This is a genomic window from Labrenzia sp. OB1 (genome assembly GCF_001624695.1).
Lineage (GTDB): Bacteria > Pseudomonadota > Alphaproteobacteria > Rhizobiales > Stappiaceae > Roseibium.
On record NZ_JSEP01000014.1, the window covers coordinates 1 to 56724 of the forward strand.

Genomic DNA, 56724 nt, shown 5'->3' on the forward strand with positions numbered 1-56724 from the left:
GCCCATGGCGTGGTCATCCTTGATCAGGCCGGATGGCACACGTCAAACAAGCTCGCCATCCCGGACAACATCACACTCTTGCCTTTGCCACCCCGATCTCCCGAACTCAATCCTGTCGAAAACCTATGGCAGTACATGCGAGAAAACTGGCTCTCAAACCGGGTCTTCAAGGACTACGACCAGATCGTCGACCTGTGCTGCCGGGCCTGGAACACGCTCATCGATCAGCCATGGAAAATCATGTCAATCGGAATGCGTGACTGGGCGCATCGGTCCTGAATTTTGTCGTTTGGTATTACACTGATCCGAAGCTCGGGTCGCAAAAATCACGGTTTTGCGCTCGATTTAAGTGCATCTATCCGTGTATGCTAGGTGTGGATTCCAAGAAGGTTGTTCATTCGCTTTGAAGTCTTGAGATTAGTTGGGGACCAAGCTGGGCACTGAGTTCTGCAGGGAAGTCTTTTTTAAAAGCCTCCGGCGGATGCTCGTTACGGCCGAGGGTTTGTGAGCAGGCAGGTTATCCATGACCACGATGTCACCCGGCGATAGGGATGGTACCAGTACCTGTTCGACATAAGCCAGAAAGGCTGCGCCATTCATCGCGCCAGCTTGATCAGGGACCTCCCCGGCGGATTTCCATCAGGGCCAGTGGCAAACGTATGCCGCACATATGAAAGCAACCGATCACCGCAACAAGACAAAAACAGCTCTTGCCATAGGGGGCGTCCACATATGAATCAGATCTTACGCACGATGTGAATCCTATTTCGATTCCACGTGATCGGAAAAGCTTGTCTTATGATTTTTTCGGCTCATGAGTTCAGAATGAGCCAGTGCAGGCCACTCCACATGGCCAGCACTGGCGGAAGCGGGATCGCGAAAGGCTTGGTCGTTGGGAACCGTGCTAGAGTTTGATCCGTTGCCGTCTTCGCCTTGGGCCTGAACGGATACGCAGCAACTGTAAGGCTCTGCATGACAAGCATAGGACAGCGAAGATGACGAAGGATAGCATCGGGATTGATATTTAAAAAAACCATTTGGACGTTGCCTGGCCGCGGGCAGACAAGAGCACCCGCTTTACCAATGACCGGGAGGGATTTGTGGCCCTCAAACGCTGGCTCGGCGCCGGCCTGCCTGAGCTTGTCGTCTATGAGGCGACTGGCGCGTATCATAGTGCGTTCGAGCTGGCGTTTTCCGGTCAGTTGCCGCTTCACAAAATCAACCCGCTTCAGGCGCGCCGCTTCGCTCAGGCGTGTGGACTGCGGGCCAAGACCGACAAGGTGGATGCGGCCATGCTGGCGGCAATGGGCGCAACGCTTGACATGGAACCGGACCCAGTTGTCAGCAAGGAGCACTATGAACTCAAAGAGCTGCAGATAGAGCGCACGGCGCTCATCAAGGACCGGACCCGTCTCAAGAACCGGCTCAAGACCCAAATTCTCGCCTTAACCCGCCGCCAGACCAAGGCCCGGCTGGCCCAGATTGAACGGCAGTTGAAAGCCATTGACGGCGAGATCGAAACGCGGATTGAACAGGACCGGCCACGCGCGCTCGACATCCTCAAGTCCATTCCGGGGATAGGCTCAACCACAGCCGCTGCGATCCTAATCGAATGTCCTGAGATCGGCTCGCTCGGGCGCAAGCAAATCGCCAGCCTGGCCGGCCTGGCGCCAATGACCCGACAGTCAGGACAATGGCGTGGCACGGCATTCATTCAAGGCGGGCGAAAATTCCTGCGCGACGCCCTTTATATGCCCGCCCTTGTCACTAGCAAATTCAATCCGGACATGGCGGCAAAATACAAAGCCATGAGAAGAGAAAGAAAACCGGAAAAAGTCGCCTTAACCGCCATCATGCGAAAGCTCATAGAACTCGCAAACACTCTCATCAAGCAAAACAGAACGTGGACACAAAAGCCAGCTTGATCAAAACGGATACTCTAGGAGTGTTCAAGATTAAGCTGCGAGAGGCAGGTCGTAACCGGCAAGCTCTTGGAAACCTGCAGCAACGGCAGCCGCAGCGCCCTTATCTACACCCATTTCGTTGATGAACTCCATCTGCAGAGCAGGGGAGACTTCCGAAAAGAATGAAAATACAGGGGCGTTAAAGCTATCAACGCTGTTTATGTTCGTATTAGCGTCCGCAGTCATATCCACGCCGTAAGGCGCGTTGACAGTCGCTAGAATTTTGATTGCGGTATTCATTATGCTCACAATCATAGTGCTATTCAGCAATTTTCACGTTAAAAATCAATGAATTTCGTCTCTTTGCCTGTGATCATCGGGGCATAGAACAGTACCCATGCCTGCCATGGCAATGATCATGACCGCCATGCCTCTCAGCATGGCAGCCTTGCCGATGGTATCCCAAAAGTGGCTCAAGGCTGCACCTTGCTGGTACGAAATGTGGGAACAAACGCGGGTGAAACTGTCGGGGTTTTGCAGGAAGACTGCTGTAAATCCCTGTTTGTTCACTGCGTGTTCTTACAAGAAGTTGCGAGGTCGGGTGCAGTGGAAAAAACATTCAGGGGCAAAAAAAGCCTTGAAGCTCAGGGCTTTTGTTCGTAAACGGAACGAACCGGAGAGGTGGCCGAGTGGTCGAAGGCGCTCCCCTGCTAAGGGAGTAGGCCCGGAAGGGTCTCGAGGGTTCGAATCCCTTCCTCTCCGCCATTTTTCATAAAGCAGTAGTGTTTCTGGAACAGCTTCCTTGCCATGGGACGCCAGACCGAGTGTGCTGAAATCAGCTTGCAGGTTTAGATTGGTCCCTTGGGAGGATGTGCTCCAACGGACGGTCGCTGTGTGGACCTTGGTGAATGCAAGACTTCCCGCGTCAGCACCGATTAGACCTTGGACAAAAAGTTTCTAATCTCGCTTGCCGTCAGGTCTGGCCGTTCCATGGGCGCCAGATGGCCAGTAGGCAATTCAACATAGGATGCGCCCTTTATGGACGCCGCAAGCGACCTCGAATGCGCGGGGGGCACCATGTGGTCGTGGGTTGCGCCAATCACCAAAGTCGGGGTGACTATTTTCTTTACAGCATCACCGACGTCCAGCGTCAGATCGACTTCGACCTGACGGGCCATGCCAAGCCAGGCTTGCGTTTCAACTGTCTCCCGCATGGCTTCATCAACACCCTCAAAGCCCCATGAAGACAGGGCATCCGGACTGATGCCCGTCAGTAAAACGAGCTTGGCCATCGCTTCACGTTCCGATGCGATCAGGTCACGCCAAAGTTCGAACTGGATCTTCAGGCGGGGATCCAACCTCGCAAATCCGGCAATCAGAATGAGGTTACTTATCCGTTCGGGGTGATCTGCTGCAATACGGACTGAAATGGCAGCACCAAGCGAAAAACCAACAATGGCGAAGCTGTCGACGCCGACATGATCGACGACCGCCAATATCTGAGACGCCAGATACTCCACCGTCAGCTCGCGCCCGTCATCCCCGGTTTCACCCGACCCGGTGTAATCAGGACGAACAACGGTGTAGTCTTTCGACAGTTCCTTTGAGATGCCGCCCCAGTTCCCCGCACCATCCCCGCCGGTGCCATGTACCAGCACCACTGCCGGACCAGTTCCCTCTTGGCGGTAACCGACGTTTACACCGTCAAATGTCGTGAAATGCACTGCTCAACTCCTTGGTTGTCTCGCGGTGCCAACAGGTATAAACCTTGACAGTACTGTCAGAGTCAAGATGGATCGAGAACGCTATGAAAATTGGCGAATTGTCCAAACGCACAAATGTCTCGGCGAGGATGTTGCGCTACTATGAGGACGAACAATTAATCAGCCCAACGCGCCGCGCCTCCGGATATCGCGACTATAGCCGCGAGGATGAACAGGTCGTGAAAACAATTCGTATCTTGAGCGAGGCCGGATTGAAGCTCGATTTCATACGCCGTTTTTTGCCTTGTTTGCGGAGCGAAGGACCAATCCTGCATCCTTGCCCGGATTTAATGTCGGCGATGGAGCAGGAAATTAGGGAGCTTGACGCGCGTGTCGCCAAATATCGTAAAAGCCGCAAAATATTGGACGGATACTACAAAGAGATGCGCGCAGAGGCTTAATAGCAAGCCCGATAAATAAGAACCTATTTGACCAAGAGATGAGAGCGTTCCGCGAGAAATGCCAGCCGCTCACCTGAGTGGGGAGCTGGCATCCTGAACGGGCGCATGTCCCTGGTTGGCATCGCCCAACTGGCGCAGGGGAATTCCGGCGATGACGTTGCTTTCGATTGTCGCGAGGTTTCTGGATTTGGTTTCCGGCAACCAGACAAGCGAAATGACCAGCGAGCAGACACAGACCGCCGCGAAGATCAGGAAGACTCCGTCAAGCCCGATGGAGGAGACACCGCTCAGGAAGACGAAGGCAATCAGCGCGTTGAACAGCCAACTGGTGGCCGAGGCGACCGAGATCCCGGTTTCCCGGATGGTCGAGGGAACCAGTTCGGACATGAGGACATAGGGAAGGGGGCCGAGGCTGACGGCAAAGGCGCCGATATAGACGCACAGGGCGATCAGGCCGAGAATGGGCAGGGACCAGACCTGGGCCGCGACAACGCCGAGAAGGCCGATGACCATGATGAGGGATCCGAAGATGGCAAGTGGCCTGCGCCCCAGCCTGTCGACCGTTGCGATGGCGACGACAGTTGCAATCAGATTGATCAGGCCGAGGCCGAAAGTGGCGCCGAGGGCGGCCGTTCCCGGCGAGAAGCCCAGGTCGACGAAGATCGCCGGGGCATAATAAAGAATTCCGTCGATGCCGCTCAGGTTCTGCAGAATGAACAGGCCACAGCACAAGGTCAGGACAGCCGGGGTCGATCCGATGCGCAGTGTTTTCCAGAGGGACAATGCCGGCCGTGCGGACCCTTCTGCGACGGGAACCCGTTCAAGGCCAAGGGATGCGGAAACAGATTCCGCCTCGGGATGTCGCCCGACCCTCGCCAGCCAGACCGGGCTTTCCGGCACCATCAGCAGTGCGGCAAATCCCGCCACGGCGATCACGCCACCAACGCCTATGCCATGGGCCCATGCAGCCGGGTCATCTATCAGAAGCGGGACGGTATAGGCGGCCAGTATCCCCATGGTGACGGCGAGCTGGAACAGGGAAACGACACTTCCGCGAAACCGGGCCGGTGTCGCTTCACCCGCGTACATCGGTCCTGCCATGGAAGACAAACCCACAGCCAGACCGATCAGAACGCGCGCGGCGATCAGTCCGGGCAGATCGGGATGGGTGAGGGTGAGGCCGTACCCGGCGGCCGCAAGCCCGAAGGCCGCCAGCAGCGTGATCCGCCGCCCGAATGCGCGCGCCAGCGGGCCGGCGGCGATTGCTCCCAGAAAGCAGCAGAACACCAGCGAAACGGTCACATATTCCTTGCCCCCGGTGCCGAGGGAGAATTCGCGGCCGATTTCGTCCAGCCATCCCGCAATGCTGGCCGTGCTGTAGCCGAACAGCAGGCCTGCGCAAATTGTCAGGAAGGACACGCGGCCTACCGCCAGGTAGAGCCGCGTGCCGGTGACTTGAGTGAGTGTCATGCCGCCGCGGCGGGGCTGTGGCGCATTTCGATCTCTTCAAGACTGACGCCCTTGGTTTCAGGAGCGTAGAACCAGGAGAAAATCGCCCCAAGGGTGCAGAAAATTCCGAACAGAGCGAAGGTTGCCACCGCGCCGAAATGAGCCAGAACCACCGGGAACGAAAACACCACGATGAAGTTGCAGCTCCAGTTCGCGACCGAGGCCATGGCCATGCCCCGGCTGCGCAGCGCCAGCGGGAACAATTCGGACATATACAGCCACGGCAACGGCCCCAGGCTGACCGCGAAGAAGGCGATATAGGCAAACAGACCGGCCAGGGCCAGTGGCGCCAGCTCGGGCTTGTCGGCCTGCATGGCGTAGGCGATCACCGCAAGGCTGAGCGCGGTGCCGATGAAGCCCAGAATCAGCAGGGGGCGGCGGCCAAAACGGTCGACGATGAACATGGCGACGATTGTCATCAGAACGTTCACCACGCCGATACCGACGGTAGCGGCCAACTGGGTGCTGGAACCGTCGAAACCGGCATGTTTCATGATAATCGGAGCATAATAGATAACGGCATTGATGCCACTGACCTGCTGGAAAACAAAGGCTGCGATGGTGAAAATCACCAGCGGCCGGACGTTTTCGGTCAGGAATGCGCTCCAGCCCGGTTCGGCGACTCCGGACGCTTGCGTGCGCTCGATCTCAGTGACGACATGAGTGGCCTCTTCCTTGGACAGATCCGGCTGAACAAGGCCGATGACCTTGATTGCCTTGTCATGTGAACCGTTCATGGCCAGCCAGCGGGGGCTCTCGGGCGACAGGGCTATTCCGATCAGGGAAACCAGTGCAGGTACCGCACCGAGCGCCAGCATCCATCTCCACGCACCAAGCGGTTCAAGGACCAGATCCAGAAGATAGGACGAAAGAATGCCGACCGTGATCATCAACTGAAAGGCCGAAACCACCGCGCCCCTGTATTTCGCCGGGGCGAGCTCGGCCAGGAACATCGGGGCCGCCAGGGCGGATGCCCCGATGGCAACACCCAGCAACAGACGCGCGGCGACGAGAAACTCCAGGCCCGTGGCCAAACCGGCCGCGACCGCGCCGATCGCGAACAGGACCGAGCACAGTATCAGCACCTTGCGCCGCCCAAGACTGTCGGCATACATCGCCGCCAGGATAGCTCCGGCGACAGCCCCCAACGGGACCGCGGCCGTCATGAAGCCTTCACCGGTCGCCGAGATGTCGAAAGTCTTGGTGATCAGGGGAAGAGCCCCGGCGATCACACCTTCATCGAAGCCGAACAACAGGCCGAACAGCGCGGCCAGGGAAACCAATCGTAAGAGCATTCAAGTCATCCTTCGGGTTCAGGCCGACAAGCGCGCGTAGACGCCTTCGGCATGGCGCAGAGACCATGCAGTGATCGTGAGATAGCTGTTGGCCGACCCCTGTGACGGCCATGCGGCCGCATCGGCGACAGACAGGTTGGGCAGGCGCCAGAACTGACCGAAGGAGTTGGTCACCCCGGCATCTTCTTCTTGTGACATGCGCAGCCCGCCAATCTCGTGCAGGGCTGCTCCCAGCGGATTGACCTGGGTTCGCAATAGCTCCGCGTCGAGGGCTTCGGCGACTTGCGGCAGGAAGGCGTCCATTTCGCTCAGGATACGCTTGTCGCCGTCGCTGCGGTCGGCAATGACCGCGTATTGGCCCATGTCTCCGGGGCCGTCTCCCTGGCCTTTGGTCAGTACGACTTCATTTGTTTCCGAGGATTCCCCGACACCGAAGCAATAGGCCAGAAGATACAGGCCGTCGGGGTCGCAATCGAGCCAGACGGTGGCATGATAGGGGGTGTACCAGGTTTCGGCGAACGGCCCCTGGATCTGGATGTGATAGGGGCGTTCCTTGGTCGGCGGGATAAAGGCGTAGATCGGCTCTTTCAGCGGCTTGCGCAGTTTGAACAGTCCCTGGATGAACTGGTGATCGGCGATGTGGGTGCCGACATCCGGATGCAGGTCCTTCAGACCCGACGCCAGGGCCAGACGGGTCGACTGGATCGCGCCACCGGCAAATGTGTAGTGCCGGGCGACCAGCCTGAAACGCTTTTCATCGCCGGTTCCCTTGACGATCAGGCCGGTGACCGTGTTGCCGTCATGGTCGACCCGCTCGGCGATCGCGTCGGGAACCAGAACGATCCGTCCGCGCTCCACATCGCGGGCCAGAAGCCCGCTGCGGATCAGACGGTCGGAAGAACTGTCGAAGCCGCGTGGCATATAGCCGTTACGGGGCTCCTGGGTATCGACGCCGGTCGAGGCGTGCACGGCTTCAATTCCCGCGTCATTCAGGCGGTCGAGAAATCCCTGCTGCGCCTCACCCCGGAAAAAGGCCGGCCGGTCCGTGTTGGGCCCGGAGACGTGCATCAGGTTCTCGGCCTTCCGGTAGTAGGGCTCGAACTCGTCGTAGGTGACGGGCCAGTCGGCGAAATCCCATTCCGTAAAGCGCGGGGTGCAGCCACCCCAGAACAGCGTCCTGCCGCCGACCGTCGACCATGCGTCGCTGTTCAGGGGCGGAGACACGGTTTCGTCGAAATCGGCGCGATCCGTCCAGGCGGTTCTGTAACGCACAAGATTGTGGATCTGCGGCGTCAGATCGCTGCGGCTGCGGAAAGGGGTGGAACCGACATGGCTCGGAAGCACGAATGGCCCGGCCTCAAGGATCACGACGGACAGGCCCTTGTTGGCCAGCTCTATGGCACTGGTGACGCCCGCCGTCCCCGATCCCACGATCAGGACGTCGATACTTGTTGTGGCTTTTGCGATGGAAAACAGGTCGGAGGTCAGGACCGAAGACAGAGATTTCATGGATTTAAGCCTCAGCGATTGAAATAGGCGGCAGCAACTTTGTGGAATGCACGGATGATGTCGTCGACATCCGCATCGCTCAGGATGGAGGCGATCGACAGCAGTCCGGAGCGGTCGTGCAGGTCGTCACACACCGGCAGAAGCCCACGGTGGTAGTTGATCTGCGATGCAAAGGCGTTGTCCGGGTGCGACCAGGGGAAACCGTCCCGGGTGTTTGATCGCTTTTCCGTCAGACTGGGAATGTTGAAATACCAGTGCAGCCCCCAGTCGCGCATGGGCAGGCAGCTCAGCGACCCTTCCGGTCCGTGGATTCCCTCTGCCTTTACGGCAGCCATGAAGCGCGAGCACATGTCCGCATCCTCGAAGGTCATGATCAAGAAGGGACCGCTGTCGCCTTCCGGATCGATGACATTGCGTAACCGAATTTCGGGATACGCGGACAGGGCTTCGCGAATGCGCCATTTTGCACTGCGCATGGCTCCGGTGATCCCGCCCAACTTGCGCGATTGCGCCAGTGCCATCGCGCCGGTCAGATCCGACATGCGTGCGCCGATACCCCAGAACTGGCAGGTTTCATCCTCCGGATCGAAACGGCCGGCGTCGTTGCGGGCGTAGCCAAGATCGTGCATGGCAACGATCCGGCGGAACAGGTCCTCATCCTTGCAGACGATCATTCCGCCATCGCCGGACGTCATGTTCTTGTTCATCTGAAAGCTGAACGTGGCGATGTCGCCGAAACGGCCAACGGGTGTTCCGTTCTGGCTCGCACCTGCGGCCTGCGCGCAATCCTCAATCAGCCCAAGCCCGTGCTCGCGCGCAAGCTCGGCGATGTCCGCAACATGTCCGGGAGCGCCGCTCATGTGAACCAGCAAGATGGCCCGGCTGCGGGAATTGATCTTGCTTCTGAGATCCTTGACGTCCATGCAGAATGTGTCGTCGATGTCGACCAGCCGCGGAATGGCCCCCGCCCGCACAATGGCGGACATGCAACTCACCCACATGTATCCGGCGACCAGAACTTCGTCACCCGGGCCGACCTCAAGCGCGGAAAGGGCGATGGACAAGGCAGCCGTTCCGGACGAAACGGCCAGCGCGTGTTTGTGCCCATAGGTCTCACACCACTCCTGCTCAAGGGTCTCCACCATGTATTGAGGATCGATGCCATAGAACCGGAAAGGGCTCTGCGAGCGCAGAACCCGGTCGACCAGTTCGCGTTCTTCGTCGCCTATCCAATGCGCACCGGGAAGCTCCCAGGGCAGGGGAGACGTGCGGACTGGTGTTCCGCCATCGATGGCCAATTTTTGTTCTCGAGCTGATACAGGCACCTGGCGAGGTCCTCCCTATGGGTTTTGCGGGGTGCAATCACCCGCGTTCATTCAGGCGAGACAGGTGTCGTCACCTGCTCCGTTGGACCTTGGGTCCGTTTGTATGTCAGGCGTACGAACGGTAAGTGGCGCTAACCGGCGAGCCGATGTTCCCCCATCAGCCGGTTGCAGCGCAGCCTCCCCGATTTCGCCATCGCCCGGTGCTGCAGGGCGCTGGCGCTTCAAACAGGGAGTGGGAGCTGCCCACCGGAGCAGCACCTTGCCGGAATAGTCCAGCTTTTCTCCCGATATGTCAAAAACCCTAACCCCGGTTTTCTCAAACAACTCAAAACGCAAACGACTTAATTTTAGCTATCTGAAAGCAGAAAGCGCATTTGAGAATACCGAATAGGTCAGTCAAAATATCTCAGCAAAAATAATGCTTTAAAGATTAATATATCCCTACACGCAATGAGTTTCACGCCCAGGAAGGACGACTTTTGGTGGAGAACGCGGTCACGCGGGCCGGGATAGCGGCCCTCGCTCGCCGGACCGGTCCGGACCCGTGTTTGCGAATCATTGCAACTAAACGGGCGCTGAAGAAAAGGCGCTTCGGCGAGGATCAGGTCACCGGCAATTGAAGGAACACGGTCGAATTCTCCTGATCCGGAAGCTCATACGCACCCGTGCCAGGGCGCTGAGCGGGTCTGTCTCTAGCGATAGATCATTGTCGGCAACCACATGGAGAACGCCGGCACGAAGGTGAGCAGGAGCAGGACAGTCACCAACGGGATCAGGAACGGGGCGGTTGCTGTCACACATCGCTCGAAAGGCACATGGGCCACCTTCGACAGAACGTAAAGCACCATGCCCACCGGTGGTGTCAGCAGCCCGATCATCAGATTGAGGATCATGATGATGCCGAAATGCACCGGATCGATGCCAAGGCTGACGGCGACCGGCAGCAAAACCGGTGTCAGGATGGTGATCGCCGCAATGGTCTCCATGAAAAGTCCGATGACCAGAATGATCATGGTGATGATCAGAAGCAGCGCCACCTTGTTGTCCGTCAGGGCTACCATGACTTCCGAAAACTGCCTGGCGGTCTGGTTGGCCGTCAGGATCCACGCGAAGATCGTGGAGGCTGCGACGATGAGCATGATCGCGGACGTGGTCTCCACTGTTTCGAACGAGACCTTGAGGATCTTCTTCCAGTTCAGTGTGCGGTAGACACCGACACCGAGAAAGAGACACCATGCGACGGCGGCGATGGCCGCTTCCGTCGGCGTGAATATGCCGAACATGATACCGCCGATGATGATCGCCGGTGTCATCAACGGCAGCAACGCGTCGAGGAAAGTGCGTCCGAAGCGTCCCAGAACGAACGCCTGGTCGCGCGGGTAATTACGGCGGCGCGAGTACCAGGCGACCATGGCCATCAGCGCCAACGCCATCATCAGGCCGGGCACGATACCCGCCATGAACAGCTGGCCGATGGACGCATCCGCAATGACGCCATAGATGACCAGCGGCAGGGAAGGCGGGATGATCGGCCCGATGGTGGACGAGGCCGCCGTGATGCCGACGGCGAAATCCGTGTCGTAGCCGGAATCGCGCATCGCCTTGATCTCGATGTTCCCCAGCCCGCCGGCATCGGCCACAGCCGCGCCCGACATGCCCGCGAAGATGACGCTCGCACCCACATTGACGTGTCCCAGACCGCCGTGCATCCAGCCGACGGTGGCCCGTGCGAAGGCGAAGATGCGGGTTGTGATGCCTGCCGAATTCATAAGGTTGCCGGCCAGGATGAAAAACGGCACCGCGATCAGCGGAAAGGAATTGATACCGTTGACCATGTTTGCCAGCACGATCATCGGCGGCATTCCCTCAAAGACGATAAACGCCAGGGAGGCCAGCGCCAGGGCGGCGGCGACCGGCACGCCGATGATCATCAGAGCAAACAGAAACAGGATCATGAGCACAATGGCCATGCGGTCTTAACTTCAATCGGTGGGCAGGTGCGCGTCCAGCGAACGCACGACTTCATCCGGCGTCTGGCGCAGCCGGCGCCACAGCCAGATGGCCGAGTAGAACGCCATGACGCCGAGCGCGATCACGCAGATTGTGTAGATCCAGGCCTTCGGGATGGGCAGGGAGATCATTTTTTGCCGGGTCTTCTGGGTCAGCTCGATGCCGATCCAGGTCATGGCGCTGAAAAATCCCAGCGTGATTGCCTGCGACAGCACGGTAAGCGCCTTCGCGGCTGCTGGAGGCACCATGCGCATCAGGAATTCCAGTGTGATGTGGGACCCGCGCCGCGTCGCCGTGATCGATCCCAGGAAACAGACCAGGATCAGAAGATAGCGTGCCACTTCCTCGGTCCAGGCCAGGGAATCGTTCAGGACGTAGCGGGTGAAGAATTGCAGGAATACGACGACGGCCAGAACCCAGAAAACGAAGATGCCCGGGCCGTCGATCCATCTCAGGCTGCTGAGGTCGGTCTCCCGATCCTCGAACTGCAGCAGACCGGGCGCACCTGAAGTGCGCCCTTTCCGCGTTTCGGCAGCGGCGGGGTCGTTCGTTTCCGCCGCCGCTTCGGTCTCCTGGTTCATTGAGCGAGGGCCTGCATCCGCTCGTAATGTTCCTGGGTATAAGGCACTTTCGATTCATCCGTCAGGATGGGCGCGACAGCTGCCTGGAAGGCCGCCTTGTCGACATCGTTGATCTGGATACCTTCATCTCGGAACCACTGCACCAGATCCTGTTCGGACTGGTAGATTTCTTCAGCGTTCTGCGCCAGGGCGTCCTTGATGACGGCATCGACGGTCGCGGCGTCATCGCCCAGCTGGCCCATGGCGTTCTCGGAGACCACGACGATCAGCGAGTTACCGATATGACCGGTCAGATTGATGTTCGACTGGACTTCGTAGAACTTCTTGAACTTGATCGTCGGAAGCGGATTTTCCTGGGCGTCCACGACACCCTGCTGCAGCGCGAGGTAGACTTCCGAGAACGCGATCGGGGTCGGATTTGCGCCGACAGCATTGGGGAACAGCACCATCAGCGGCGAATCCGGAACGCGGATTTTCAGGCCTTCCATGTCCGCCGGTTCGGTGATCGGAAACTTGGAGGTCACGTGGCGGTAGCCGTACCAGGTGATGCCCATGACCGTATGACCGGTGGCGTCCTTGTAGCCGTCGGATAGATCCGTGAAGAGATCGCTGTCGCGATAGGCTTTCCAGTGGTCGTAATCCTTCAGCATGAAGGGGTAGTCGGATATGGCGATAGGACCATAGTCGCGTTCCGCGAAGTTCGGTCCGGTATAGATCATGTCGACAGAGCCGATGGTCAGGCCTTCGTTGATCTCCGCTTCCTTGCCGAGCGATGAGGCCGGGTAGACGGAAATGGATACCCGCCCGTCGGTCTTTTCATTGATCTGTTCCGCCGCCCAGAGCGCCCACTTGTGGTAGCTGGAGCCTTCCTCGTAGACATGCGCCCATTTCAGATCCGCCGCCAGGGCCTGACCGGCAAGGGTCACCGTCATAGCGGCAGCCAGAAGGCCCCGCGTCACCTTTTTTCCAAACATATTTGTCCTCCCGATGGCCGGAGCCGAACTCCTCCGCTCGCCTGGCCAATTCTTGCATAACTAGTATACAAGATATTTTACGTATATGACATATTTACGGAATGCAAACGAATTCGATCTGGTCAGACCGGCCGCGAACTGCTACGCCCTCTTGGGAAATACCTAGAGAAACCGCCGGTTCTCGTGGCTCTCAAGTGTTGCCGAAAACTTTTAGCCGGCTGGTTTCAGGAGAAGTGATGGCCGTATCGTTGAATGAAAGGTCTTCCACCGAATTGAAGGTGCGCAAGCAGAGGGCGCCGAATTCGCCGCCGCGCGGGGCACCTGACAGGCATGCCGGACAGGCGACGCGAAACTCGGAGATCGTCTATCGCGATCTGCGCGATGCGATTGTCGACGTCACGTTGACGCCGGGAACGCCGCTCGTCGAAAAAGAGATCACGGAAAGATATGGAATCAGCCGGACCCCGGTTCGCGAAGCGATCCTCAGACTGGCCGAAGAACAGCTGGTGGATGTCATCCCGAAGTCAGGGACCTTTGTCGCCCGCATACCGGTTGCCGTCCTGCATGAGGCGATTGTCGCCCGCAAGGCGCTGGAAGGGGCTTGTGTCCGCGAGGCGACAGCGAAAGCCAGCAAGAGCCAGATCATGGAGCTTCGGGCTATCATTCAGCGCGAATACGAACTGTGCGCTGCCGGTGACGAACAGGCGTTCCATGACGCGGACAACGCCTTTCACGCCGGTGTGGCTGCCGCGAGCGGCTATCCCGGTATCTGGTCCATGATCGAAAAGATCAGGCTGCAGGTCGAACGCTATCGCCGGTTGACGCTGCCGCAAAAAGGCAGAATGGCGTTGATCGTTGCCGAACACGCAGCCGTCCTCGACGCCATCGAGAGTGGCGACGCGGATGCGGCCGTGGCCGCCATGAACAATCATCTCAACAAGCTGCGGATCGACATCGGGACGTTCCGGGACCTGTGGCCGGATTATTTCCTGTTCGACAAGAAATAACATCTGCCGAGATCCATGTGTCCGGCCGTTGGTCTTGGTACCTGGCCTTGGAAAGCGCGGGAACGGGCTGAAGGGGTGCTACCGCAAGGGAGACGAAAAAAGGCCATCCCGGTCGCCCGGAGTGGCCTTTCTTGTCATCTGCGGTGGCTTCCCGTTAGCTGATCTGGGTCAGAAGCTTGTCGAGGCTGGCCTTGGCGTCGCCGTAGAACATCCGCGTGTTTTCCTTGTAGAACAGCGGATTCTCGATGCCGGAATAACCCGTGCCCTGGCCGCGCTTGGAAACGAAGACCTGCTTTGCTTTCCAGACTTCCAGAACCGGCATGCCGGCGATGGGCGAGTTCGGGTCTTCCTGGGCCGCCGGATTGACGATGTCGTTGGAGCCGATGACGATGACGACATCCGTATCGGGAAAGTCGTCATTGATCTCGTCCATCTCCATGACGATGTCGTAGGGCACCTTGGCTTCCGCCAGAAGCACGTTCATGTGGCCGGGCAGGCGTCCGGCGACCGGGTGGATCGCGAAGCGGACATTCTTGCCCTTGCCGCGCATGCGTTTGGTCAGTTCACTGACCGACTGCTGCGCCTGCGCGACGGCCATGCCATAGCCGGGAACGATGATGACGCTGTCTGCGTCTTCTAGGGCGGTGATCACGCCGTCCGCATCGATGGCGATCTGTTCGCCTTCAACTTCCATGGCAGGGCCCGTGGTGTTGCCGAAACCGCCCAGGATGACTGAGACGAACGAGCGGTTCATCGCCTTGCACATGATGTAGCTGAGGATCGCACCGGAGGAGCCGACCAGGGCGCCGACGACAATCAGCAGATCGTTGCCGAGCGAGAAGCCGATGGCCGCCGCGGCCCAGCCCGAATAGGAGTTCAGCATCGACACCACCACCGGCATGTCGGCGCCGCCGATGCCCATGATCAGGTGATAGCCGATGAAGAAAGCCAGCAGCGTCATCAGGATGAGCGTCCAGATGCCCGCGCCGTTCAGGAACAGGATCAGCAGGATCAGGCTGAGGATACCCGCGCCGGCATTCAGCATGTGACCGCCCGGCAGTTTCTCCGCCTTGGAGGTGATCTTGCCGGCGAGTTTGCCGAAGGCGACAACCGATCCGGTGAAGGTGATCGCACCGATGAACACACCGAGGAAGACCTCGACCTTGAGGATCGACTGTTCGACCGGGCTCTTGTGCGCCAGGATCGCCGCGAACCCTTCCAGCGCCTCGCGCTCTTCAGAGCTCATGGAGAGGACCCGGCCGAGCTCGATGTAGGCGTTGAAGCCGACGAAAACGGCGGCCAGACCCACCAGCGAGTGCATCGCTGCCACCAACTGAGGCATCTCGGTCATCTGCACGCGTTGTGCGACGTAATAACCGATGATCCCGCCACCAGCGATCAGCACAACCGACAGGAGCCACAGGCCGGAGCCCGGGCCAATCAGCGTGGCGACAACCGCCAGCGCCATGCCGGCAATGCCGTACCAGACCGCGCGTTTCGCGCTTTCCTGCCCCGAAAGACCGCCCAGTGACAGGATGAACAGTACAGCTGCAACCACATAGGCAGCCGTCGTGAAACCGAATTCCATCGCTCGGCCTCCTTTAGGATTTCTGGAACATGGCAAGCATGCGCCTGGTGACAAGGAAACCGCCGAAGATGTTGATCCCGGCCATGAAGACGGAGAGACCCGCCAGCAGGATCACCAGGAAGGACCCGGACCCGATCTGCATCATCGCACCGAGGATGATGATCGACGAAATGGCGTTGGTCACCGCCATGAGCGGTGTGTGCAGCGAATGGCTGACATTCCAGATCACCTGGAAGCCGACGAAGACGGCCAGCACGAAGACGATGAAATGCTGCATGAAGCTGGCAGGGGCGATCAGACCAACGAGCAGCAACAGCAACCCGCCACCGACAAGCAGGGACACCTGCTGTTTTGTCTGTGCCTTGAAGGCGGCGGCCTCCTGGGCGCGCGTCTCCTCCGGTGTCAGTTCCTTCGACTTTTCCTTGGGCTTGGCCGCAATCGCCTGAACTTTCGGCGGCGGCGGCGGGAAGGTGATTTCACCCTGATAGGTGACCGTCGCGCCGCGAATGACGTCGTCTTCCATGTTATGGACGATCTGCCCGTCTTTTTCCGGGGTCAGGTCGCTCAGCATGTGGCGGATGTTGGTAGCGTAGAGGGTGGACGCCTGGGAGGCCATGCGCGAAGGGAAGTCGGTATAGCCGACGATGGTGACACCGTTGGCGGTGACCACCTTCTCGTCGGGCACCGTGCCTTCCGCGTTGCCGCCGCGTTCTGCCGCCAGATCGACGATCACCGAGCCGGGCTTCATGGCTGCGATCATGTCTTCCAGCCAAAGTTTCGGAGCCGGGCGATTCGGGATCAGTGCCGTGGTGATGACGATGTCCATTTCCGGAGCGAGCTCACGGAACTTGGCGAGTTGGGCCTCGCGGAATTCCGGCGAGGAGACGCTGGCATAGCCGCCGGAGGCAGCGCCGTCCTGCTGCTCTTCCTCAAAATCCAGATAGACAAACTCGGCACCCATGGATTCGACCTGCTCGGCCACCTCCGGGCGCACGTCGAAAGCATAGGTCACGGCACCAAGCGACGTGGCGGTGCCGATGGCGGCAAGTCCGGCCACGCCGGCGCCGACGACGAGCACTTTCGCCGGGGGAACCTTGCCGGCGGCGGTAATCTGTCCGGTAAAGAAGCGGCCGAAATTGTTGCCGGCCTCGATCACGGCGCGGTAGCCGGCGATGTTGGCCATGGAGCTGAGTGCGTCCATCTTCTGGGCACGCGAGATCCGCGGCACCATTTCCATGGCGATCACGTTGGCACCCTTGGCCTTCGCGGCTTCCATACCTTCTTCGTTGCCACCAGGATTGAAGAATGAAATCAGCGTCTTACCCTTGGTAAGGTGACGCGTTTCCTTTTCGTCGGGCTGGCGCACCTTGGTGACGATGTCGGATTTCTTCCAGAGGCTTGCAGCGGTCTTGATGACCTCGACGCCGGCGTCTTCATACGCCTTGTCGGAAAAACCGGCTGCGGCTCCCGCGCCGCTCTGGATAAGGCAGCTGTAGCCGAGCTTTTGTAGCTGCTTTGCTGAGTCCGGGGTCATTGCCACGCGGGCCTCTCCGGGGAAGGTTTCCTTTGGTGTGCCGATTTTTAGGGCTTCTGGCATATGTCGCTCCAAGATGGTGACGCAGGCGTGGCCTTTGGACAGGAGGGTCGAACAAATTGCGGACCCCCCACAAGCGCGCTGCGAATATAGAGACGAAAATTCTACCTATGACAAGGTGTGTTGAACGATGTTTCGGACGGTATTTCGAGCCGGATCAGAGAAAGCAGCTTTTTGCCGCAGAATGTTGGCCGGCTCAAATGGAGCATTGCCGTGCGCCTTTGCGTTCACGTCGCCGCCAAATACTCGAAAGGGAGAATGTTTTAGTGTTTTCCGTCCAAGTCGTGCGGAAACCGGGCGGTTTGCTCGCATTCCAATGCTTCGTTTGTGCAAAAAAAAGCGGCTGCCAATGCAAGCAGCCGCCTCTGGTCTCCGGTTATTCGGCCGCGGTGTCGATAGTTGCATCCAGATCCGCAGCATCGTGGCGTTCCGCGACGCCTTCGGACTTGTCTTCGGTCACACGGTTAACCTTGCGGCCGCGCACCACCGCGGGACGTGCGTCGATCTTTTGCGCCCAGGCCAGAAGGTTCCTGTATTCGTGGACCGTCAGGAATTCCCCGGCATTATAGGCACGGCCGAGCACAAGGCCGCCGTACCATGGGAAAATGGCGATATCGGCGATGGTGTACTCGTCACCGGCGATATAGGGGCGTTCGCCCAGTGCCTTGTCGAGGACGTCCATCTGGCGCTTCGCTTCCATGGTGAAGCGGTCGATGGGGTACTGGTACTTTTCCGGTGCATAGGCATAGAAATGGCCGAAGCCGCCGCCGATGTAAGGGGCCGAACCCATCTGCCAGAATAGCCAGTTCATCATTTCCGTGCGGGCCGCGGGATCCGTCGGCAGGAACTCGCCGAATTTTTCTGCCAGATAGAGCAGGATGGAACCGGATTCGAACACGCGGGCAGGCTTGTCGGAGCTGCGGTCGACCAGAGCCGGGATTTTCGAGTTCGGGTTGGCGGCGACAAAACCGCTGGAGAACTGGTCTCCCTCACCAATGTTGATCAGCCATGCGTCATACTCGGCGCCCTTATGGCCGCGTGCCAGAAGCTCCTCGAGCATGATGGTCACCTTGACCCCGTTCGGTGTCCCGAGAGAATAAAGCTGCAGCGGGTGCTTGCCCACCGGCAGGTCCTTATCATGGGTTGCTCCGGAAATCGGCCGGTTGATGCTGGCGAACTGGCCGCCGTTCGGCTGTTCCCAGGTCCAGACCTTGGGCGGGGTGTAGGTTGCGTCACTCATGGGGAAAATGCTCCAGAACCGGATTGACTTGAACGTGCCTGCGCGATTTCACGCAAATAATTCCGCGCGAACCATCGCAATATTACGATCAGATAGTATGGCCGGCCCGATTTGCCTAGGGCGTAAACTCATAAAATTACGCTATCCGGACGATCCTGAGGTCACAATTCCGTATCCTAAAGCCAGCCTTGCTCCCGGTAGTATTTAAGCGCGCCCGGATGAAGATCGGCGGTCAGTCCTTCCTGGATCATCTCCTGCGGCGTGAGCCGGTCGAGCGCCGGATGCAACTTCTTGAAATCTTCCAAATTGTCGAAGACAGCGGCAACGATCGTGTAAACGACCTCTTCGGGCATTCTTGCGGAGGTCACGACGGTCGCTCTGGGGCCCCAGGTGGGCACATCGTCCGGATTGCCCTGATATAGTCCACCTGGAATGACAGCCGCCGAATAGGCCGGGTTCTCGGCAAGCAACTTGTCTATCGCATCGCCGGCAATCGGGACCAGCCTGACATCGCATGTGGAGACTGCTTCCTGGGTGGATGCGTTCGGCAAGCCTGCGACCCAGATACTGGCGTCCAGCTTATCGTTACAAAGGGCAGGGACCTGTTCTGTGGAACTCAGATCGGCAGCCAACGAAAGGTCATCGGAGGAAAGGCCGCTATATTTCAGGAGCAGATCCGCCATGACAAGCGTACCGGACCCGGGATTGCCGATATTGACGTCCTTGCCCTTCAGATCTTCAGGGCTTTTGATGCCGGCCTTGGCGCGGGCCATCAGATGCATCGGTTCCGCATGCAGGGAAAAGAGCGAACGCAACTCGGTGTCGGGCCCTTCGGCGGCGAATGATCCGCTACCCTGCAGGCTCGCTGCCTGAATGTCGGATTGCACGATGGCGAAGTCGAGCGTGTTGTCGCGGATGGCATTTACATTCTGAACGGATCCACCAGTGGCTTCGACCAGACAGCGGGTGCCGTGATCCTTGCGGCCAAGGTTGACAAGGCGGCAAATGGCGCCGCCTGCCGGATAATAGACGCCGGTTACGCCGGCGGTTCCGAACGTCACGAACTGCTGCGCGGACGCAGCGCCGGCAAGGGCGAAAAAAGCGGCCAGAAAGGCACCTGGAAATTTCAGTTTCAATTTCATGCGTTCAGGCTTCCTTGGCATGGGCCCACTACCCGGATTCACATCAGCATATCCGATCAAGGCGCGACAAGCGCTAATATTGATGAGTTTGACTTGCGGACTTGACGTAGCGTGATGAAAAGTCGGCGTTCTGCCTGACACCGGTCTTGTGGCCGGACTTGACCTTGATGGTGCGGCGTTCCAAAGATCAGGCTGGCAATTGGGGAGCAAATCAGTGATTCCGTTCGACGTCCTGACTGTTTTTTTTGCTGCTGCCGTTGCGTTGGGTGTTGCTCCGGGGCCGGACAATATTTTCGTTCTGACCCAGTCGGCGCTTTATGGCCGTTTTGCTGGTTTGATCGTCACGCTGGGTCTTTGTACCGGTCTGATCGTACATACAATTGCAGTCGCGCTCGGGGTTGCGGCCATCTTTCAGACCTCCGAACTTGCATTCACGATGCTGAAATTCGCCGGGGCAGGCTATTTGCTTTACCTTGCGTTTCAGGCCTTCCGGGCCGGAAAAACAGAAATTTCCGGTGGCAACGGTCCCGTCTTGCCGGCATGGACGCTCTACCGCCGCGGGATCGTGATGAATGTGAGCAACCCGAAGGTCGCGATATTCTTCCTGGCCTTCCTGCCGCAATTCGCCGACCCGGCGCGCGGGTCCGTTCCCTTGCAGGTCCTCATCTTCGGCGCGTTCTTTATTGTGGCCACGATTCTTGTGTTCGGTGGCGTCGCGTTGGGGGGAGGAATGCTTGGCGCGTTCCTGAAGCGATCTCCGAAAGCGCAGGTCCGGCTCAACCGGCTTGCAGGCCTGGTTTTTGTCGGCCTGGCGCTCCGGCTGGCTGTTGCCGAGCGCTGAGCGGGCGGCACGCAACGAGAAGCCCCTGCCGCGAGAACGGCAGGGGCCGGATGCGCATGTTGTCGGGCCGAACGGGCCCTATATCGCCTGCAGCGTATAGACCGAAAAGAGAGTGTCCGTGTCACTGTCCTGATTAAGGACCCGCCAACCGCCCTTGTTGACGATCGAGGCGAAAGCCTCTTCGCCGTATTTGTGCGAATTCTCCGTATGGATGGTTTCGCCTTCGGTGAAGGAGATACTTTCGCCGCTCACCGTAACCGTCTGACTTCGGAGGCTTTCCAGGTGCATCTCGATGCGGCTTTCACCGGCGTTCCAGACTGCCCGATGCGCGAAGGCCGCAAGGTCGAAACTTGCCTCCAGCTCGCGATTGATACGCTGCAGCAGGTTCCGGTTGAATGCCGCGGTGACGCCTGCCGGATCGTCATAAGCCTCGACCAGGACCGCCGTGTCCTTTGGCCTGTCGACCCCGATGATCATGGTAGCCTGCGGCATGGCGTTGCGGATATTGCCCAGGAGTTCGGCGGCTTCCGAGCGTTCGAAATTGCCGATGGTCGATCCGGGAAAGAACACCAGAACCGGCAGCTCCGGCAGAAGCGGCAGCTTGCCAAGCGGTTGGGTGAAGTCCGCTGCGACCGGAATGACGGCGAGCGAGGGATAGGCACGCCGCACCCGTTCGGCGGCGCCCTGCAGATGGTTGGCTGAAATATCGACCGGCATATAGACCGAAAGGTCTTCAAAGGCTCCGAGCAACAGGTCGGTCTTGCGGCTCGAGCCGCTGCCAAGTTCCACCATTGCGCCGCTGGCGCCGGGCAGGTGCCGGTATTTCCGGGCGTTGTCCGCCAGGATCGCCAGTTCGGTGCGGGTCGGATAATAGGCATCCAGTTCGGTGATGGCCTCGAACAGATGCGACCCGACATCGTCGTAAAGCCATTTGCTGCTGACCGCCTTGCGAGGCGCTTTCAGACCGGCAAGGATCTCGGATCTGAAGGTGGAATTGGTAATGCCTGCGGGGACGTGTTTGGTCATTGGTCTGCTGCCAGTCTCAGGCCGAGCATCTGCCAGCGCTGGTGGGGATAGAAGAAGGTGCGGTAGGAGGAGCGCATCTGCTGCCTTGGTGTGGCACAGGAGCCGCCGCGCAGCACCATCTGGTTCACCATGAACTTGCCGTTGTATTCGCCGATTGCGCCTTCAGGGAGCTTGAAACCCGGGTAGGGGGAAAAGGCGCTGCTGGTCCATTGCCAGACGTCGCCCCAAAGGCCGGACTTGCGTCCGATCGGCGCGAAATGACCGTCTTCCAGGAAATTGCCGTCGATATCCGTCGGCTCGGCCGCCGCTTCCCATTCCGCTTCCGTCGGCAGGCGGGCACCGGCCCAGCGGGCGAAGGCATCGGCCTCGTAATAGCTGACATGAACCACCGGGGCCGAGTGGTCGACGGGGCGGGGGCCCTGCAAGGTGTAGGTCCACCAGGCTCCCTCCTGACGCCACCAGTAGAGTGGCGAGTCCCAGCCGTTCTTCTCGCGAACCGCCCAGCCTTCCATGAGCCAGAGCGTCTGGTTGTCGTAACCGCCGTCTTCCATGAAGGCGATCCAAGCGCCGTTGGTGACGGGACGGTCCGAGAGCCGGTAGGGTTCGAGCCATACCTTGTGACGCGGGCCCTCGCAGTCATAGGCGAACCCCTCGCCATCATGGCCGATCTCAAGCAATCCGCCGTCATAAACCGTCCAGCCGCTCTCCTGTACCGCCCTGACAAGGGTGTGCTTGGGCTCGATATAGGCGGGAAGGAGCGGGTTATAGGAAAAGGCGTTGAGAAGATCGGTCACCAGCAGCTCCTGATGCTGCATTTCGTGATGACAGCCAAGTGTCATCAGCGCATCCAGCTGCTCCGGAGCCAGCGTGAAAGCGTCTCCGGCAAGACCTTCGCGCAGGGCGTCCTCGATATGGGATCGGTAGCTGAGAACATCGGCGACGGTCGGCCGAGACAACAGTCCCCGCCGGGAACGGGTATGCCGGGGCCCGGCCTGCACATAGTAGGAATTGAACAGCACCGCGAAGCGGTCGTCCTTCGGCCGGTAGCCGGGAAGCGCGGGCTTCAGGATGAATTCTTCGAAGAACCAGGTCGTATGCGCCAGATGCCACTTTGGAGGGCTGGCATCCTCCATCGACTGCAGGCCCATGTCTTCGGAGTTCAGAGGGGCGACCAGAGCAAGGGATTGTGCTCTGACCGTTTCGAATAGATCCGAAACCGCGAAAGCCGGTAACGGTTCTGCCCGTTCGTCCAGATTAGTCATTTGCATTCCTCCACGCGGAACCCGGCAAAATGCCTCCGGCCGGTTCTGTGAGCGCCACCAGACGGTTTGAAAGTAAGAGCGCTTCCGTCATTTCCAATGTCGAAATTTGCAACCGTGCGGCGCATGAATGCACTGCACGGGCGCCGGAAGCTGACCTGTTGAAAAAATGAAACAATGTTCTGAGTAATACCATTTATGCCTCTCAAGCAAAGAATAGTCCACAAAACCTTGGTTTCAGGGAACTATTTTTAACTTTTCCAACGCGGGACGTTCCCGCTCGATGTCCGGGAAAATAGAAAACCAATCCTGACAAGGGGTGTCAGGATTGGTTGCAGCCCCCCTTCACATTGACGTGAGACGCCCGGCGAGCCGGAATTGCCACCTGTGGAAAGGCTTTGTCAGGAAAGCCTGCTTGTGGGGACTATCCCGAGATATCGAATTGACGAATTAGGATGATTGTCCTAATAAGCTATTAGGACAATCATCCTAATAGACGCAACATGCTGCTCGGGCGGCGGTTCAATAGCAGGGAAAAACGCAATGGCAGCGAGGGCCACCCGGCAGCAGATCGTCGATGCGGCGGATGACCTGTTTTACACCCGGGGCTTCGCGGCGACGTCCTTCGCGGATATCGCGGCGGCGGTCAGCATATCGCGCGGAAACTTCTATTATCATTTCAAAACCAAGGACGAGATCCTCGATGCGGTCATTGAAAAGCGCCTTGCCGACCGTGAAAGACTGCTTGCACGCTGGAATGAAACCGCCACCGATCCTGCCCGCCGTATCGAATGTTTCATCAGGATCGTCATCGCAAACCAGACGAAAATCATGGCTCATGGCTGCCCGGTCGGAACGCTTGTGACGGAACTGACCAAGCTCGGGCATGCGTCTACGGACAACGCCAACCGGATCATGACACTCTTCCGGGACTGGCTCACGCGGCAGTTCGAGGACCTCGGCTGCGGCACTGCCGCTCTGGAAAACGCATTGCATGTGCTGAGCTGGAGCCAGGGTGTCGCGACCGTTGCCCAGGCTATCGGAGATGACGCCTTCGTCCGGCGCGAGGTCGACCGGATCCTGCAGTGGCTTGAGGCCGTCCGGCAAAACGCGACAAGGCCCCACTGACGTACGCGGGTGCTCGTCCGACAAGACCAACAACCCAGTTGAAAGGAAAACCGATGTTCGTCGTAACGCTGAAATTCTCGGAAAACAAAGCCGGCGCAGGGGACCTGATGGAAAGCCACAAGGCCTGGATCCAGCGAGGTTTCGATGAAGGGATATTTCTGATGGTCGGCAGTCTGCAGCCGAACATGGGAGGCGGAATTTTCGCCCATAATGTCACACGCGAAGATCTGGAAGCCTTTGTTCGCCAGGATCCGTTCGTGACCGGCAACGTGGTTGCCCCGGACATCCTGGAGATCACGCCGGCCCGGCTGGACGAGCGGCTCGACTTTCTGGCGGCCTGACAGATTGCTTGTGATCCTCGATGATGATCATTTGCCTTCCTGCCCTTTTTGATGTCACAGATTGTGCAAGAAATAACAGGTGACAAAGAGCTGAGTCCGGCTGCGGCAGCTCAATCCGAGGAAGTTCAATGCCCGACATCAGAGGATCCATGCCTGCACTGGTAACGCCCTTCAGGGACGGCAAGGTGGATTTCGCGGCCCTTGAGCGGCTCGTCGAATGGCATGTGGCTGAGGGCAGTCACGGTATCGTTGCCGTGGGCACCACCGGCGAAAGCCCGACTGTCTCAAAAGACGAGCACAAGGACCTCATCAGACGGGTCGTGGAATTGGTGAACGGCCGCGTGCCTGTTATCGCGGGCACGGGCTCCAACGCCACCGCTCAAACTCTCGACATGCTCCAGGCCGCGGAAGCCGCCGGTGCCGATGCCGCGCTCATCGTTACCCCCTATTACAACAAACCCAACCAGGCGGGACTGCTCAGCCATTACCGGGTCCTGCACGACAACAGCATGCTGCCGATCATCCTCTACAATATCCCCGGCCGCTGCGTGATCGACATCCTGCCCGGGACCATGGCCGAGATGGCCCGCTGGCCCAGGATCATTGGCGTCAAGGACGCCACCGGCAGCATGGAACGGGTCAGCAAGCAACGTGCACTTTGCGGTCCGGACTTCCTGCAGTTCAGCGCGGAAGACGCCGCTGCGCTCGGTTTCAACGCTCATGGCGGGCAGGGGTGTATCTCGGTCACCGCCAATGTCGCGCCGCGCCTGTGCGCCGAATTCCAGGAGGCTTCCCTCGCCGAGAACCTGCAGCTTGCACGCGACTATCAGGATCGTCTCTTGCCGCTTCATTCGGCGATGTTCCCGGAACCGCCGGCGGCCTGTGTGAAATACGCGCTCTCGCGCCTTGGCCTTTGTCAGGAAGATGTCCGCCTGCCGCTCACCCCGGTGACCGGCGAGACGAGGCAGGCCATCGACCAGGCCATGGAGACCGCCGGGCTGATCTGAGGGGTCGATAGAGCTGAGTGTATCTATCTGTGGTGAAGCAGCGAACTGCTGAAACGGCCGCCCGAAAGCGGAGAGAACCGGCGAACTCCCCAAATCGTGGATAACAGGGGAGGGCTTGGCGACCTGGCTGCCGCCGCGACGATGCGCTTTGCCGCCGGCGACTGCTTCAACGCACTATGTCCTAGCTGCGGCGCGGCCTGAAACCCGCAGACGGCCGACAAATTTTGCGGTCGTTCCAGCCCTGTTCTGAACTGCTGACGTTCCCTTTGAAATTCGGTCTTTACCCTGACACTAGCGGCAACCCGCTAGAGCACATTCACGTGTGTTAATCAGGAAAGCGAACCGGAATGAGTGAACAGACGAACTGGCAGGGCAAGGTCGCCATAGTAACGGGTGGCAGCTCCGGTATCGGAGAAGCCACGGCTTTGGCATTGACCGAGCGCGGAGCCAATGTGGTCATCACGGGACGTGATGAGGCCAGGCTTGCCGGCGTTGCCGGCAGAAGCGCGGCAATCGAGGCTGTGCGAGCCGACAGCGCCGACCCGGCCGGCAGCAGGCGCATCGTTGAGGCGGCGATGGTCCGCTGGGGCAGACTGGACCTGATCGTCAACAATGCCGGGGCGGGCAAACCGCTCGCCATCGACGCCTATGATGCCGGGACGATCGCCGACATCTGTGCGGTCAACATCGTTGCCCCGTCGCTTCTCCTGAAGGAGGCGCAGGCGGCCTTGAAGGAGACGAAGGGCGCTGTCATCAACATTGGAACAGCGGTGTCTCAAAACGCGGCGCCGGGTCTGGCTCACTACGCGGCCACCAAGGCGGCGCTTGAGCATTTGACCCGATCCTGGGCCATTGAGCTTGCCCAAGACGGTATCCGGGTAAATGCCATCTCTCCCGGCCCCGTCAAGAGTGGCGCCCTGACGGGCATGATGGGGCTTCCAGCCGAAATCGCGCAATCCGTAGAGGAGGCCGAGGCGGCACAGATCCCGTTGGGACGGCGCGGAGTGACCTCCGATCTTGTGCCCTGGATACTCAGGCTCGGCAGTTCGGCCAATGAGTGGCTCACCGCCCAGGTGATCACCATTGACGGCGGATGGTCTCTGCGGAGCTAGGCCTTTCTGGCCTTAGGGCCTTCCCTCGAACACTGAGGGAAGGCTGGAGCCTTTGCTGCGACGGTATCGGTTGCGAACGCAGTCTTGAAAAGGAGGGTTGACCCTGACACTAGTGTCAGGGTGCTAGAGCCGCTTGGAAAGGAGCCGATATGCAGATCAAGGAAGCAGCCGAACGGCTTGGAATCACGGAACGCATGCTGCGCCACTACGAAAAGTCGGGCCTCATGGAAGCCGGCCGCTCGCAGAACGGCTATCGCAGCTATGGCACCGCCGACCTGCGCCGTGCAGGGCGAATCCGTGACCTCATCGACACGGGCTTTTCAACGCGCGAGATCCGGGCAATGGCGGCCTGCCTCTCCGACGAGGGGGCCGGGCCATGCGAAGGTGGCATTGCGCAACTGATAACAAAGCTCGAGCAGATCGATCGGCTCAGAGCCGGTCTCGACGAAAAACGGCAAGCCGTGCTCGACCGCCTCGCCACGCTGGAAGAAGCTCTTGCCACCCGGGCTGAAGAAAACGGCGCGCACCCTGTCGGGTCCGGTGATGCCGTTTCCGACCATGCTTCCAGCCCGGACGCAGGACGTCCTGCCGGAACCGGCATTGCGGACTATCCGGCCTGATACTGCGGAGTTGACGCCAGGAATGTGCCGTAGGCTGGGGCGTTCGGATAGGAGAACTGCTCGGCCAGCGGATTGCCGCGCTTCTTCCTTGTCGCACCCATGTCATTCAGCAGTTCATCGAAATGCTTGAAATGGAACGGTGCGGAACACAGCCCGCCATATACCTTGGCGGCAGGGCGTTCCTTGCGCTTCCAGTTCAGCATCATGTCGATATTCTCGTTCATCTCAGCTGCCGACGGCTGGTTCGCCAGCTTCCCGTCGGCATAGCGCACCAGCCAGTTGGCGATCATTTCCGCGGACAGGACGGTGCAGAAGCTTGAGTTGAAGCCGACAAAACCCATGTCGGGAAGGTCGGGGTTCACCGACAGGCGGTAGACCCGGTACTGGCCGTCTTCCTCGATCAGCTTGTCCTGATATTTCTGGGGAAGATAGGGAACGCCGAGTTTCCAGCCGACCGCCAGAATGGCGAGGTCGCACGGGACGGTTTCGCCGGTACTCAATCTGAGGCCGTCTTCTTCATAACTGTCAAAGGTGCCAAGCACCGGTTTGATCGTTCCCTCATCGAGACATTTGATCAGGCCCGGGGTCACGATGGGAACGGAGCAGGACACTTCCTTTTCGATAGGCGTGTCGGGCACCATGTTGTGCTTCTTCAGCTTGAGCTGGATTTTCAGCAGCGTTTCCAGCCCGCGGAAGTTCGCCCAGATCAACGGCTTGAAAACGGTGCTGGCAAGCTTCTGGAAGGGCGTCTTGTCCCATTGGTTGAACTGCCGTTCCTGTGCCCGGATGTAAAGCAGCCGTTTGAAATTGATCCCGCCAACGAAATACGGCACACGCCACACGTTTCCCAGATAGACCAGACGTACGGATCTCGCGCCGTTATTGGCGGCATTGACCGCAATGTCGGTCGCCGATTTGGAGCCGCCCAGAACAACTATGTCCTTGCCGGCGCATATGCCCGGATCGGTGTATTCCGACGAATGCAGGACCGAGCCTCCGTGCGCGACGAACGCTTCCTGACCCGGGTGCGTGATGATGTTCTTGTCGGAAAACTGGCCGGTGCAAATGGAGACGAAATCGAAATCCTCCGTCCATTCGTGGCCGCCGGCCTCGATCGTCAGCGTCCAGCCCGGGCGACCGTCCGTTCGCCGGTCCATTGTCCTGACATTGGTGTTCAAACGGAACAGGCGCGCGAGCTTGTGTTTGTGCGCGTAGGAATGCAGATACGCGTGCACCTGCGGTCCCTTGGGCCATTCCGGGTAATCGGCCGGCATCGGATGATCGGTGTAGCAGTAAAGATCCTTCGGCGATTGGGTCTGCACATCGGGATAGGACCGCGACAGCTCCCAGACACCTCCAAAGTCGTGGCTGCGTTCGAAACCGACAACCCGGTGTCCTTTTTCGTCGAAAGCCTTTGCCGCGGCAAGACCGCTCACGCCGCCGCCGATGACGGCAACCTTTTTTCGATCTGTCATCTCTGTGCCCCCGGCTCAGGCCGCATCCGGCGGCGGCAGGAAGTCGACTTCGTGCATGGCCGACAGTCTGACCAGTTCGGCAGGATCCGTAACCCCATCAAGTTGGATGAACAGGTCGAACAATTTGCGTGCGGGGGCCACGCCGAAGACGCAGGTTGCCTCCTTGCCGGAGCGATTGAAAATACCGTGTGCCTCGCCCATCGGCATGCGCACCGTATCGCCCGGCCCCGCCTTGTGAACGTCGCCCAGGAACTCGACTTCCAGGTTCCCTTCAAGCATGAAGATCCATTCGTCCTGTGTCGGGTGGATGTGCGGGGGAACAAATGTGTCGGCCGGCAGGGTCGCGTGCCAGACAAAGGCGTTGGTGCTCAGCAATTTTGGCACATAAGTCTGACCGACGACATTCCATGACAGATTTTCAATCCCGGCCGCGGCCGGCGTTATTCCCTTTTCCATTGAACGGTCCTCGCGTTTGCTCTTCGTCTTCCAGACTGCGCGAGGAGGTGTTGTTCGATTGTCCAGAAAACGAACAAATTTGCTTTATGCTTGAAATAAAGCCGTCGATGATCCAGTTTTCATTGCGGAGGTGACCTGGATGTATTCGAGACATGCCGAATTTCTGACGAGCCATCCGCTATTGCGGACAAGCGACCTCGACGAAGCAAGGCATGTGGTCACCGAAAAATTCTGCGCCCACAAACTGATGATGTCCAGAGGACATGACAGCCTGGCCGTAACTCACAACCACGTCTCTGGCGTGAATGTTTCGGTGAATTACCTGCACTATGGCGCGGATGTTCAGATCGACCCGGGGATGCTGGAAGGCTTTTATCTGCTGCAAGTGCCTCTGAGCGGCAGCGCATTCGTACGCCATCGCGGCGACGAAATCGAGGCGAGTGCGACCACGGCCACACTGCTCAATCCGGACCGCGAAACGCAGATGTCATGGCACGGCGACTGCCGCAAACTGCTGCTGCAAATCGACCGGACCTACTTGAACGCGGTCGCGGAGGATCTGCTGGGGGCACCACCCGCGGGTCCCATTCGCTTTGACCCTGCCGTCGACCTGACCAGAGGATCGGGCCGCCTGATCCGGGATATGGTGGTCAGGACGGCCGAACTGGCGGAAAAAGCCGCTTTGTTCAGTGGCCGCGACCGCGCTCAGGACCTCTGGGCGGAGACGGATCTCGTGTCGGTCCTGCTCAACCATCATGCAAGCAATATATCGCATATGCTGGCAGCGGCTGATCATGGCGCATTGCCATCGGGCATCCGCCGCGCACTGGCCTATATTCAGGCCAATCTTTCAGAACCAGTCCGCATCGCGGATATCGCCCGGAACGCCGACATGAACGTAAGAACGCTCCAGAAGGGGTTCCAGCGTGCTTTCGGTCTAAGCCCCATGCAGGTCTTGCGGAATACCCGGCTGGACGCGGCCCGCTATCAGCTGTCGGTGCGCCGCGATCCACCTTCGGTTACGGATGTGGCGTTCACCAATGGATTTTCCCACCTGGGCCGCTTCTCACGGGATTACAAGAACAGGTTCGGTCACCTGCCAAGTCAGGTCCACTAATATCATCCGCAGTTGATAGGAACCCATTTGACCGCATTTGGAGGGTGTTCGGCAAGGAGCGCGTTGCAGGGCGATGTGGATCATCGGCCAAGACGCGCGACGCGGCAGAACACCCTCCAAACGCGGCCTTCGGTGGCTTGGTCCGGCTCGCCGAACAGCTTTGCGCTGCTTGAACGGTCAACCAGACCGTCCTGCGCAGCCCGCCTCGTCGGCCAATTGGGACAATGCCATCAAATGGGTTCCTATCAACTGTGGATGGTATAAAGCCCACCGGATAGGGAGCGTGTCTCATGAATCTGGATCCATCCGATGGCGATGGACGGTTCAGTCGGAACGCTGCGCGCACAGTGCTGCAGTTTCAACAAGAGATCTCTTGTATTTCACGCAAATCAAGTTCGCCTTGGAGTGTGACACGGGGAATGGGTTTGAAGCCCGGTCACCTTCAGGCAATCCTGTACCTTGCAATGCAAGGTAGCTTGTATTAAGTCTTAGTGATGAAAGACGGCGTGGCAAGTTCCGACTCTATCCAGGTGCAGCTCAAGAAGGGAGCGCTGGAATTGTGTGTGCTGGCCATGCTGTCGCGCAAGGAAAGCTATGCCTACGAGATATCAAGCGCCTTGGCAGAGGCCGTCGGAATCGGAGAGAGCACGATCTATCCGCTCATGCGCCGCATGCAAAAGGAAGGCCTGGTGAAGTCTCGCCTGGTCGAGTCAAGCAACGGTCCGTCTCGCAAATACTACACGCTCACTCACGCAGGGCGACAGAGGCTGGAACAGCAGACCCGGGATTGGAGAGCCTTCATGACGTCCGTAAACCATATTCTGGGAGACAGTCGGTGACCCGAGAGCAGTTCCTGAAAGAACTTCGCGGCGCTTTGGCGGGTGTCCCTGCACCTGACATTGAAGACATTGTAGCGGACTATCAGTCCTATTTCGCGGAAGCCCTGTCGGCAGGCCGGAACATCGATGAAGTTGTTGCAGCCCATGGCGATCCTCGGCGACTGGCGCGGGAACTGCGGGCGGAACTGGGCCTGCGCCAATGGGAGGACCGTCGCAGCCCCGGGACATTCTGGAATGCAATGCTTGCGCTGGCCGGTCTGGCCGCGATTGATCTCATCATTTTGATACCCGCTCTGCTCGTTCTCGGGTTCCTGGTCCTGATCCTGTTTTTCGTTTTGTCGCTGTTCGGGGTGATCGGCTTGGGAACGCTTCTGGACCTTATATCGGCCAGCCAGGATCCGGCTGAGGGGTCTTGGACCTATCTTCTGTTCCGCAGCATCGGATTTCTCGCGGCTTCGATCGGCGGAGTCGTTTTGCTGATCTTTGGCCTCCGCTGGGGAATGGCCCGGCTGACGCGCTACGCGCGGCTTCACTACCGGCTGGCAAGGCCTGGGAGCGCGGGTATACGGCCTGCGAGCAGGTAAAACTCAGACGACTTTCCGGGAGACTGACCCAAATGAAGCGCCACGCTGTTGCCTGCATTTCAGCTTCGCTGATGATCGTCACTATCGGGATGGTCTATCTTGTTGTGACCGGCGAGAACGGGTTCTCACGCCCGAAGCCGCAGGCCTATTCGATCGAAGTCACCCGGCTCGACCCGACAGAAACCCGAAATCTCGGATGGAACCCGGATGGGTTGGACGAAGTATTCCGCCATATAGCCACGCTCAGCACGGATTCGCTGATGATCGTCACGGATGGGCAGGTTGTCGGTGCGTTTGGGGATCTCTCGAAACCCTACAAGGTCCATTCCATACGAAAATCGCTTCTGAGCACCCTGATCGCCCGGCAAATGGCTTCGGATGCAAACCAGCTGCGTCTTGATGCGACGTTTGAGGAACTGGGCATTGATGACGCCCCTTTGCCGCTGACGGAGTTACAGCGCCAGGCAACCCTGCGTCATTTGCTGCGAAGCGTTTCTGGCATCAATCACCCGGCAGCCGCATCGGGCAGTTTGCAGGCGGAAATCGACAGGCGTCTGGGTCATAATGAGAACCAGCCGGGCACTGTCTGGGCTTACAACAACTGGGACTATAACGCCCTGACGACTGTTTTTGAGCGCGAAACAGGCACAGAGATTGCCGAGGCTTTCGATATAGGGATCGCGCAACCTGCGGGGATGGAAGACTTCGTGCGATCTGCCGTGTCGTATATCTCCGATGCCAGCCGGTCAGAACACAGGGCCGCGATGTTCTCCATGTCCGCACGCGACCTTGCTCGGATTGGAGAGCTCTTTATCAACCACGGACGTGCCGGCGGACGACGTGTTCTTGCGGAAAACTGGACAAGGCTCATAACAGAGGACTTCACCGAGACAGGCATCGGCGGGTTGAGATGGGGCCACGGATATCTGTGGTGGATTCCCGGCCCGGAGACCGGCCTGCCCGAGGGAACATTCTGGGCATGGGGTCTGGGAAATCAGGCGCTCATGGTTATCCCGCAGTGGAACACGGTGGTCGTCCACCAATCGGACACCACGGAGTTCTGGAAGCGGTTTGTGCCGCTGGTTCGCGATGAGGAAATGACCGGAGAAGCCGCCATAGAACAACTCATTCTGTCATGCCGCGAAACGGCTGCCCGTGAAACCGAATATTGCATGGAGCATCGTTTCATCACGCGGCGCGAGTTCGATCAGCTCATATCGCTGATCGTTGCCGCACGACAACAGCGCGGTTGAAGCCCTAGTATAAACTCGCTTGACCGGATGTTTGGTGCATCGGCCGAGACCTGCGACGCGGTGGATCAGTCTCCACACGCGGTCAAGTCAGGTTCTGTCAATTGCGTTTGGCTGACCCCTTGCAAAACCGCTACGATCTGCTGGTCCCGATAGGCTTGTTCCAGCTATTCGGCCCGCGCCCGGTTCCGTCAGCTTTTCAAGATTTATCGCCGCCTTGCGTGCCCTTTCATCCCGTGCTGGTCGTGTCTTGCCGCTACTGCACCCGTGGAAACAGTGTCTCGATCTCGCCCAGTTCACTGTCGCCCTGAAGCTTGTCGAGTTCCGGCGTCCAGGGGAGAGGGGGCTCCGGCGCATTCAGCATTTTCAAGGCCTTGCCTGCCGAGCCCGGGATGATCTGCAACAGCGCCTCCATGACGATGCGCAGGCAGTCGAGGGTCACGTAGATCACGGTCTGGCAGCGTTCCCTTGTGTCCTCGTTCTTGATGAGGTCCCACGGCGCCTGTTCTGCAAAATAGTTGTTCATCTCGTCGGATACGGTGATGATCGCTTGCGCCCGCGCCGGAATGTCGGCGAGGTTCATCCAGGCGCTCATGCCCCTGGTTGCCTCGACAACCGACTTGCGGATAGCCTCGTCCTGGGCGTTCAGCGGACCGGGGGCGGGCAAGGTGCCGTCGAAGCGCGCCTTGGAAAATTTCGCTGCGCGCGACAGGAGGTTGCCCACCTTGTTGCCCAGCTCGCTGTTGTAGGTCTGGGTGATCAGATCGACGGAAATCTGACTGTCGCTGTCGGCGCGCATGTGGCGGGCCAGGTACCAGCGCAGCGCGTCGACTCCGAGCTTGTCGATCACTTCGATAGGATCGACGACATTGCCGATGGACTTCGACATTTTCACGCCGCCGGCGCCGACCCAGTGGCTGTGCACGGACAGTTTCTTCGGCAGCGGCAGGCCCGCGGCCATCAGCATGATCGGCCAGTAGACACCGTGCGGCTTCAGGATATCCTTGCCGATCAGGTGCTCACACTCCGCCCACCAGTCCTCGTAACCGTCTTCCGGCCAACCGATGTTGGTCAGGTAGTTGGCAAGGGCGTCGAACCAGACATAGGTCACGAAGTCCGGGTCGAAAGGCAGATCGACCCCGAGCGTCACGCGGGCCTTCGGCCGCGAGATGCACAGGTCTTCCAGCGGTTCTGACAGCATCTGCTTCAGCTCATTGCGGAAGGCTTCCGGCTGAACGAATTCCGGATTGTCGGCAATATGCTGCAGCAGCCGTTCGCGGTACGGCTCCATCTTCAGGAAGTAGTTGGTCTCGTCCGTCTGCTCCACCTTCATGGTCGGGTGCAGCGGACACTGGCCGTCGTCGGTCAGGTCGGACTCTTTCTTGAACTCTTCGCAGCCCTTGCAGTAGGTGCCGGTATACTGCTTCTTGACGATCAGGCCCTTGTCGAAGATCGCCTGTTCCATGCCGGCGACGGCTGTCTTGTGACCCTCCCGGCTGGTGCGCACGAAATAGTCGTAGGCAACGCCGAGACGGTCGAACACGTCGCGGAATTCCTTGCCGCGCATCTCCAGGTAATCGGTCACCGACATGTCGAGTTCGGCGGCCGCTTCCTGGTTCTTCTGGCCGTGTTCGTCAACACCGGTGGACAGCATCAGCTCGTATCCCAGCGCCACGCGGTTGCGTTTCAGGATATCGGCCATGACGGAAGTAAAAGCATGACCGATATGCGGAGAACCGTTGACGTAGTAGATCGGGGTCGTGATGTAGCTTTTCATCAAGGCGCTTTCGAATTTCCGGGCTGATGCGGGCGGATCGCCGAAGAGCGTCTCCGCAATTTTGCTGGGACGGTCCCATCAGTGAAGGTAAAGCTATATTTCACACTCATGAGGTCAAGAAAAGCCCCGGCTTTGCTTTCCAGTCTCCAAAGTGCGAGATCCGGCAAGAAACTCAAGGGGCTGACCGGTGTCTTAAGGGCAGGAAGGGCTGCCTGTACCCTCCGGCGACAACAGGGCCTGCTTGCCGGGCGGGTCTACCCGATCAGCCAGATACCGCCGAGGACGAACAGCGCCAGGAAAACTGTCTGGGTAACCAGCATCCAGATCGCGGGGCCGCCAACCTCCAGAAGCTTGGGGATCGATGTCTTCATGCCGACCGCGGCGATGGCCGCCAGCAGCGCCCAGCGGGACACCTGACCGGCTATCTCCTTGACGACCTCCGGAATCAGGTTGAAGGAATTGAGGGCCGCCAGCACCAGAAAGGCGATCACGAAGCCCGGCATCAGCGGCGGGCGGGCCGCTCCCGGACCGCTGCTGCTGCGCAGGATGAGCGCGGCGACAAGCACGATAGGCGCCAGCAGAGTAACGCGGATCAGCTTGACCAGCGTGGACAGATCGCCGGTTTCCTCGGAAATCGAGAAACCGGCGCCGACCACCTGGGCGACATCGTGGATCGTGCCGCCCAGGAACACGCCCGTTTCGTCCATGGAAAGGCCGAGCGCACCGGTCAGGATCGGATAGAAGATCATGGCCAGCGTCGACAGCACCGTTACCGTGATCACGGTGAAGGCAAGGTCTCGTTCCGCATGTTCGCGTTTCGGCAGGATCGATCCGATCGCCATCGCCGCGGAAGCGCCGCAGATGGCAACCGCGCCGCCGGAGAGGAACGAAAACAGCCTGTCCTTGCCGAACAGTCCACCGATGAGCAACGAAAAGCCGATCGTGACCAGAACGCCGCAGATGACCAGCAGCAAAAAGGGCAGGCCGAGAGCCTGAACCATGTCGACACTTATACGCACACCAAGCAGGGCGACGCCGATCCTGAGCAGGGTGCGTGCGGAAAAGGCGATGCCTTCGGCGGTCCGTTGTTCCTCCGACAGGAAATTGAGCGGCATGCCGAGCAGGATTGCCATCAGCATGGCTGGGGCACCGTAGTGTTCATTCAGGAACTGGGCCGCAATCGCGACCAGCCCCGCGATCACCAGGCCCGGGAACAACTGGTTTGCCCGGTCTTTCAATGGCTCAACCATTGTTTTCCTTCTTCTTTGTTACTTGTCGACCGGAAGGCCGCTGGGGACAGTGGCGGGAACGCCGAAAGGCGGGGAGGCGACAGAGGCGGTTCCTGTGAGCGCCTTGAGGAACGCCACGAGGTCGGTAATATCCGTGTCCGCCAACGCGACGGGAGTAATATCACGGAAACGGGCCTGGCGCGCCATCTCTCGGGTGTCATGCCAGACCACGAAATCGATTGGGGCAAGCCAGGGAGCGTCGGGAAGTGCGGCAGTTTCCGGCGTCCATGCCTGCAGCATTCCATCCGGATCCAAATGATGGCGGACAATGTCTTCCAGCGTGGCATAGGCCCCGTTGTGTCCGTAGGGTGCGGTAAGTTCGACATTGCGCAGTATCGGGGTGCGGAACCTGTAGGCATCTTCCAGCCGGTCGGTTTCCCCCATCGCGCCGACATCGCGCACCATCGGATCGAAGCGGCGTGTGCGGCCTGGACCGAAGGGTGGCAGACCGAGGGCATGGAATTTCTGGTCGCTGAGGAGCTTGCCGGAGTGGCAGTTCGAGCAACCGGCCTTTCCGTAGAAAAGCTCTGCTCCGCGCCTCTGGCTGCTGTCCAGTGCGGTTGTGTCTCCTGCCAGGAACCGGTCAAACGGACTGTCGAAGCTTTGCCATTCGAGTGCCTGGAATGCGGCGAGGGCATTGGAGATTTCCACGATCGTCACGTCTTCAGGCGCATCGATATGGTCGAAGGCTGCAACGAACATCTGCCCGTATTCCGGGATTATCCGCACGCGCTTGGCAAGGATCGGCCAGGCGGCATCGATCCGGTCGTGGATCGCGCCTGCGATCTCGTTTTCTCTCGGGTTGCCGGCCATTTCGAACTGGGCGATGAGAGGGAAAACCGCCTGGGCGGCGAGCAGGGAATTGAACCCCTTGGGCAGCAATTCCTCGGCGGGCGAGTTGAAGCCGTTTTCATAGGTCTCGGCGATCGACAGGCGGCCGTCGTGGAACAGTGTGTGAAGGTCCTTCGCCCCGAGATTCCATAGCCCCGGCGCATTACGGGGGATCCGCTTGCGGATCCGGTTTTCTCCCAGACCGGCTGTGCGTTCAAGCCCGAGACCCTCGCCACCTTCACCGATTCCCAGAGACAGGCGGTCGCCCGTGCCGAGTGTGGGGTGATGGCAGGTCGCGCAGGCGATATTCCTGTTGCCGGACAGGATCTTGTCGTAAAAGAGAAGCTGTCCGAGTGCGGCCTGCCTGCGGTCGAAGGCGATGAAATCGTCAGGGCCAAGCGGCGCGGGAAACTCCGCCGCCAGGGCAGGAGCGGCAAGAAGAAAGATCAGGGGGACAGACAGGATCGAATGACTGGAAAGCTTATATTTGCCCTTGTGGGCCTCGCCTTGCTGAGCGCGCCGGCCTTTGCCGAAATCGAGGAAGCGCGCGACCTGATGGAGGCCAATCGCTATGAAGAAGCGATGCAGGAACTCTGGCCGGCGGCGCGATCCGGCAACGCTGACGCGGAGGAACTGATCGGCGTGATGTATGCCATGGGCCTGGGCGTCGAGCGCGACGACCAGCGGGCGTTCGAATGGTATCTCAGAAGTGCCATGAAAGGCCACCCGGGCGCCCAGTCCGGGGTCGGCTGGTACTATGAGGTCGGACGCGGGATGCCGGCGCCGGATCTGGTTCGTGCCTACATGTGGTACACGCTCTCCGCCATCGGAGGGGACCCCGATGCGGCGATCTCTCTGGAAGAGGTGGTCAAGAAGATGACCGGGGACGAGATTGAAAAAGCGCATGTTCTTGTCGGCGACTACAAGGTCTGGATGTATCCGTTCCGATGAAGTGTTCTGATCGGCTCAGGGCTCGGTTGGCGGAGCGCTGGGCGGATGAGAGCTCTCGAATTCCTGTCTTTGCTCCCTGCTACCAGGGAATGCAGGGTCGGGCCCTGCAAGGAGGACAAGGAAAAGTGCGTGCCACGCCCCGCAGGGCGTGACACGCGTGTTTCAACTTCAGTTCAGATCGGCCTTGCGGCTGCCGTCGATGGAAGCTTCTGCCTCCGAGACGGCTTTCTCGAGTTCGCTGAAGATCTCGTCGCCGCGGCCAACATTGCTCTTGAACCAGTCGTAAACCGGAGCGGCAGCTTCCTTGAAGGCGGACTTCTGCTCAGGTGTCGGAACGTAGAGATCGCCACCACCGGCAACGAATTCCTCATAGGCCTGGATGGATTTACGCTTCGGTGAGGCGAAGGTTGCCTGCTGAAGAGCATAGAAACCGTCGACCACGACGCGGCGCATGTCTTCCGGCATGGAAAGGAACTTCTCGTTGTTCATCCACCACAGGGCGCCCATATAGGCATGGCCGTCCAGGGTCACATATTGAAGGCCGGCATCCGGGAACTTCATGCCCATGATGTCGGTGATGCCGTTCTTGGAGCCTTCCACGACACCCGTCTGGAACGAGGTGAACAGTTCCGGCCACGGGATCGGCGTGGGCGAAGCGCCCAGGGATTTCACCAGTTCCTGCGGCAGGTCGGCGACGACGGTGCGGATCTTGAGGCCTTCAAGGTCCGACGGCGTTGCGACGCGGCGCTTGGTGTTGGCGAAGTTCCGCCATCCGCCGGTATTTCCGATGGTCATCAGGCGGATGGAATTCTGGGAATCCTCCAGGGCCATGTCGCGCATGGCACGGGTGAAGTCGCCGGAAAGAACGTGCTCGGCGATCCGGTCGTCAGCCATCATGTAGGGCAGGTCGAGAACCTGAACATAAGGGAAGATGCCGGACGCGCCGCCGGAAGTGGAGATGTAGATGTCGATGGCGCCGTCAGCGACGCCCTGAAGGCATTCGGCTCCGTTCGAGCACAACTGCGTGCCGATGTAGAGTTCAACCTCGATCGCGCCGTTGGACGCGGCTTCCACGAAGTTCTTGAACACGACCAGACCGTCATAGTCCTCGTCGTTTTCGTTGGAGTTGGCCGTCGCGCGCAGCGTGTAGTCCGCGGCTATGGCGCTCAACGACGAGCCGGCGAGCATCGCCGCGACGGTGAGCGTTTTGAGTGCAGATTTGAGCATTAGGTACCTCCCTTTAAAACTCAATATCAGTTGGCAAATCCGGTCAGACGCGGGATCGTCATGGAAAGTGCCGGTATGTAGGTGATCAGGAAGATCACCGCGATCTCTACCGCCAGAAACGGCAGAATGGCCTTGGCTATGGTTTCAACCCGTTCTCCTGAAACCGACGCCGCGACAAAGAGCACCAGCCCCATCGGCGGCGTGGCCAGACCGACCGTCAGGTTCACGCTCATGATGATGGCGAAGTGGATGGGATCGACGCCCATCGAGATGAAGATGGGACCGAGGATCGGCCCCAGAATGATGATCGCCGGTCCCGCATCCAGGAACATGCCCACCACGAACAGAAGAATGTTGATCAGGAACAGCAGGATAAGGGGGTTCTGTGACAGCGACAGCACGAAGTCGGCCATGATTTCCGGTGCGTGGCTGAGACTGACGACCGTCTTGAAAGCCATCGCCGCGCCGACCAGCAGAAGGACGACGGCCGAAGTGATGCCGGCCCGGTTCAGGACACCCGGTATTTCCGACGGCTTGATCGAGCGCAAGACGAAGAGGCCGATGAAAAGCGCATAGGCCACGGCAACGGCTGCGGCCTCTGTCGGCGTGAAGATCCCCGCCAGAATGCCGCCCATGATGATGACCGGAGTCAGCAGGGGGAAGAAGGCTTTCAGCGAGGCGTTGCCACGCTCTCCCCACGTGTAGCGGCGGCTCGAGGCCGGGAAATCGTATTTATCCGCCAGGAATTTGACCATGATCATCAGACCGACGCCCACCATGACCCCTGGCACGATCCCGGCCAGAAACAGGGCGGCGACACTTTCACCCATGACATAGGCATAGATGATCATGATGCCGGAGGGCGGGATGATCGGACCGATGACCGAACTCGCCGCGGTGATCGCGGCGGCGAACTTGCGGGTGTAGCCCTGCTTTTCCATCGCCGGGATCAGCATGGAGCCGAGCGCCGAGGTGTCGGCGACCGCCGATCCGGACAATCCTGCGAACAACATTGATGAGAGAATGTTCACATGCGCAAGACCGCCGCGGAGATGGCCCATCAGCGCCTGCGAAAACTCCACCAGCCGCATGGTGATGCCGCCCTTGTTCATCAACTCGCCCGCGAGCATGAAGAACGGAATCGCCATCAGAGGAAAACTGTCCATGCCATTGTAGACGTTGCGGTAGAGCAGCACGATGTCACGCTCCTGACCGTTCATCCACAGCAGCAGGCCCGGCGCTGCGAGTAGTCCGAAGAAGACCGGCAGACCGAGCATCAGGAAGAAGAGAAAGACCGGAAGAAACCAGATAAGCATCAGTCAGCCCCCGCCATGTCCGGGTCAGGTATATCCGTCAGTCGGGTTTCACCGCCCAGAAGGGATATGAAACTGCGCAGGATGAGTTCGATATTGACCATCGCCAGCAGAATCACGCCGACGAAAATCGAGGCCATCATCCAGCTGCGTGGCACGCGGACCCATTCGGTGAGGGTGAAGTTTCCCGGGACATAAAGAGAAGCGGTTGCGAAATTGCCGCCGAAGCCGGTGACTTCCGAATAGCCGATCCTGATCGCGATCAGGAGCACGATGTGGGAGATCAGCAGCAGAAAAAGAGTGAGAAGATTGCCCGGGACGCGGGGCAGGGCATGGCCGAACATGTCGATCGCGACAAATCCTCCGCGCCGCAGGGCCGTGGGTGCCATCAGGCCTGTCATCCAGAGCATGCAGAACCGCGCGGCCTCGTCGGGCCAGGGCAGCGCATTGTTGAGGACATAGCGGAACACGACCTGAATCAGGATTGCGACCACCATCAAGGCAACGGCGACAACGCCGATCGCTCGTCCTATTCGCAACAGGTGCGAATTGACGAAGTCGAGCGGTGCAAGGACCGCGAGCAAAATGCCCATTCGGGCTCCTCCCTAAATCTCCGTGTCTGTCCGGGGCGGCCAGCCGTCCCGTTGCCGGTTCTTATTGTGGAGCGATTTGCCCCAGTTTGCCTGCAAAAAAGGTAAGCGCATCTCCCTTGCGCATTTCCGCCTGCAGAACTTCGCCCAGGACAATCAGGTGATCGCCGCCTTCATAGGCCGTGAAACGTTTGCATTCGAACCGCGCCAGGCAGTTCTCGATCAGCGGCACGCCGTTTTCGTCCACCTTGTAACTCAACTGATCGAAGGCATGGGCGTTGCGTACAAAGCCGTTGCACACCTCGGCCTGCTCGCGGCTGAGAACATGGATGGCATAGTGTTCGGCGGTCTCGAAGTAGCGAAACCGCCGCGAGCCCTTGTCCGGCATCCACAGAACCAGAGGCGGTTCCAGGGATACGGAGGAAAAGCTGTTTGCCGTGATGCCGACAGGGCCGTCGACCGATCCTGTGGTCACAACGGTGACGCCGGTGGCGAAACGGCCGAATGCATCCCGCAGCAGGCGGGTATTTTCGGCATCGGGCTCGAAGGTAACGGTATGATTGGCAGTCTGCATGGTCATCAGGGCACCTCTTGTCCGAGGGCCGCCTCATAGAGGCGGTACCAGGTTTCGCGATCCAGATTGACTTTCAGGGAATCGGAGATCCTGGCGATCCGGTCCGGGTTGTTGGTGCCCAGGACAGGCAGAAGCCGTGCCGGATGCGCCAGCAGGAAGGCAATGGCAACCGCAGAGCGGTCGACACCATGATCTCCGGCAAGTTCGTCGAGCACTGCGCCGAGACGCCCGCCTTCCGAAATCAATGCGCCACCGCCGAGCGGCGACCAGGCCATCAGCTGTGTGCCGAGCCTTTGATGAAAGGCGAGATCGCCATTGGTGAACGGCGAGATTTCCTTCAGCGAAATTTCGATCTGGTTGGTGACCAGTTGCGTCGACATCGCCGACTGCAGCAATTCCCAGTCCCAGGGACGGAAGTTGGAAACACCGACGGACTTCACTTTCCCGCTTTTCACCAGATCGTCGAGCGCGCCGCCGGTTTCATGATGATCCATCAAGGGATCGGGGCGGTGAATCAGAAGCAGGTCGATGGTCTCGATGCCCATGTCGGCAAGCGAGGTCTCGACCGACTTTTCAATGTGGGCGCGCGAGGTGTCGTAGTATTTCACCGTCTTGCCGGAATAACGTCCGGCAGGGGCGACAATGTCGCATTTGGTGACAATTTCCATGCGCTCACGCAGCGAGGGATTGGCTTTAAGAGCTCCTCCGAGCACGGCCTCGGCGGTATAACCGCCATAGATATCCGCCTGGTCGAAGGTGGTGATCCCCTGATCGAGGCAGATCTGGATCTTTCTTTCCACATAAGAAGGGGAAGTGTCGGCATCGTCACCGATGCGCCACATACCGTAGATCAGGCGTGAGAACTCGAGGGTCTCGCAAAGACTGACGCGTTCCATTAGCGGCGTACTCCATTGCCAAGCGGGGTTGCCGGCGTGTCGGCCGGAATGCGGCCGTAAGCTTGCGGCAGCGAGCAGGTCTTCAGCTGCGGCATGACCCGTGTACCGAAATGCTCCGCCTCTTCCATATGCGGATAGCCGGAGAAGATGAAGGCGCGGATACCCATTTTCTGATAGGCCTCGATCTTCGACAGGACCTGATCGGTGGAGCCCACGAGCGCCGCACCGCAGCCCGATCTTGCCCGACCTACGCCGGTCCACAGATTAGGCTCGATATAGCCGAATGCATCGGCGATCTCGCGGTTCTTCGACTGATGGGAGACGCCGAGGGATTTCGCATCGAGAGCGCGCTCGCGGATGGCCGTTCCCTGATCGTCGTCCAGTTTGGAGACGATGTAGTCGGCGTATTCCTGCGCTTCCTTTTCCGTGTCGCGCACAATCATGTGGACGCGCAGGCCGTAGTCCAGGGTGCGGTCGTAGTTTTCCGCTACAGCATTGACCGCCTTCATGCGGCCCTGCAGCCCTTCCATCTTTTCCGGCCACATCAGGTAGACATCGCAATGCTGGCCACAAAGCTCGAGCGCTGCCGGCGAGTATCCGCCGAAATAGAGCAGCGGCCCGCCGGTCTGGTAAGGCCGGACCGGATCGGTGGTCAGGCCCTTGAAGGTGTAGACCTCGCCTTCATAGTCGATCTCATCGCGGGTCCAGGCCTGTTTCAGGATTTCGACCACCTCGCGGGAGCGCTGGTACCGGTAGGCGCTGTCTGCCTGTTCGCCGGGAAAGTCGGAGGAGATGATGTTGACCGTCAGCCGGCCCTTGAGCATGTGATCCAGCGTCGCGATGGTGCGCGCCAGCATGATCGGCTGCATCTCCCCGCATCGGACAGCAGCCAGAAGATTGATTTTATCGGTGATGGGCGCGCAACCGGCGACGAAGGACAGCGTGTCCTGGCCGACCTGATAGGAGGACGGGCACAGGATGTTGCGGAAGCCCTGTTGCTCGGCTGTTTTGACGATCGCGGAACAATGGTCCCATGACGAGCGCAGGTGGCCTTCCGGCACGCCCAGGAACTGATAATCGTCGGAGCAGAGCGCCGCGAACCAGGAAACCTCCGCAGCATCGAGATCCGGCGAAGTTACCGGGACAATGGTCATGAATTTCCTCCCTGGATCAACCTGCCTGTGCGAGCCGCACGAGGACGGGTTGAGCGATCCCAAAATTACCGGAACTGCCTGTTGGCGTTCCACTGAACGCCAGCCGTTCCGGGGTTTTCAATTGTTTTCGATTGGCTTCATTTTGCCTTCGATTTCTTCTTGCATATCACCGGGTTTGATGTAAATCAATAGTGTATCAATTTTGCAGAACAGGCAATCAGATCGCCATGCCAATGGCCTCGCATACCCCCAATGCCCTGCCTTTATATGTGCAGATTAGTGAGCTTTTGATCCGCGATATCGCCTCCGGGCGGCTGATCGACGGAGAGCGCCTGCCACCGGAGCGGGACATGGCCGAGGAACTGGGAATCTCTATCGGCACCCTGCGCAAGGCGCTGGCGGACCTTACGGAAAAAGGCTTACTCGAGCGGGTGCAGGGGTCGGGAAACTACATACGCCAGGGCGGCACGGGAGACAGTGTCTACGCGATGTTCCGTCTGGAGTTGCTGACGGGCGGTGGATTGCCGCGCGCCGACATTCTGGAGCTGGAGCGGCTGCGCAAGCCGCGGGACCTGCCGGATTTCGGCACCAGTGCCGAAGGCACCCGCATCCGACGCCTCAGATATCTCAATGATGTCATCATCGCGGTGGAGGAAATCTGGCTCGACGGTGACGCGGGTCAGGTGAAGCGGGAGTTCATGTCCGATTCCCTTTACCGGTTCTATCAGAAGCATCTCGGGTTCTGGATTGTCCGCGCCGAGGACAGGGTCACCCTCGGCGAAGTGCCCGCATGGGCGCCGGCTGAATTTTCAAAGCCGACGGGAACGCTCACCGGCTATATCGAGCGGTTTAGCTGGGCGGACAGGCCGGAGCCGGTTGAATATTCGCGAACCTGGTTCGACACCGACAGGGCGCATTACGTACAGCGGTTGAAATAGACAGGCAGGCGTTAGGTATCAGAAAGACCTGCCATCCAAGGAGAACTTAAATGCCTGTGAAGGTGAGATATGGTGTGATCGGCTGTGGCATGATGGGGCAGGAGCACCTGCGCAACATTGCCCTTCTGCCGGATACCGAAGTGACGGCGATTTTCGAACCTGACCCGGCAATGGCCCGGGCCGCTGCCGAACTTGCGCCCGGCGCCGAATTTGCAAGCTCTGTCGATGAACTGCTGGACGTGGAAGCGCTGGACTGCCTTCTGATTGCCAGTCCAAATCACTGCCATCTGCCGCAAATGGAGGAAATCCGCAAAAAACGCCCTCTGCCGTTGCTGGTTGAAAAACCGCTTTTCACGGATCCAAGGGATCTGGCCGAGCTGGAGACCTTCAGGGCCGGTTATCCGGCGCCGGTCTGGGTGGCGATGGAATATCGCTACATGCCGCCGATTGCGGCCTTGATCGAACGGGCCGATGAGGTCACCGGCGGTGTCAGGATGCTGACAATCCGGGAGCACCGCTTTCCCTTTCTGCACAAGGTCGGGGCCTGGAACCGCTTCAACCGCTATTCGGGCGGGACGTTCGTCGAAAAATGCTGCCATTTTTTCGATCTCATGCGGCTGATCATGAAATGCGAGCCCGTACGCGTGATGGCCTCCGCTGGACAGGATGCCAATCACAAGGACGAGATTTACGACGGCGAACAGCCGGATGTACTCGACAACGGCTACGTGATCGTGGAGTTCGAGAACGGTGCGCGCGCCATGCTGGAACTTTGCATGTTCGCGGAAGGCTCGCGCTACCAGGAGGAAGTTTCGGCGGTCGGGCCGCAGGGCAAGGTGGAAGCTTTCGTGCCCGGACCGGGACGTTTCTGGCCGGAGGATCTGGGCGATCCGCCCGTGCCGATGCTCGTCGTTTCGCCGCGCAGTCCAAAGGGGCCGCGCCAAATCGATATTCCGGTCGATCCGGCAATTCTCGAAGCGGGGGACCACAACGGTTCGACCTATTATCAGCACGCGGGATTTGCCGCAGTTGTGCGCGGAGAAAAAGACCTTCCGGATGTGACGCTGGAAGACGGCAGCCGCGCCGTCGAAATGGGCCTCGCGGCCCAGCAGTCGGCCCGTACCGGTCAGGCTGTGCCGATGGCGACGAAGTCGCTTTCCTCAGTGGCTTGCTGACGCGTAAAAACCGCCTGAAAAAGCATGACAGACAGTCCGGCGCCGCGCCGGTCAACGGTTACCAGCCTTCGTCAGGCAGGAATGTCTGTACGGTATCCGAGCTGAAGCCGTCGCGGCCCCGGCGCATGTTCAGGGCCTTGATCGGAAACTGGTAGTTCCGCCCTGTATCGCTTTGCCGGCACTGCTGTTTGCGGTAGTCGAACTGGCCCGGTCTGCCCTGGTTTCTCTGCACCAGCACACAGAAGACGTCATAGCGGCCGTTTATATCCACTTCGCGGAATGCTCCTTGCGCAACGATGACCTGCTTGTGGCGTGTGAAGGACCTGTCGAAAAGCAGGAAGTTGCAATACGGCAGGCTTCCCTGCGGCGTCCGGGTGCTCTGGCAGTAGAAAATTTCCGCCTGCGCCTGTTCCGGCGGTGCGATGGCAAGAGAGCCGATCCACGCAAGGCCCGCCAGGGCGGCAGTCAGGAAGCGGCGCGATATCCGCATGTTGGTAATCTCCCGGGTCAGGTGCTGCAGTCGAATGACGCATCTTGCAGACAGATTGTCACTTTACCAGACAACTGCCTGTGACGCGCCGCACAGGGAATAGGAGCGCCTTGCATTATCTAAAGGCCGGGGTCCGTGCTTCGCGGCGCCTTTGCTGATAGGCTGCAAATGCCTATGTGCGGGATCGGCAAGATCCGCCGCGGCGTTTTGTTGGAGGCTGCCATGCGCAAGACTGTTTCTGTCGTCCTTTCCTCGGCGTTGCTCGTTCAATCTGTTCTGGTGAACGGCGTACTGGCCGCCCCGGCGGTCACAACGGCCAATGTCAATTTCCGGCAGGGGCCAGGAACCGGCTACGGTTCCTTCGGCACGGTTCCGAACGGCACCGCGGTGGAGCTCGAAAACTGCGACGACAGCGGTGCCTGGTGTTCCGTCAGCTACGACGGCCGCAACGGGTTTGTCAGCGGCAGGTACCTGCAATTGACTGAACCGGAGCAAACCACCGGCTGGCCGCGCTCGTTCCAGACGGATGGCGGCGCGACACTCGTCCTGTATCAGCCGCAATTCACGCAATGGGACAATTTCAAGACACTCAATGCGTTGATCGCCGCTGAATATCTCGAAAACAAGGACGCCAAGCCGGTCTTCGGCGTCATCGGCGTGAGCGGTCAGACCGTGGCGGACACCGACAAGGATGAGGTCGACGTCAGCGCGATCCAGGTCACGAAGCTTGATTTCTCCGCGCTCGACCGAAGCGCACTTACCGACCTCTCGCTGCAGGTCGGCAAGCTCATGCCGACCGGCACGATCACGGTGAAGGAGGACCGGATCACGGCCGGCCTGGCCGAGTACCAGCGCATGGAGGACGTCCAGGGGCTCGGCACCGACGCGCCGCCGGTCTTCGTGTCGACCTCGCCCGCCATTCTGGTGCAGACGGAAGGGGCACCCATCTTCGCTCCCGTCAAAGGCGAGCAGGGTTTGAGTTTCGTCGTCAATACCAACTGGGATGTTCTCAGGATCGACGAAACCGAAGAGCTCTATCTGCGCGACGAGAAGGCCTGGCTGACAACGAAGGACATGTCCGCGGGCTGGCAACCGGTCGCCGAACTTCCCGACCTGATCAAGACGCTGCCGGATGACGACAACTGGAAGGAGACCCGCGAAGCCATCCCCGGCGAACCGTTCCCGGACAACGCGGCGCCGAAGGTCATCTATTCCGACAAGCCAGCGGAAATGATTGTCTTTGAAGGTGAGCCTGAGCTTGAACCGGTGGCTGGTACCGGTCTTGAGTGGGCGTCCAACACCGACAGTGACGTGTTTTTCCTCAAATCGGCGGCCACCTGGTACATCCTCGTTTCCGGCCGCTGGTTCAAATCGGCATCGCTGGACGGGCCCTGGGCTTTCACCACGCCAGACTTGCCGTCCGATTTCCTGAACATTCCGGAAGATGCACCTTATTACTCGGTCCGTTCTTCCATACCAGGCACCTCGGAAGCCTCTCAGGCGCGCCTGAAGGCCAGCATCCCGACAACGGCACGGGTAGAGTTGGGCTCGCTCAGCACGGATGTCGCCTATGCGGGCGATCCGGAATTCGAGCCGATCGAGGGCACATCGATGTCCTATGCGGTCAACACCGATGATCAGGTGATCAAGGTGGGCACGAAGTATTATGTCCTGCAGGACGGAGTCTGGTTTGTTGGCGACAGTCCGGATGGACCGTTCGCGGTCGCGACGTCGGTCCCGGACACAATCTACACAATCCCGCCATCGTCGCCGGTCTACAACGTGACGTATGTGCGCATCTACGAAACCGAACCCGATGCGGTGTGGTACGGCTACACGATGGGCTATCTGACAGGCTTTCTGGCCTGGGGCGTGTTCGTCTACGGCACCGGTTACTACTACCGGCCCTGGTACCGCCCCGGCTACCGGCCGATCTATTTCCCAAGACCCGTGACCTACGGCATCGGCGCCTTCTACAATCCGGTGCGCGGCACCTATGGCCGCTACGGCTATGCCTACGGTCCCCGGCGCGGCATTGCCGGTGGCGGCGTCTATAATCCCCGTACTGGCGGCTATATCCGCGGGGCAGCGATCAGCGGGCCGCGCGGCAGCGCCGGTTTCATCTCCGCCTACAACCCGCGCACCGGCAATCGCATCGTTGCCGGCGGCGCGCGCGGCATTTACGGGTCCTGGGGCGGCAAGGTCGTCACCGGGCCGCAATGGTCGCGGACCCGCGATCTTCAGGCAGGTGCGGTGAAGCGCTGGCAGAAGGACGGTACACCCGGCCGTGTGGCCAATCTCGACCGCCGCGGCGACGTTTTCGCCGGACGGGACGGCGCGGTCTACCGCCGCGATGGCGACAACTGGCAGAAATTCGAAAGTGGCCGCTGGGGAGATGTTGCCGCCCCATCGCGTGAGAATATTCAGAACAGGCTCGGAAATTCTGGAGCGGGCGCCACGCTCGGCGCCGGAGCAGGGGCGGCACTTGCCAACCGCCCGGCCGGCGACAGGATCCAGAACCGTCCGAATACCGGAAACCGGCCCAATGTGCAGCGTCCCGCGAACCTGCCGGCCGGGCAGCGCCCCAATGTTCAACGGCCGAACGTGCAGCGGCCTGCGCAGCGCCCCGCTGTACAGCGCCCGGCTGTCGGGAAACCGGCAGTACAAAGACCGAATGTGCAGCGTCCGGCGCAACGGCCACAGGCTCCGGCGCATCTGAACCGGGACAACAGGGCGCGTCAGGTCGGCAATCAGCAGATCAACCGGCAGCGCAATGTGCAGCGCTCGCGTCCGCAACCTCAAAGGGGAGGGGGCGCCCGGCGCGGCGGTGGCCGCCGCCGCTGATACGCCGGTTGTCTGTTCTTCGGGGCATTCGTGCGTGGCGCGCCTGTGCCCGTGCCTACACGTGATCCTGCGAGTCCTGGAGAGAAGTCCCCAAGGGCCCGGGGAACCGAAGTGTGTGCCGGTCAGAAGGAGCAATTGGCTTTTGAGCGTCGGGATGCGCTCTAACTTTCGATCCAGTGCCACGCGGTTTCGATGTCGGCCTTGTCGAAGTGTTTTTCCTCGATGCTAGCCAGCTTCGCGAATGCCGCATCGACGGCAACGAGGGCGGCGAGAAGTTTGCTGTCGCTGACGATCGCGATCTTCGCCAGGTGCTTCATGTTGGCGAGCATCCACTTCATGTCCGCCATTGCCGCTTCGAAGGATGTGCCCACGTGATCACCGAGCACTACGAGCAGGCTGATCTTGCCATGTTCACCGATCAACTCTTCCGCCTTGGCGACAAGTTCCCGTTCTTGGGCGATATCCACTTTTCCGTTGATTTCGATACCCAGAACGGAGCCTCGGCTGAGCGGCAGAATGGTGTACATGATTGTTCCTCCTCAAGAGAACCCTGCATCCGGCTGAACGCAGGCAGACACTACAATACCTCAAGATCGGGACGGCGCACCTTCCAGACTCCGTATCATTTCGAGTGTTTCGGTGTCGGCACGTTCCCGGATCTGCCGTGTCAGCGGATGATAGTCCGTACGGTCGCGTCCATAGGTCAGATTGAACTCGTAGAAGCTTGCGCCGGGCGGCGGCATCAGCAGATGCTGGAAGATCGTTTCCAGCTTGTCGAAAGCCTTCGCAAAACGTGCCTCCACTGACGTGGCCTCGGCGTATTCGTCCCACAAGGCGATCAGGTGTTCCGCCAGATCCTTGGGGAGTGAAGCGCAAAGCGTCTGGAAATCGCGCCGCTCGCGCTCCTGGCGATCGTCACCCGGCTGCTGGTCGGGAGCGGGAATGTCCCCGGATATCGCTTCTCCGAGATCGTGGATCAGGCAGAGCTTCAAAAGTCTGGGAAAATCGATGCCCGCAAGCTCTTTTTCAAGAAGCAGCACCAGGAGTGCGAGGCGCCAGCTGTGTTCGGCAGTGCTTTCGGGTCGGCCCTCACGGGTCGAACCGGACCGGATCGTGTCTTTCAACTGTTCGGCAGACTGGAGAAACGCCAGGATCCCGGACAGTCTTTTGTCGTCCATCTGCTGGTTGCAGACGGGAGGAGGGGGTGTCATCTGTGTCATGCGGAAAGACTAATGGGTCCGTGTGGGCCAGACCATGCCGTGAATATTTTATGCGCGAAACGCGTCCCCGGGGGCCTCACGCACGAGGCGGGCAAAGCTCCCGTCCGACAGTGGCATCCGGGAAATCCTGATCCGGCTTTCGGGGATCGAGATCTCCGGAAAATCCACCGGCTCTGTCGCGAAGACGATATCCGCCGACTGCGGCTCGAACCAGCCGTAATCCGCCAGTTTGAATTCCATTGCCCGGATACCGTCCGAGGCAAACCGCCAGAGCGGACGGTTCATGAACTGCGCCACTGGCAGATGCCACTCGCGCGCCCGCGCCGGGGAAATCGCCAGAAGGCGGTGAGTGAGATCGCAAACCAGATGAACCGGCTCCGATGCCTGGGTGACGAGATCCAGCAGCGCCTTGTCGGCCGCCGAGGCGGGCTGGGCGCTCAAGAGCCGAGTGATTTTCCGCCGCGCCACCTTGTCCGGCAGCGCAAGACCGCTCTCCCAGCGGGAAATCCTGCTCTGGGAGACACTAAGATCACAGGCCAGCGCTTCCTGCTTGATACGGTTCAGCACCCTCCACCGGCGTAAGGAGGGGCCGAGACTCGTTTCCAGGACTGCGGTTTCATTGGACATGGGGCAAGTCTAGCGCGATTGGATCCCTCGGGGGAGTCCACGCCCTAACCGTTCGCGGCTTCGCGATAGGCCCGGCTGGATACCTGAAGGGAATTGCCATCCGGATCCTTGGCGTTCGCGAATTGATATCCGTCCGCCTGATGAGGCGATCCGAAAACAAGCCCCTGACTTTTCGCCGCCGCGCAAAAGCCGGGAATGTCTTCGATATCGAAGACCAGCTTGACCGCAGCCTGACCAAGTTTCTGCGCTTTGCCTGCCTTGTGCAGCAGGAGCCGCATGCCGCCGTCTGCAGGGACCAGTTCCGTGATCCTGTCCGAGGGCGCGTGAAGAACGGAAAACCCGAAGTGACGTGCGTAGAACGCCGCGCTGCGGTCCACATCTCTGACATAAAGAATCACACGGGTCAGCGGCGCCAAAACTCAGACCTGATCCTGTTTTCCCGGACGGAGTTCGCCCTGGGTGAAAGCAATGGCCGGGTCCGATGAGTGTTCGACGTTTTCTCCCAGGACGGTCGTCCATTCATGTTTGCGGTGTTCATAGACGGAAAAGCGCGGGGCCGGAAACTGCGGATCGGCGAACGCCCCGAGAGGAATGGCGATAACGCCCGGCCACCCTTCGATCACATAGGAAACGGTGGAGCTGCAGGTCGGGCAAAACCTGTAGGTGGCTTTGTGACCGCTGTCGGCAGACCGATTCCATTCTGAAAACTCTCCGCTTAAAGAGACCTTGTCATCCGGCCAGCGGGCCTGGGCGCTAAAAGCACTTCCTGTGCGTTTCTGGCATTCAAGGCAGTGACAGACGGAAACGCGCACCGGTTCGCCCTGGCAAACCGCCGTCAACTGGCCGCAACGGCAGGTGGCTTCACGTATTCCCATCGGTCTTGATCCTGTAAGAGTGCGCGCAAAGCATATCAGGAGCTTCAAGGCAAAGAAAAACCGTTGCCTTCAAGCCGGTCCGCGTCCCTTACCGGTATTTTTCGATGAATGCGTCAATCGGCAATGTACGAAAATCAGGGAGACGCTCCTTGAGCTGCGCGTGTGTCCAGTCCCACCAGGCAATTTCCATGAGGGCTTCTTCCTGGGGAACCGTAAAACGGCGCTTGATCGGTTTTGCGGCGACCCCGCCGACAATGGTGTAGGGCGCGACATCCTTGGAGACGACGGCGCCCGCGGCGACAATCGCGCCGGTCCCGATTGTGACGCCGGCAAGCACAGTAACATTGTGTCCGATCCACACGTCGTGGCCGATGGTCACCCAGTCGTCCTTGCGCCACTGGAAGAAACCGGCGTCGTCCTCGCCCAGACCATAAGCCGCTGCGCGATAGGTGAAATGATGCTGGGACGCCCGCCAGGTGGCGTGGTTGCCCGGATTGAGGCGCACACGGCGGGCAATGGAGCAGAATTTGCCGATGGTCGACCAGACCACGTCGCCGTCCTCGACGATGTAGGAGTAGTCCCCCATGAGGCTTTCGCGCATTTCGGTGCGCGCGCCGACCTCCGTCCAGATGCCGAGTTCGCAATCAAGGACCCTTGCCTCGGCGTGAACATTGGGCGCTTCGCTCAGCACGGGCTTTTGCGTTGGGGCGGACATTCGATGCTCCGGATGAAAATAACTTCGGACGGGTGAATGACGGTTCTAGCGGGCTGGACAAAGCGCGTGATGACGAATTGATGACGCCCGTATGACAGTATTCAGCTTTTTAAAATCAGCATCTCGAAAATTTGAATGCCAGCTCGCGAATGGTCTGACGAAATATTCTAAACATGATTCAGGTCGAGATATTTCGTTCTTGTTCGTCTGATCGAATAAGCCGTTGAATGTGATGTTTTAATCTCGAAATCTTGACAATGTGGCGTTCTCAACAGTCTGGCGGTCATCGATCTGTCATAAATCTTTGATCGTGGGGTCAAGTAACTGTCATCGTTCTGTAACGGTCCGCTGGCTCTTGTCGCAGGCAAGACGAACAGACACGGACAGGGCTGGCGGGTGATTGAATTTCGGGAAGTGACCAAGACCTTCGGGTTCCGGACCGCGGTGAACAAGGTCAGTTTCGATATCGACAGACCGATGATGATCGGGATCATCGGGCGGTCCGGCGCGGGCAAATCGACCTTGCTGCGAATGATCAACCGGCTAACCCCGGCGACATCCGGTCAGATCCTTTTCGAGGACCGCGACATCCTCAGCCTCAGGGGCGGCATGATGCGCCGCTGGCAGCGCGATTGCGCCATGGTCTTCCAGCAGTTCAACCTGGTTCCGCGTCTCGACGTGGTGACCAACGTCATGCTCGGGCGCCTGAACGGTCACGGGACGCTCAAGAGCCTTCTGAACATCTTCGGCGAGGACGACGTCAGGACCGCGCTCGCCGCGCTAGACCGTCTCGGCATAGACCAGGAAGCCACCAAACGTGCAGAGGAACTGTCGGGCGGCCAGCAGCAGCGCGTGGCGATTGCCCGCGCCCTGATGCAGGATCCGCACATGATCCTGGCGGATGAGCCGATCGCCTCGCTCGATCCCATGAATGCCAAGATCGTCATGGACGCCCTGCGCGAAATCCACGAGCGCGACAACAAGATCGTCATCTGCAATCTGCACACGCTCGATACGGCGCGCAATTATTGCGACCGGGTAATCGGCATGCGTGACGGATTTCTGGTCTTTGACGGCAAGCCCGAGGAGCTGACGACCCACGCCGCACGCGAGATCTATGGCGCGAATGAAAGCTTCAATGAGGCTGCGACCTCTACTGCAATCGATGCCGGTCAGTCCGGTTCACAAGACTCCGCCGGAGCGATGACCCCGGCGGCGGCGGCGGTTTGAGCCGCCCGCCCATTTTTTGAACGTCATCAATATCGAGAACTCTCGGGGGAGTGTCCCAAATGAAACTCGTTTCCAAAATTGCCGCGCTTGCTGCTGTCAGCATGATCGCCCTGAACGCTTCTGTTGCCGGTGCGGCGGAAATCTCCGAATTCCGCATTGGCATCCTGGGCGGTGAAAACGCTTCGGACCGCCTGCGCGCCTTCGAGTGCCTGGAACAGAAGACCGCCGATCTGCTCGGTGTTCCGGTCAAGCTTTTCGCCCCGGCCGACTATAACGGTGTGATCGAGGGTCTCCTTGGCGGCAACCTCGACATGGCCTGGCTGGGCGCTTCCAGTTACGCAAAGGTCTTCCTGACCGATCCGGACGCCGTTGAGCCGGTCCTGGTGAAAGTCAACGTCGATGGCAGCTACGGCTACTATTCCATCGGTTTCGCGCGCATCGAAAGCGAGATCAACTCTTTGGAAGACATGAAGGGCAGGAAGTTCGGCTTCGGCGATCCCAATTCCACCTCCGGCTATCTTATCCCCTCCATCGAAATTCCGAAACTCGGCTACTCCATGACCCCGGGCGACTATTTCGGCGATGTCGTTTTCACCGGCGGCCATGAGCAGACAATCGTTGCCGTTGCCAATGGTGACATCGACGCCGGCGTCACCTGGGCAGACGGCCTCGGCGAATGGGAAGACGGCTACAATTCCGGCGCACTGCGCAAGGCGTCCGATGCCGGTCTGGTCGACATGACCGAAATTCAGGAAATCTGGCGTTCTCCGGTGATCCCGGAAGGTCCGATCGTCCTGTCGAAGAAGCTGCCTGAAGACGTGAAGATCCTGATGACCGGTCTGATGGCGTCTCTGCAGTCCATTGACCCGGATTGCGCTTACGGCGTTGCGGCCGGCGACACCAAAGGCTTCATGCCGATCACTCACGATGCTTACGTCTCCATCGTGGAAGCGCGCAAGGCGAAGAGCCAATAATCGTATCGCTTGAACGGAACGCGGGCCGGTCTCCGGTCCGCGTTTTTGCAGCCGTTGTTTTCGGGTTTCTTTCGACCCGAAACGAAGCGGAAGGCCGGGATAAACCAGCCGCCGATACGGGATCCCCGATATCGCACGGACGAGACGTTGAAAGTCCGGCATCTGTCCAGGCCCGCGGAAAGCCGGCACGGACATTCCCAATCATAACCTGAAGGTTCTCCCGACATGGCCGTTGCCGCTCTCGAGCAGGAAATTCTGTCGCTGCGCAAACACCGCCAGCTCTATTCCATGATCGGCCTGTTGCTAGTGGTCGCGGTTCTCGTTTCCGGTTATTCGAAGGCCAACGAGATGAATTCCGGCGGCTTTTTGCAGGGCCTGTCCAAGTTCTTCGACTATCCCGGCGAAATCGTCGTCGAGGCCTGGCAGGCCGGACCGGCGTTTTTTGCCCTGGTGGTGCACTTCACTCCGGCGATGCTGGAAACGCTGAACATCGCCGGTGTCGCGACCCTTCTCGGTGGTGCGATGGCAGTCGTTCTGGCCATGGCCTCCACGCGCAACGTCGACAGCTGGGGCCCGCTTATTCCGGTGGTTCGGCGTTTGATGGACATCATGCGCGCCTTTCCGGAGTTGATCGTCGCGCTGTTTCTGATCTTCGTTCTGGGCTCCAGCCCGGTGCCGGCCATGATCGCCGTCGCCTTTCATACGGCCGGGGCGCTGGGCAAGCTGTTTTCCGAGGTCAACGAGAACATTGACCGCAAGCCCATCGAGGGCCTGACGGCCTGCGGTGCGAGCTGGCTGCAGCGCATCCGCTTCGCGGTGATGCCGCAAGTCGCGCCGAATTACCTGAGCTACTTTCTGCTGCGTCTTGAAATCAACGTGCGTGCCTCGGCCATTCTCGGCTTCGTCGGCGCGGGCGGTATCGGCCAGGAACTGAGGCGGACCATCGGCTGGGGCAAGGGGGCAGGGGATGAAACCGCGGCAATCTTCGTACTCCTGTTTCTCACCATCATGGCCATCGATCAGCTTTCGTCCTACCTGCGTGGCAGGTTGGTCGGCTCCGGCCGTTCGCATTGAGGGAACCTTCATGACAACCGATACCCTCGAACAGGCCGTAAAGCTCGAAGACGTCTGGCGGAAGGTCCACCGCAGGGCCTGGATAACGGTTCTGGCGCCGCTCGCTATCCTGGCCTATCTCGTCTACACATGGTTCGCCTTCGACGTGCCGGACCTGCTGTCCAAGGCACAGCCTGAACGGGCGGCGATCCTGGCAACGGACTCTGTCGCCTACAAGGTTCACGTTACCAAGGACTTCCGCCACGGCGAGATGGAAGTCGCGATTGAAGGTGAGCGGACGGCCACCTACGACAATGCCGAACTGCCTGACTGGGTGACGTTTGACGGCGAAGACGCCTTTGTCGACCTCGGCGACGGCTATACTGTGGAGATAAAGGACAAGACGGCCCTTTTCAATGTTCCCGGCTATGGAGTGATCGAGGCGACGGCCACCGCGAAAGGCGTCGACACCATCCTTCCCGAGGGCGACGTGCCCGGCTGGCTCAAGGACAATCCGCGCAAACTCGACGCGCGCCCCAGCCTCGACAAGCGTCTGCAGGTGACCAGGACAAAGATCGAGATCCACAACTATTTCGGCGGCTGGGAGAACTTCTGGTTTCCCTTCAAATCGCTGCTCCACGGCCAGTCCTTCAGCCAGCTTTATGCGCTTGCCCTCAGTGCCGACCGAGTGGATCCGGACTATTCCAACCTCTGGTTCATCGTGCACGAGTTTCTGGGCAACCCCGACTGGCAGCATGGCAAAGTGATCATGGCGCTGCTCGAAACGATCATGATGGCGGTTCTAGGAACCCTCACGGCAGCCTTGTTCGGCCTGCCTCTGGCCTTCCTGGCGGCGCGCAATTTCACGCCGTCGCAAGTGCTGCGGTTCGGTACCCGCCGGCTGTTTGATTTCCTTCGCGGCATCGACATGCTGATCTGGTCGCTGATCTTCATCCGCGCCTTCGGGCTGGGGCCGTTGACCGGAGCGCTGGCGATTGCCTTCACCGACACCGGTTCGCTTGGGAAGCTGTTTTCCGAGGCTCTGGAAAATATCGACAACAGGCAGGTGGAAGGGGTCAAGGCA

56 protein-coding genes, 1 tRNA gene and 1 pseudogene (1 of these 58 only partly in view) are annotated in these 56724 nt (G+C 59.5%); 23 read left to right on the forward strand and 35 right to left on the reverse strand.

Annotation, left to right across the window (positions count from 1 at the left end; genetic code table 11):
* Nucleotides 1-279, forward strand: a 279-nt coding sequence (locus OA90_RS17770) for a transposase (protein ID WP_199823691.1), incomplete at its 5' end; no start/stop codon positions are given.
* 222 nt (nt 280-501) lie between these two features.
* Here OA90_RS17770 and OA90_RS28625 read toward each other — a convergent pair.
* A pseudogene (locus tag OA90_RS28625) lies at nt 502-606 on the reverse strand (IS630 family transposase); the annotation flags it as partial.
* Between the two features lie 431 nt (nt 607-1037).
* Here OA90_RS28625 and OA90_RS17780 point away from each other — a divergent pair.
* Nucleotides 1038-1925 carry an IS110 family transposase gene (locus OA90_RS17780; protein WP_244274665.1) on the forward strand — a complete coding sequence of 296 codons (888 nt, stop codon included), beginning with the start codon at nt 1038-1040 and terminating at the stop codon, nt 1923-1925.
* Between the two features lie 30 nt (nt 1926-1955).
* On the opposite strand, the gene OA90_RS17785 is transcribed toward OA90_RS17780, so the two are convergent.
* Nucleotides 1956-2204 (reverse strand): hypothetical protein, encoded by a 249-nt coding sequence (locus tag OA90_RS17785; RefSeq protein WP_068415376.1) that lies wholly within the window; start codon nt 2202-2204, stop codon nt 1956-1958.
* Between the two features lie 45 nt (nt 2205-2249).
* Nucleotides 2250-2474, reverse strand: coding sequence for a hypothetical protein (locus OA90_RS17790; RefSeq protein ID WP_068415021.1), 225 nt, complete (start codon nt 2472-2474; stop codon nt 2250-2252).
* A gap of 105 nt (nt 2475-2579) precedes the next feature.
* Here OA90_RS17790 and OA90_RS17795 point away from each other — a divergent pair.
* A tRNA-Ser gene (locus OA90_RS17795) sits at nt 2580-2669 on the forward strand.
* Nucleotides 2670-2839: 170 nt separating this feature from the next.
* On the opposite strand, the gene OA90_RS17800 is transcribed toward OA90_RS17795, so the two are convergent.
* A complete protein-coding gene (locus OA90_RS17800; RefSeq protein WP_068415024.1) occupies nt 2840-3628 on the reverse strand; it encodes an alpha/beta hydrolase in 789 nt (262 codons plus the stop codon).
* A gap of 83 nt (nt 3629-3711) precedes the next feature.
* Between OA90_RS17800 and OA90_RS17805 the strand changes: the two genes are divergently transcribed.
* Complete coding sequence (locus OA90_RS17805; RefSeq protein ID WP_068415027.1) at nt 3712-4068, forward strand: MerR family transcriptional regulator; 357 nt, start codon at nt 3712-3714, stop codon at nt 4066-4068.
* A gap of 69 nt (nt 4069-4137) precedes the next feature.
* Here OA90_RS17805 and OA90_RS17810 read toward each other — a convergent pair whose 3' ends face one another.
* The 7 genes from OA90_RS17810 to OA90_RS17840 form a co-directional block, all read right to left on the reverse strand.
* Entirely contained in the window at nt 4138-5538 is a 1401-nt protein-coding gene (locus tag OA90_RS17810; protein ID WP_082837123.1) for a sugar porter family MFS transporter, read from the reverse strand.
* Nucleotides 5535-6872 (reverse strand): sugar porter family MFS transporter, encoded by a 1338-nt coding sequence (locus OA90_RS17815; protein ID WP_068415031.1) that lies wholly within the window; start codon nt 6870-6872, stop codon nt 5535-5537. The genes OA90_RS17810 and OA90_RS17815 overlap by 4 nt, the downstream gene beginning before the upstream one ends.
* An 18-nt stretch (nt 6873-6890) precedes the next feature.
* On the reverse strand, nt 6891-8381 hold the full coding sequence (locus OA90_RS17820) for a GMC family oxidoreductase (protein ID WP_068415034.1): 1491 nt from the start codon (nt 8379-8381) through the stop codon (nt 6891-6893).
* An 11-nt stretch (nt 8382-8392) separates the two neighbouring features.
* Nucleotides 8393-9679: a DegT/DnrJ/EryC1/StrS family aminotransferase gene (locus OA90_RS17825; RefSeq protein WP_068415037.1), complete on the reverse strand. Its 1287-nt coding sequence runs from the start codon at nt 9677-9679 to the stop codon at nt 8393-8395.
* Nucleotides 9680-10398: 719 nt separating this feature from the next.
* Nucleotides 10399-11676: a TRAP transporter large permease gene (locus OA90_RS17830; protein ID WP_068415040.1), complete on the reverse strand. Its 1278-nt coding sequence runs from the start codon at nt 11674-11676 to the stop codon at nt 10399-10401.
* A 12-nt stretch (nt 11677-11688) separates the two neighbouring features.
* On the reverse strand, nt 11689-12297 hold the full coding sequence (locus tag OA90_RS17835; protein WP_082837125.1) for a TRAP transporter small permease: 609 nt from the start codon (nt 12295-12297) through the stop codon (nt 11689-11691).
* Nucleotides 12294-13271 (reverse strand): sialic acid TRAP transporter substrate-binding protein SiaP, encoded by a 978-nt coding sequence (locus OA90_RS17840; RefSeq protein WP_068415043.1) that lies wholly within the window; start codon nt 13269-13271, stop codon nt 12294-12296. The genes OA90_RS17835 and OA90_RS17840 overlap by 4 nt, the downstream gene beginning before the upstream one ends.
* Nucleotides 13272-13507: 236 nt before the next feature.
* Between OA90_RS17840 and OA90_RS17845 the strand changes: the two genes are divergently transcribed.
* Nucleotides 13508-14278 carry a GntR family transcriptional regulator gene (locus tag OA90_RS17845; protein WP_082837126.1) on the forward strand — a complete coding sequence of 257 codons (771 nt, stop codon included), beginning with the start codon at nt 13508-13510 and terminating at the stop codon, nt 14276-14278.
* A gap of 154 nt (nt 14279-14432) precedes the next feature.
* On the opposite strand, the gene OA90_RS17850 is transcribed toward OA90_RS17845, so the two are convergent.
* The 4 genes from OA90_RS17850 to OA90_RS17865 all read right to left on the reverse strand — a co-directional run bounded on the left by OA90_RS17850 (nt 14433) and on the right by OA90_RS17865 (nt 19842).
* Complete coding sequence (locus OA90_RS17850) at nt 14433-15866, reverse strand: NAD(P)(+) transhydrogenase (Re/Si-specific) subunit beta (protein ID WP_068415046.1); 1434 nt, start codon at nt 15864-15866, stop codon at nt 14433-14435.
* A gap of 13 nt (nt 15867-15879) precedes the next feature.
* Nucleotides 15880-17463, reverse strand: a complete 1584-nt coding sequence (locus OA90_RS17855; protein WP_068415049.1) for a Re/Si-specific NAD(P)(+) transhydrogenase subunit alpha — start codon at nt 17461-17463, stop codon at nt 15880-15882.
* Nucleotides 17464-17836: 373 nt separating this feature from the next.
* Complete coding sequence (yghU, locus tag OA90_RS17860) at nt 17837-18700, reverse strand: glutathione-dependent disulfide-bond oxidoreductase (protein ID WP_068415052.1); 864 nt, start codon at nt 18698-18700, stop codon at nt 17837-17839.
* A 176-nt stretch (nt 18701-18876) separates the two neighbouring features.
* On the reverse strand, nt 18877-19842 hold the full coding sequence (locus OA90_RS17865) for a TAXI family TRAP transporter solute-binding subunit (protein WP_068415055.1): 966 nt from the start codon (nt 19840-19842) through the stop codon (nt 18877-18879).
* A gap of 214 nt (nt 19843-20056) precedes the next feature.
* Between OA90_RS17865 and OA90_RS17870 the strand changes: the two genes are divergently transcribed.
* The gene (locus tag OA90_RS17870; protein ID WP_068415386.1) at nt 20057-20683 is read left to right on the forward strand and encodes a LysE family translocator; all 627 of its coding nucleotides are present in this window, start codon (nt 20057-20059) and stop codon (nt 20681-20683) included.
* 78 nt (nt 20684-20761) lie between these two features.
* On the opposite strand, the gene egtD is transcribed toward OA90_RS17870, so the two are convergent.
* Both egtD and egtB read right to left on the reverse strand, forming a co-directional pair.
* Nucleotides 20762-21709, reverse strand: coding sequence for an L-histidine N(alpha)-methyltransferase (gene egtD, locus OA90_RS17875; protein WP_068415058.1), 948 nt, complete (start codon nt 21707-21709; stop codon nt 20762-20764).
* Nucleotides 21706-22971 carry an ergothioneine biosynthesis protein EgtB gene (egtB, locus tag OA90_RS17880; RefSeq protein ID WP_199823757.1) on the reverse strand — a complete coding sequence of 422 codons (1266 nt, stop codon included), beginning with the start codon at nt 22969-22971 and terminating at the stop codon, nt 21706-21708. The genes egtD and egtB overlap by 4 nt, the downstream gene beginning before the upstream one ends.
* Before the next feature lie 540 nt (nt 22972-23511).
* Between egtB and OA90_RS17885 the strand changes: the two genes are divergently transcribed.
* From OA90_RS17885 to OA90_RS17905, 5 genes are all read left to right on the forward strand, one after another.
* Complete coding sequence (locus tag OA90_RS17885; RefSeq protein ID WP_068415077.1) at nt 23512-24096, forward strand: TetR family transcriptional regulator; 585 nt, start codon at nt 23512-23514, stop codon at nt 24094-24096.
* Nucleotides 24097-24149: 53 nt separating this feature from the next.
* Nucleotides 24150-24437: a hypothetical protein gene (locus OA90_RS17890; RefSeq protein ID WP_068415079.1), complete on the forward strand. Its 288-nt coding sequence runs from the start codon at nt 24150-24152 to the stop codon at nt 24435-24437.
* A 128-nt stretch (nt 24438-24565) separates the two neighbouring features.
* A complete protein-coding gene (gene dapA, locus OA90_RS17895) occupies nt 24566-25444 on the forward strand; it encodes a 4-hydroxy-tetrahydrodipicolinate synthase (protein WP_068415083.1) in 879 nt (292 codons plus the stop codon).
* A 347-nt stretch (nt 25445-25791) separates the two neighbouring features.
* Complete coding sequence (locus OA90_RS17900) at nt 25792-26556, forward strand: SDR family oxidoreductase (protein WP_068415091.1); 765 nt, start codon at nt 25792-25794, stop codon at nt 26554-26556.
* Between the two features lie 149 nt (nt 26557-26705).
* Nucleotides 26706-27176, forward strand: coding sequence for a MerR family transcriptional regulator (locus OA90_RS17905; protein ID WP_082837127.1), 471 nt, complete (start codon nt 26706-26708; stop codon nt 27174-27176).
* Here the strand turns inward: OA90_RS17905 and OA90_RS17910 are convergent.
* Nucleotides 27164-28651, reverse strand: a complete 1488-nt coding sequence (locus OA90_RS17910) for an NAD(P)/FAD-dependent oxidoreductase (RefSeq protein ID WP_068415094.1) — start codon at nt 28649-28651, stop codon at nt 27164-27166. The genes OA90_RS17905 and OA90_RS17910 overlap by 13 nt on opposite strands.
* Before the next feature lie 15 nt (nt 28652-28666).
* A complete protein-coding gene (locus tag OA90_RS17915; RefSeq protein WP_068415096.1) occupies nt 28667-29107 on the reverse strand; it encodes a cupin domain-containing protein in 441 nt (146 codons plus the stop codon).
* Nucleotides 29108-29246: 139 nt separating this feature from the next.
* Here OA90_RS17915 and OA90_RS17920 point away from each other — a divergent pair, with 139 nt between their 5' ends.
* The 4 genes from OA90_RS17920 to OA90_RS17935 all read left to right on the forward strand — a co-directional run bounded on the left by OA90_RS17920 (nt 29247) and on the right by OA90_RS17935 (nt 32900).
* Nucleotides 29247-30224, forward strand: coding sequence for an AraC family transcriptional regulator (locus OA90_RS17920; protein WP_068415098.1), 978 nt, complete (start codon nt 29247-29249; stop codon nt 30222-30224).
* A 572-nt stretch (nt 30225-30796) separates the two neighbouring features.
* Nucleotides 30797-31063 carry a PadR family transcriptional regulator gene (locus OA90_RS29055; RefSeq protein WP_244274667.1) on the forward strand — a complete coding sequence of 89 codons (267 nt, stop codon included), beginning with the start codon at nt 30797-30799 and terminating at the stop codon, nt 31061-31063.
* A complete protein-coding gene (locus OA90_RS17930) occupies nt 31060-31647 on the forward strand; it encodes a DUF1700 domain-containing protein (RefSeq protein ID WP_068415101.1) in 588 nt (195 codons plus the stop codon). Before OA90_RS29055 ends, OA90_RS17930 begins: the two co-directional genes overlap by 4 nt.
* Nucleotides 31648-31679: 32 nt before the next feature.
* Nucleotides 31680-32900, forward strand: coding sequence for a serine hydrolase (locus OA90_RS17935; protein ID WP_068415104.1), 1221 nt, complete (start codon nt 31680-31682; stop codon nt 32898-32900).
* Between the two features lie 253 nt (nt 32901-33153).
* Here the strand turns inward: OA90_RS17935 and metG are convergent, their stop codons facing one another.
* The 3 genes from metG to OA90_RS17950 all read right to left on the reverse strand — a co-directional run bounded on the left by metG (nt 33154) and on the right by OA90_RS17950 (nt 37445).
* The gene (gene metG / locus OA90_RS17940; protein WP_068415106.1) at nt 33154-34674 is read right to left on the reverse strand and encodes a methionine--tRNA ligase; all 1521 of its coding nucleotides are present in this window, start codon (nt 34672-34674) and stop codon (nt 33154-33156) included.
* Nucleotides 34675-34928: 254 nt separating this feature from the next.
* Nucleotides 34929-35924, reverse strand: a complete 996-nt coding sequence (locus OA90_RS17945) for a YeiH family protein (protein WP_068415109.1) — start codon at nt 35922-35924, stop codon at nt 34929-34931.
* Between the two features lie 18 nt (nt 35925-35942).
* Nucleotides 35943-37445 (reverse strand): cytochrome c peroxidase, encoded by a 1503-nt coding sequence (locus OA90_RS17950; protein ID WP_244274668.1) that lies wholly within the window; start codon nt 37443-37445, stop codon nt 35943-35945.
* 63 nt (nt 37446-37508) lie between these two features.
* Between OA90_RS17950 and OA90_RS29570 the strand changes: the two genes are divergently transcribed.
* On the forward strand, nt 37509-37745 hold the full coding sequence (locus OA90_RS29570; RefSeq protein WP_244274669.1) for a hypothetical protein: 237 nt from the start codon (nt 37509-37511) through the stop codon (nt 37743-37745).
* 168 nt (nt 37746-37913) lie between these two features.
* Here OA90_RS29570 and dctP read toward each other — a convergent pair whose 3' ends face one another.
* The 6 genes from dctP to OA90_RS17985 form a co-directional block, all read right to left on the reverse strand.
* Complete coding sequence (gene dctP, locus OA90_RS17960) at nt 37914-38972, reverse strand: TRAP transporter substrate-binding protein DctP (RefSeq protein ID WP_068415111.1); 1059 nt, start codon at nt 38970-38972, stop codon at nt 37914-37916.
* Nucleotides 38973-38998: 26 nt separating this feature from the next.
* A complete protein-coding gene (locus tag OA90_RS17965; RefSeq protein WP_068415113.1) occupies nt 38999-40288 on the reverse strand; it encodes a TRAP transporter large permease in 1290 nt (429 codons plus the stop codon).
* Complete coding sequence (locus tag OA90_RS17970; protein ID WP_068415114.1) at nt 40288-40878, reverse strand: TRAP transporter small permease; 591 nt, start codon at nt 40876-40878, stop codon at nt 40288-40290. The genes OA90_RS17965 and OA90_RS17970 overlap by 1 nt, the downstream gene beginning before the upstream one ends.
* A gap of 61 nt (nt 40879-40939) precedes the next feature.
* Nucleotides 40940-41455: a flavin reductase family protein gene (locus tag OA90_RS17975; protein WP_068415119.1), complete on the reverse strand. Its 516-nt coding sequence runs from the start codon at nt 41453-41455 to the stop codon at nt 40940-40942.
* Entirely contained in the window at nt 41455-42345 is an 891-nt protein-coding gene (locus tag OA90_RS17980; RefSeq protein ID WP_068415120.1) for an aldo/keto reductase, read from the reverse strand. The genes OA90_RS17975 and OA90_RS17980 overlap by 1 nt, the downstream gene beginning before the upstream one ends.
* On the reverse strand, nt 42345-43499 hold the full coding sequence (locus OA90_RS17985) for an LLM class flavin-dependent oxidoreductase (protein ID WP_068415122.1): 1155 nt from the start codon (nt 43497-43499) through the stop codon (nt 42345-42347). The genes OA90_RS17980 and OA90_RS17985 overlap by 1 nt, the downstream gene beginning before the upstream one ends.
* Nucleotides 43500-43726: 227 nt before the next feature.
* Here OA90_RS17985 and OA90_RS17990 point away from each other — a divergent pair, with 227 nt between their 5' ends.
* Both OA90_RS17990 and OA90_RS17995 read left to right on the forward strand, forming a co-directional pair.
* Nucleotides 43727-44437 (forward strand): GntR family transcriptional regulator, encoded by a 711-nt coding sequence (locus tag OA90_RS17990; RefSeq protein WP_068415125.1) that lies wholly within the window; start codon nt 43727-43729, stop codon nt 44435-44437.
* Nucleotides 44438-44487: 50 nt separating this feature from the next.
* Nucleotides 44488-45612 carry a Gfo/Idh/MocA family oxidoreductase gene (locus OA90_RS17995; protein WP_068415132.1) on the forward strand — a complete coding sequence of 375 codons (1125 nt, stop codon included), beginning with the start codon at nt 44488-44490 and terminating at the stop codon, nt 45610-45612.
* Nucleotides 45613-45670: 58 nt separating this feature from the next.
* Here the strand turns inward: OA90_RS17995 and OA90_RS18000 are convergent, their stop codons facing one another.
* Nucleotides 45671-46102 (reverse strand): hypothetical protein, encoded by a 432-nt coding sequence (locus OA90_RS18000; RefSeq protein WP_068415135.1) that lies wholly within the window; start codon nt 46100-46102, stop codon nt 45671-45673.
* A gap of 222 nt (nt 46103-46324) precedes the next feature.
* Here OA90_RS18000 and OA90_RS18005 point away from each other — a divergent pair, with 222 nt between their 5' ends.
* The gene (locus OA90_RS18005) at nt 46325-48946 is read left to right on the forward strand and encodes an SH3 domain-containing protein (protein WP_068415394.1); all 2622 of its coding nucleotides are present in this window, start codon (nt 46325-46327) and stop codon (nt 48944-48946) included.
* A 161-nt stretch (nt 48947-49107) separates the two neighbouring features.
* Here OA90_RS18005 and OA90_RS18010 read toward each other — a convergent pair whose 3' ends face one another.
* The 6 genes from OA90_RS18010 to OA90_RS18035 all read right to left on the reverse strand — a co-directional run bounded on the left by OA90_RS18010 (nt 49108) and on the right by OA90_RS18035 (nt 52383).
* Nucleotides 49108-49473, reverse strand: coding sequence for an STAS/SEC14 domain-containing protein (locus OA90_RS18010; protein ID WP_068415137.1), 366 nt, complete (start codon nt 49471-49473; stop codon nt 49108-49110).
* Between the two features lie 60 nt (nt 49474-49533).
* A complete protein-coding gene (locus OA90_RS18015) occupies nt 49534-50124 on the reverse strand; it encodes an HD domain-containing protein (RefSeq protein WP_156510554.1) in 591 nt (196 codons plus the stop codon).
* A gap of 90 nt (nt 50125-50214) precedes the next feature.
* Nucleotides 50215-50793 carry a helix-turn-helix transcriptional regulator gene (locus OA90_RS18020; protein ID WP_068415143.1) on the reverse strand — a complete coding sequence of 193 codons (579 nt, stop codon included), beginning with the start codon at nt 50791-50793 and terminating at the stop codon, nt 50215-50217.
* A 44-nt stretch (nt 50794-50837) separates the two neighbouring features.
* A complete protein-coding gene (locus tag OA90_RS18025; protein WP_068415145.1) occupies nt 50838-51209 on the reverse strand; it encodes a VOC family protein in 372 nt (123 codons plus the stop codon).
* Between the two features lie 3 nt (nt 51210-51212).
* Nucleotides 51213-51668, reverse strand: coding sequence for a GFA family protein (locus OA90_RS18030; RefSeq protein WP_068415148.1), 456 nt, complete (start codon nt 51666-51668; stop codon nt 51213-51215).
* Nucleotides 51669-51756: 88 nt separating this feature from the next.
* Nucleotides 51757-52383: a DapH/DapD/GlmU-related protein gene (locus OA90_RS18035; protein WP_068415149.1), complete on the reverse strand. Its 627-nt coding sequence runs from the start codon at nt 52381-52383 to the stop codon at nt 51757-51759.
* A 396-nt stretch (nt 52384-52779) separates the two neighbouring features.
* Between OA90_RS18035 and phnC the strand changes: the two genes are divergently transcribed.
* From phnC to phnE (OA90_RS18055), 4 genes are all read left to right on the forward strand, one after another.
* A complete protein-coding gene (gene phnC, locus OA90_RS18040) occupies nt 52780-53613 on the forward strand; it encodes a phosphonate ABC transporter ATP-binding protein (protein ID WP_068415150.1) in 834 nt (277 codons plus the stop codon).
* Between the two features lie 59 nt (nt 53614-53672).
* Entirely contained in the window at nt 53673-54587 is a 915-nt protein-coding gene (gene phnD, locus OA90_RS18045; protein ID WP_068415152.1) for a phosphonate ABC transporter substrate-binding protein, read from the forward strand.
* Nucleotides 54588-54812: 225 nt separating this feature from the next.
* Nucleotides 54813-55661, forward strand: coding sequence for a phosphonate ABC transporter, permease protein PhnE (gene phnE, locus OA90_RS18050; protein WP_068415154.1), 849 nt, complete (start codon nt 54813-54815; stop codon nt 55659-55661).
* A gap of 10 nt (nt 55662-55671) precedes the next feature.
* Nucleotides 55672-56724, forward strand: partial view of a phosphonate ABC transporter, permease protein PhnE gene (gene phnE / locus OA90_RS18055; RefSeq protein WP_068415155.1) — the 5' portion only. 291 nt of this gene lie beyond the right edge of the window; 1053 of the gene's 1344 nt are visible here — the first part of the coding sequence; it begins with the start codon at nt 55672-55674; the stop codon falls past the right edge of the window.

Excerpts from the sequence above, each read along its gene's own strand:
- OA90_RS17970 (WP_068415114.1), bottom strand. The coding sequence starts at position 40,878 with ATGGGCATTTTGCTCGCGGTCCTTGCACCGCTCGACTTCGTCAATTCG.
- OA90_RS18005 (WP_068415394.1), top strand. The coding sequence starts at position 46,325 with ATGCGCAAGACTGTTTCTGTCGTCCTTTCCTCGGCGTTGCTCGTTCAA.
- OA90_RS29570 (WP_244274669.1), top strand. The coding sequence starts at position 37,509 with ATGAAAGGCCACCCGGGCGCCCAGTCCGGGGTCGGCTGGTACTATGAG.
- dctP (WP_068415111.1), bottom strand. The coding sequence starts at position 38,972 with ATGCTCAAATCTGCACTCAAAACGCTCACCGTCGCGGCGATGCTCGCC.
- OA90_RS18015 (WP_156510554.1), bottom strand. The coding sequence starts at position 50,124 with ATGGACGACAAAAGACTGTCCGGGATCCTGGCGTTTCTCCAGTCTGCC.
- OA90_RS18020 (WP_068415143.1), bottom strand. The coding sequence starts at position 50,793 with ATGTCCAATGAAACCGCAGTCCTGGAAACGAGTCTCGGCCCCTCCTTA.
- OA90_RS17850 (WP_068415046.1), bottom strand. The coding sequence starts at position 15,866 with ATGGAATTCGGTTTCACGACGGCTGCCTATGTGGTTGCAGCTGTACTG.
- OA90_RS17920 (WP_068415098.1), top strand. The coding sequence starts at position 29,247 with ATGTATTCGAGACATGCCGAATTTCTGACGAGCCATCCGCTATTGCGG.
- OA90_RS18035 (WP_068415149.1), bottom strand. The coding sequence starts at position 52,383 with ATGTCCGCCCCAACGCAAAAGCCCGTGCTGAGCGAAGCGCCCAATGTT.
- OA90_RS17915 (WP_068415096.1), bottom strand. The coding sequence starts at position 29,107 with ATGGAAAAGGGAATAACGCCGGCCGCGGCCGGGATTGAAAATCTGTCA.
- OA90_RS17810 (WP_082837123.1), bottom strand. The coding sequence starts at position 5,538 with ATGACACTCACTCAAGTCACCGGCACGCGGCTCTACCTGGCGGTAGGC.
- OA90_RS17885 (WP_068415077.1), top strand. The coding sequence starts at position 23,512 with ATGGCAGCGAGGGCCACCCGGCAGCAGATCGTCGATGCGGCGGATGAC.
- phnE (WP_068415154.1), top strand. The coding sequence starts at position 54,813 with ATGGCCGTTGCCGCTCTCGAGCAGGAAATTCTGTCGCTGCGCAAACAC.
- egtB (WP_199823757.1), bottom strand. The coding sequence starts at position 22,971 with ATGACTAATCTGGACGAACGGGCAGAACCGTTACCGGCTTTCGCGGTT.
- OA90_RS17830 (WP_068415040.1), bottom strand. The coding sequence starts at position 11,676 with ATGGCCATTGTGCTCATGATCCTGTTTCTGTTTGCTCTGATGATCATC.
- OA90_RS17835 (WP_082837125.1), bottom strand. The coding sequence starts at position 12,297 with ATGAACCAGGAGACCGAAGCGGCGGCGGAAACGAACGACCCCGCCGCT.
- OA90_RS17935 (WP_068415104.1), top strand. The coding sequence starts at position 31,680 with ATGAAGCGCCACGCTGTTGCCTGCATTTCAGCTTCGCTGATGATCGTC.
- OA90_RS17805 (WP_068415027.1), top strand. The coding sequence starts at position 3,712 with ATGAAAATTGGCGAATTGTCCAAACGCACAAATGTCTCGGCGAGGATG.
- OA90_RS17890 (WP_068415079.1), top strand. The coding sequence starts at position 24,150 with ATGTTCGTCGTAACGCTGAAATTCTCGGAAAACAAAGCCGGCGCAGGG.
- OA90_RS17910 (WP_068415094.1), bottom strand. The coding sequence starts at position 28,651 with ATGACAGATCGAAAAAAGGTTGCCGTCATCGGCGGCGGCGTGAGCGGT.
- OA90_RS17855 (WP_068415049.1), bottom strand. The coding sequence starts at position 17,463 with ATGCCAGAAGCCCTAAAAATCGGCACACCAAAGGAAACCTTCCCCGGA.
- OA90_RS29055 (WP_244274667.1), top strand. The coding sequence starts at position 30,797 with ATGCTGTCGCGCAAGGAAAGCTATGCCTACGAGATATCAAGCGCCTTG.
- OA90_RS17975 (WP_068415119.1), bottom strand. The coding sequence starts at position 41,455 with ATGACCATGCAGACTGCCAATCATACCGTTACCTTCGAGCCCGATGCC.
- OA90_RS17785 (WP_068415376.1), bottom strand. The coding sequence starts at position 2,204 with ATGAATACCGCAATCAAAATTCTAGCGACTGTCAACGCGCCTTACGGC.
- phnD (WP_068415152.1), top strand. The coding sequence starts at position 53,673 with ATGAAACTCGTTTCCAAAATTGCCGCGCTTGCTGCTGTCAGCATGATC.
- OA90_RS18010 (WP_068415137.1), bottom strand. The coding sequence starts at position 49,473 with ATGTACACCATTCTGCCGCTCAGCCGAGGCTCCGTTCTGGGTATCGAA.
- OA90_RS17995 (WP_068415132.1), top strand. The coding sequence starts at position 44,488 with ATGCCTGTGAAGGTGAGATATGGTGTGATCGGCTGTGGCATGATGGGG.
- OA90_RS18030 (WP_068415148.1), bottom strand. The coding sequence starts at position 51,668 with ATGGGAATACGTGAAGCCACCTGCCGTTGCGGCCAGTTGACGGCGGTT.
- OA90_RS17990 (WP_068415125.1), top strand. The coding sequence starts at position 43,727 with ATGCCAATGGCCTCGCATACCCCCAATGCCCTGCCTTTATATGTGCAG.
- OA90_RS17815 (WP_068415031.1), bottom strand. The coding sequence starts at position 6,872 with ATGCTCTTACGATTGGTTTCCCTGGCCGCGCTGTTCGGCCTGTTGTTC.
- OA90_RS17840 (WP_068415043.1), bottom strand. The coding sequence starts at position 13,271 with ATGTTTGGAAAAAAGGTGACGCGGGGCCTTCTGGCTGCCGCTATGACG.
- OA90_RS17905 (WP_082837127.1), top strand. The coding sequence starts at position 26,706 with ATGCAGATCAAGGAAGCAGCCGAACGGCTTGGAATCACGGAACGCATG.
- OA90_RS17900 (WP_068415091.1), top strand. The coding sequence starts at position 25,792 with ATGAGTGAACAGACGAACTGGCAGGGCAAGGTCGCCATAGTAACGGGT.
- OA90_RS17945 (WP_068415109.1), bottom strand. The coding sequence starts at position 35,924 with ATGGTTGAGCCATTGAAAGACCGGGCAAACCAGTTGTTCCCGGGCCTG.
- OA90_RS17965 (WP_068415113.1), bottom strand. The coding sequence starts at position 40,288 with ATGCTTATCTGGTTTCTTCCGGTCTTTCTCTTCTTCCTGATGCTCGGT.
- dapA (WP_068415083.1), top strand. The coding sequence starts at position 24,566 with ATGCCCGACATCAGAGGATCCATGCCTGCACTGGTAACGCCCTTCAGG.
- metG (WP_068415106.1), bottom strand. The coding sequence starts at position 34,674 with ATGAAAAGCTACATCACGACCCCGATCTACTACGTCAACGGTTCTCCG.
- OA90_RS18000 (WP_068415135.1), bottom strand. The coding sequence starts at position 46,102 with ATGCGGATATCGCGCCGCTTCCTGACTGCCGCCCTGGCGGGCCTTGCG.
- OA90_RS17820 (WP_068415034.1), bottom strand. The coding sequence starts at position 8,381 with ATGAAATCTCTGTCTTCGGTCCTGACCTCCGACCTGTTTTCCATCGCA.
- yghU (WP_068415052.1), bottom strand. The coding sequence starts at position 18,700 with ATGAGTGACGCAACCTACACCCCGCCCAAGGTCTGGACCTGGGAACAG.
- egtD (WP_068415058.1), bottom strand. The coding sequence starts at position 21,709 with ATGACCAAACACGTCCCCGCAGGCATTACCAATTCCACCTTCAGATCC.
- OA90_RS17980 (WP_068415120.1), bottom strand. The coding sequence starts at position 42,345 with ATGGAACGCGTCAGTCTTTGCGAGACCCTCGAGTTCTCACGCCTGATC.
- OA90_RS17845 (WP_082837126.1), top strand. The coding sequence starts at position 13,508 with ATGGCCGTATCGTTGAATGAAAGGTCTTCCACCGAATTGAAGGTGCGC.
- OA90_RS17865 (WP_068415055.1), bottom strand. The coding sequence starts at position 19,842 with ATGAAATTGAAACTGAAATTTCCAGGTGCCTTTCTGGCCGCTTTTTTC.
- OA90_RS17985 (WP_068415122.1), bottom strand. The coding sequence starts at position 43,499 with ATGACCATTGTCCCGGTAACTTCGCCGGATCTCGATGCTGCGGAGGTT.